This is a genomic window from Candidatus Fusobacterium pullicola, assembly GCA_018883725.1.
GTDB classification, from domain to species: domain Bacteria; phylum Fusobacteriota; class Fusobacteriia; order Fusobacteriales; family Fusobacteriaceae; genus Fusobacterium_A; species Fusobacterium_A pullicola.
This window is the reverse complement of the sequence record JAHLFN010000066.1, coordinates 1-41,848: the sequence shown is the minus strand read 5'-3', so window position 1 is coordinate 41,848 and position 41,848 is coordinate 1. Positions and strand designations below refer to the sequence as shown.

Sequence of the window (41,848 nt, the reverse complement as noted above, 5' to 3'; positions counted from 1 at the left end):
GGGGTAACTGCAAGAAAAAAAGTGGAGTTACTAAAAAATAATTTTTTAGGATATTTTATAGCTGCAATGTTAGCTGGAATTTATGTAGGTTTTGGAGTTGTATTAGTCTTTGGGATAGGCTCTTGTATTATAGATAATCCATTAATAAAGGTTATAATGGGATTATCCTTTGGAGTAACTTTAAGCTTGGTTGTAATGGCAGGAGGAGAGTTATTTACTGGAAATAATCTTGTTATGGCAATGGGAGTGTTTAATAAGAGTATTGGTTATAGAGAAGCTGGTTATGCTCTTTTTATCTCTTTGATAGGAAATTGGGCAGGATCAGTTTTAATATCTTTAGGGTTCTATTATTCTGGTTTGATGTCAGAGAAATTTATTAAATTTTTAGGAATAATTATATCAGAAAGAGTTTTATTAAATGCACATGAACTATTTATTAGAGGGATACTTTGTAATATCCTTGTATGTTTAGCAGTGTGGTGTTGTTATAGATGTAAATCAGATAGTGGAAAATTGCTGATGATATTCTGGTGTCTATTTGCTTTAGTGACAGCAGGATTTGAAAATAGTGTAGCTTGTATGACACTTTTAAGTGTAGCTTTTTTAGGACCTTTTGATAATATATTTGGTTTTATGTGGTATGTTTTACACATTGGAATATTAACTGCTGGTAATATGGTAGGTGGAATATTTTTTGTAGCTTTGCCATACTACTTAATTTCAAGAAAAGATAAAAATAGATAAAGGTTTTGAAATTTTATCTATGTTAAAGGTAGAATTTCTTTTTTATTGTTGATAATTAAATTTTGTAACTATTGAATAAAAATGTTATAATGTAGCAAATAAAAATTATAAGGTGGAGATTAGATGTATTTTTTAGAGGTAGTTTTAATAGGTATAAGTTTAGCAATGGATGCTTTTGCAATCTGTCTTTGTCAAGGGCTAGCTTCAAAGAATAAGGGAAGTTTAGCTTTGAAATTAGGATTAACTTTTGGGGCTTTTCAGGCTATAATGCCGTGGCTAGGTTACAGTGTAGGAAATATCTTTAGTAGTAAAGTTTCTACATATGGTAATATACTTGCTTTTATTATATTGGTATTGATAGGAATAAATATGATAAAGGAGGGGAAAGAAGAGGAAGAGAAGTATGATATTGAAATAGGTTTGAAAGCTCTATTAGGAATGGGGATAGCTACAAGTATAGATGCTTTAGCAGTAGGATTATCTTTTGCCATGAATGGACAACAACACATTTATCTTTATGTTATGATAATAGGTATTGTAACATTTATAATTTCAGTTGTAGGAACAAATCTAGGGAGCAAAGTAGGTGAGCTACTAGGAAGTAAAGCTCACTACTTTGGTGGAACAGTACTTATTATTTTAGGTGTGAAAGCTCTAATAGGATAATATTTTTTAGGAAGAGGTTTTTAGTAAGCTTCTTCTTTTTTTCCAATCTGGCATATATTTTTCTACAAAGTTCCAAAACTCTTTTTGATGATGGGGATAGGGGATATGAGCTAGCTCATGTAGTATAACATAATCAATAACTTCAAGAGGTTTTTTATAGAGTTGGAGGTTGAAAGTTATACTTCGAGTAAGGGTATTGCAAGAACCCCATCTAGTTTTCATATCTCTAAATTTAATAATTGAAGGAAGATAGCCAATTCTCTTTCCGAATTCTATAGTTCTGTTTTTTACAAGAGTACAAAAATTATCAGTGAGCCATTTACTGATAATTTTTTTTCTATTTTCAAAATTGTTAATTTTTATATTTAATATAAAATGCTCCTCAGTTAGCTCACAATATTCAACAGAGGATATTTTTATTTTGATGGTATATTTTTTACCAAGATATATAAATTCATCTCCCTCTTCAAAAGTAGAAATCTTCTCCTGTTTATTTTTTATTTGTTCAATTTTTTCTTTTATCCACTCCTTTTTCTCTTGGAGAAGATTTTCTATATATGAATTAGGAACTTTATAGGGAGCAGAGACTAAAACTTCCCCCTTTTCATTGATTTTTATAATTATATTTTTAATCTTTTTTCTAGTTATTTTTATCTCCATAATCGTATTATATCATAAATAAATAAAGGTGTTAAAAAATATTGGATTAAATTGTTATATTGAAAAAATGCTATAAATATGGTAAAATTTTTAGATTGAGATATCTTTATTTTAGAGAGATATGAGATAGAAAACGGAGGAAAAAATAGATGAAAAAAATATATATAGCTCCAATAGCTGGAGTTACAGATTATACATATAGAGGTATATTAAGAGAGTTTAATCCAGATATGTTATTTACAGAGATGGTAAGTATCAATGCTATGGAGTGTGCTTCTGAAAAAACTTTAAAGGTAATCTTAAGACTTAGAGAGGGAGACTCTGTACAACTTTTTGGTAAGGATATTCCAAAGATGGTAGAGAGTGCAAAATTTGTAGAGAAATTAGGAGTAAAACATATAGATATAAACTCTGGATGTCCAATGAAAAAGATAACAAGTAATGGTTATGGATCAGCATTGATGGCAAATCCTGAACATATAAGAGCTATGTTATCAGAGTTAAGAAGTGCTTTAAATGATGATACAGGCTTATCAATAAAGGTAAGAGCTGGGTATAAAGAGTTTAAAAATCCTGTAGAGATAGCGAAAATTGCTCAAGAGACAGGGTGTAAACATATAACTGTACATGGTAGAACAAGAGAGCAGATGTATACTGGAAAAGCTGATTGGAGCGTAATAAAGGCTGTAAAAGAGAGTGTAGATATTCCAGTAATAGGAAATGGAGATATATTTACAGCTGAGGATGCAAAGGAGAGAATAGATTTCTCTGGAGTAGATGGGGTAATGTTAGCAAGAGGAATATTTGGAAATCCATGGCTAATAAGAGATATTAGAGAGTATTTAGAGCATGGAAAGGTACTAAATCCTGTAACTCCATTAGATAGAATAAATATGGCAATAGAGCATACTAGAAGGACTCAAATAGAGCATCCAGAGAGACCATTTATATTTGAGTTAAGAAAGCATATATGTTGGTATTTAAAAGGGATTAGAAACTCTAATGCAATAAAGGATAAGATAAACCATACAGATAAGTATGAAGAGGTATTGGAGTTATTACACTTAATAAAAGCGGGAATTGAACAAGAGGGAGTTGAATAATAATGGCAGAAACGCCACTTATGAGTCAATATAAAGAGATAAAATCTCAATATACAGATAGTATTTTACTTTTTAGGCTTGGAGATTTTTATGAGATGTTTTTTGAAGATGCTGTAATAGCTTCAAAAGAGTTAGGTCTTACTCTTACAAGTAGAAATAGAGAGAAAGGGTATGAAGTTCCTTTAGCAGGAGTACCATATCACTCGGTAGCTTCATATATAGCAAAACTTGTAGCAAAGGGGCATAAGGTAGCTATCTGTGATCAAGTAGAGGATCCAAAATCATCTAAGGGTATTGTAAAAAGAGAGGTTACAAGGGTTATAACTCCGGGAACAATTATAGATACAGATTTCTTAGATGAAAAGAGCAACAATTACCTAATGGGAATAAAAATATCTGATAATATTGGAGCTTTAGCCTATATAGATATAACAACTGGTGAATTTAAGACAAGTGAAATAGTTGGAGAAGATATACTATTTAGATTATTAGGAGAGATAAATAAGATTGCTCCAAAAGAGATAGTATTAGATGAAAAGACTTATGATAACTATATAGATGAATTCAAAAAACACAACTCTCTAAGTGAGATAAAGTTTACTAAGAGTGTAGAGAGAAAAAAAGCAGAGGAGTATTTAAAAAATTACTTTAATGTAATCTCTTTGGAAAGTTTTGGAATGAAAAATAGAAAAGAAGCCATTACGGTATCTGCTTTGGTATTAGAGTATGTTGTAGACTTACAAAAAGGTAAGGAATTGCCAATCACAAATATAAGCTATGTAAGTAGTGAAAATGTGATGGAGTTAAATATTACTACTCAAAGAAATTTGGATATAGTAGATAACCAAAGGGAGAAGAGTGGAGCTGGAACACTTCTTTGGGTAATGGATAACTGTATGACATCTATGGGAAGCAGATTACTAAAAAAATTCTTAAAAAACCCTCTTTTAGATGTTGAAAAGATAAAAGCAAGACAAAGAGATGTAAGTTTCTTTATAGAAAATGTATTACTTAGAGAGGAGATAAGAGAGAAACTAAAGGATACATATGATATAGAGAGAATAATAGGAAAACTAATTTTAGAAACAGAGAATGGAAGAGATTTAATAGCTTTAAAGACTTCTATAAAGAGTTCACTAGAAATTTTCAAATTGCTAAAGGGAAATCCACTGTTTGAAATAGATGTAAAAGCATTGGTAGAGATATATAATATGATAGAGAAAGCCATAGTAGATGAGCCACCATTCTCAGTTAGGGAAGGTGGAGTCATAAAGAGTGGATATAACTCTGACTTAGATGAGTTACATGGTATCTCAAAAGATGGAAAAGATTATATTCTTGAGATAGAGAATAGAGAGAGAGAAAGAACAGGAATAAAAGGGCTAAAAATAAAATATAATAAGGTTTTTGGATATTTTATTGAGGTAACTAAGGCAAACTCAGCTCTTGTTCCAGAGGATTACATAAGAAAGCAAACTTTAGCTAATGCAGAAAGATATATAGTGGCAGATTTAAAAGAGTATGAAGAAAAGGTACTTAATGCCAAGGAGAGAATAGAATCTCTTGAATACCATCTATTTAAAGAGTTGACAGCAGAGATAAAAAAATATAGAGAGGAGTTACAAAATCTAGCTTATAAAGTAGCATATCTAGATGTAATTACTGACTTTGCTCATATAGCTGTTAAAAACTCATATATTCAACCAGAGATAAATGATGGTGATGAGATAGAGATAATAGCTGGAAGACATCCAGTAGTAGAGAAACTTATTCCAGCAGGAGAGTTTGTAAAAAATAATATAGTATTTGATGATAAAAGAGAGATAATAATACTTACAGGTCCAAATATGTCTGGTAAATCAACATATATGAAGCAGACAGCTCTAATAATAATAATGGCTCACATAGGGTCATATGTTCCAGCTAACTATGCTAAAATTGGACTTGTAGATAAGATATTTACAAGGGTAGGTGCTAGTGATGACCTACTTACTGGACAATCGACATTTATGCTAGAGATGAGTGAGGTAGCTAACATAGTAAACAGTGCTACAAAAAAATCATTTATTATCTTAGATGAGATTGGAAGAGGAACTTCTACTTTTGATGGTATCTCAATAGCAACAGCTATCACAGAGTATATACATGAGAAAATTGGAGCTAAGACAATATTTGCCACTCACTATCACGAGCTTACTCAATTAGAGGATAAGTTAGAAAAAGCTGAAAACTTTAGAATTGAGGTAAAGGAAGATGATAAGGAGATAATCTTCTTAAGGGAGATAGTTAAAGGGGGAGCAGATAAATCTTATGGAATAGAGGTGGCAAGACTTGCTGGACTACCAAAGGAGATATTAGATAGGTCAAAATCTATTCTTAAGAGATTGGAGGAGAGAAAGGAGATAGTTGAAAAGAATCTAGGTGGAGAACAACTACTTCTTTTTGGAAATATGGCTCCAAAAGAGGAGGAGACTCAATGTAAAAAAGAGGCTCTAAAAGGTAAGGAGTTAACTAAAGAGCAAAAAATAGTAATGAGAGTACTAGATGAGATAGAGCCAGATAAATTAACACCATTAGAAGCACTATTGAAACTTAATGAGTTGAAAAAAATATTGAATGGGAGTTAAAGTATGAATAAGAAAAAAATAATATATGGAATAGCTATAATAGTAGTAGTTATATTGGGGTATTTTAACTACTTTGGTGATGAGGGAGAAGTAGGAAAGACAGAACAAGTAGTAGAAACTACTAATGTAACATATAGAAACGAGGATTATTTGGTTGAAGCCCAAAAACAAAAGGACTATATAAAAGAGAATGAGACGGGATTTGAAAAGGCGAAAGCAAAGGTAAATGATATGTTTCTAAGTGGAGATAATATCTTTATTGATAAAGTAAGAAACTTAGCCTTAAAAAATAATATCCTTGGAATAAGTCCTAATGGTTGGAGCTTTAAAGCTGAGAATATAGACTATAATAAATTAAAAGATGAGATAACTTCAACAACTGGAGTTACAGCTATAAATGATGAAAGAGGTTTGACAATCTCTGGACAAAACTTCACAACTGACTCAAAGATGAGTTATATTGAGTTGGAGAAAGATGTTACTTTAGAGGATAAAAATATAATCTTAAAGGGAGATAAGGGAAATTATGATGACTTATCTAAGATAGTTATTCTTTCTGACAATATTAAATTGGAAGGAAAGGGAGAGAATCAAGGTGTCATGGATGGAAACTTCAAAACTTTAAGATATAATATGGAGAGTAAAATTTTAGAAGCTTGGGAGCCTTTTGATGCTATATATAAAGGGGTAAAGTTATCAGCTGAATCCCTATATTTTAAAGAAGATACGGAAACTCTAAAGATCTCTAAAAATGTAGTTATTGAAGTAAATGGCTTTAAAATAAATGTAACTAGATTGGATAAGGGAGCAAATAGTGATATCTTAAATATTGTAGGAAAAATAAAGGGAAGTAACGGAGTTTACTCTTTTGTAGGAGATGGGGGAACATATAACACTCAAAGCAAAGTACTAACTATTACAGGTAATATAGTTGGAACTTCTACAAAGGGAGAGAAGATAACAGGAGAGAAACTTGTATATGATAGCAATACTCAACTGTTGACACTTTCTGGTAAAAAAGATGTAAGATACTCATCAGCAGATGGAGAATTAGTTACAAAATCTTTTACTTATAATAATGCAACAAAGGAGCTTGTAACAGATGGAAGTTATAGTTTCATCGGACCAAAATATGAGAGTAAGGGTAAAAAACTTTACTTTAATGATACTACTAAGGATATAAAGATAACAGATGGGTATATCCTAGATAAGAGCAAAGGACAAAAACTTCAAGGAGAGCAACTTGCCTATAATACTAATACACAAGATAGTAGTGCAGTAGGTAAAGCTTATATGGAAGATAAGAGATATTCACTTTTAAGTGATAGTATTATCTATACAGGAGCAGATAAAAATGCTAAAATAAATGGTAAGTATACAGTGAAAGCTTTAGATGGTAGTATGATGTTTCAAGGTAAAGATGCTACATATAATCAAGGGAATGGAGAGTTTTTAAGTAGTGGTGATGTAACTCTTCAAAGTGATGGTTATACAGCTAAGGGAAGTAACTTAACTTATAATACAGAGAATGGACTTGGAAAATTAGGAAGTAGTATTGAGATAGTTAATCCTAAGGATAATGTAAGAATAACAGGAGATAACTTCTCTTTTAAAAATGGAGAGTATCTAGAGATAGATGGAAATCTTCATATGGAAAGTGATACTGTAATAGTTAATTCTCAAAGTGCTAAGTATAATTTAAAGGATAAAAATATCTATATTCCAGAAAAAATAGATTTTAAGTCAAAAGATGGTAAAACTTATGGTATAATGGATAGAGGAGTTTACTATACTGAGGATTCAAAATTTGTAGGAGACAATTTTAGCGGAAAGAGCAATACAAGTACTTTGACAAGTAAAAAGATGACGTATTTTTCAAAGGAAGAGAAATTACTTTTCCAAGATAAAGTTGTGATGAAAGATATTGATTCTACATTTAGAGGAGATAGTGTTGAGTATTACCCTAAAACTGAGATAGTTAAATCACTAGATAAGTATACAATTAACTATAAAGATTTTACATTTAAGGGAGATAGTGGAGTATTTAATAACAAAACAGGAATCTTAGATGGAAATAGATCCGACATAACAACAGTAAATGGAGATAGATTTACATCTGATAAGATACATGGAAACTTAAAAGAGATGATAATGGATTTTATAGGAGATGTAAAGGGTGAAGTCAAGGATAAGGGAGTTGTAACAACTTTTGAAGGAGACTTTGCAAGAGTATACTTTAAAAATAGTGGAAAGTATGAGATATTAAGAAGTGAGATAAGAGAAAATGCTGTCTTTGTACAAGGAGATAAAAAATTAGAGTCTGATTATATAGAGATAGATTCAAATAGAAGATTAGTTTTTTCTAAGGAGAGTACAAAATTGACTATTGTTGATGATGTAAATGGTGAAACAATAATAAAATCAGCAGTGGCAGAAGTAGATATAGAGAATGATATAGCTACTTTGATAGGAAATGTATATATCGAAAATAGAAACTCTGAATATGGATTGACAACAGTAAAAGCCGATAGAGGAATAATTAGACAGAAAGCTGGAACAGTAGAGTTAATTGGACATGTAGAGATAGAAAATGAAGAATCTATAGTTCAGGCCGATAGAGGAATTTATAATATGGAAACTAAGAAAATAAAAGCCTCTGGAAATGTTTATGTAGACTATAAAAAATAAGGAGATAAGTTATGATAAATTTATCAGCTCAAAATCTATGTAAAAGTTATAAAAAAAGAAAAGTTGTAACTGATGTAAGTCTAGAAGTAAAAAAAGGTGAAATAGTTGGACTATTAGGACCAAATGGTGCTGGAAAGACTACTACTTTCTATATGATAACTGGAATAGTAAGACCCGATAGTGGAAGTGTATTCTGTGATAATATAGAGGTTACAGATTATCCAATGTATAAGAGAGCTAATATGGGAATAGGATATCTTGCCCAAGAGCCATCAATATTTAGAAACTTGAGTGTAGAGGAGAATATAGCTGCTGTACTTGAGATGAAAGGTATTAGTAAAGGGGAACAAAGAGAGACAATAGATAAACTTTTAGAGGAGTTTAAATTAACTCATGTTCAAAAATCTTTAGGATTTTCTCTTTCAGGAGGAGAGAGAAGAAGGGTAGAGATAGCTAGAACAATAGCTAATAATCCGAGCTTTATCCTACTGGATGAGCCTTTTGCTGGAGTTGATCCAATAGCAGTAGAGGATATTCAACAGATAATAAGATATCTAAAAAATAGAGGATTAGGAATACTTATCACTGATCACAGTGTAAGAGAGACTTTAAGAATTACAGAGAAAGCCTATATAATGGCTCAAGGAAAAGTACTTATAAGTGGAACACCAGAAGAGATAGCTGAGAATGAAACTGCTAGAAAAATTTACCTAGGTGAAAAGTTTAAACTTGATTAATAAGTAGAAAAATTAAAATTAAAAATAGAAACAAAATAGAACTGGAGGAACTATGTTAACAGGAAATCAAATTAGAAAAGAGTTCATAGAATTCTTTAAGAAAAAAAATCACAAACATTTTGAGAGTGCATCTTTAATTCCAGATGATCCATCTCTATTATTAACAGTAGCAGGAATGGTGCCTTTCAAACCATATTTCTTAGGACAAAAAGAAGCTCCATATCCAAGAATAACAACTTATCAAAAGTCAATCAGAACAAATGACTTAGAAAACGTAGGAAGAACTGCTAGACACCATACTTTCTTTGAAATGTTAGGAAACTTCTCGTTTGGAGATTATTTCAAAGAGGAAGCTATAGTTTGGTCTTGGGAGTTCGTAACAGAAGTATTAGGACTTGATAAAGATAAACTATGGGTATCTGTATTCACAACTGATGATGAAGCAGAACAAATTTGGATAGAAAAATGTAACTTCCCAAAAGAGAGAATCGTAAGACTTGGAGAAGATGAAAACTGGTGGGCGGCAGGACCAACAGGTTCATGTGGACCATGTTCAGAGATACATGTGGATTTAGGACCAGCTTATGGTGGAGATGAAAACTCAAAACTTGGAGATGAGGGAACAGATAACCGTTTCATTGAGATTTGGAACCTAGTATTCACAGAGTGGAATAGAATGGAAGATGGTTCATTACAACCATTACCTAAGAAAAATATAGATACTGGAGCTGGATTAGAGAGAGTTACAGCTATGGTACAAGGAAAACCAAATAACTTTGAAACTGACCTATTATTCCCATTAGTAGAGGAAGCTGGAAGATTAACAGGTGCTAAATATGGAGAGGACAAGGAAAAAGACTTCTCATTAAAAGTTATAACTGACCACTCAAGAGCAGTTACATTCCTAATAAATGATGGAGTAGTACCATCAAATGAAGGAAGAGGATATGTATTAAGAAGAATCTTAAGAAGAGCTGTAAGACACGGAAGATTACTAGGACAATCAGAGTTATTCCTATACAAGATGGTAGATAAAGTTGTAGAGATAATGAACGAAGCTTATCCAGACTTAAATGATAACTTAGAGCACATCAAAAAAGTTGTTAAGATAGAGGAAGAAAAATTCTCTCGTACTCTAGACCAAGGAATACAACTTGTAAACCAAGAGATAGAAAAGGTAAAATCAGAGGGTGGAAAGAAACTTTCTGGAGAGATAACATTCAAACTATATGATACATATGGATTCCCTTATGAATTAACAGAAGAGATCTGTGAAGAGAAGGGAGTAGAGGTTTCAAGAGAAGAGTTTGAAGCTAAAATGGAAGAGCAAAAAGAGAAAGCTAGATCTGCAAGAGAAGTAGTAATGGAAAAAGGGCAAGATAGCTTTATAGAGGAGTTCTATGATAAGTATGGAACTACTAAGTTCGTAGGATATGAAACTTTAAAAGAGACAGCTAAATTATTAAGCATCAGAGATGGAAAAGATGGAAAAACTCTTATGATATTTGATGCAACACCATTCTATGGAGAGTCTGGAGGGCAAGCTGCAGATACTGGAGTAATATCTGGAAATGGATTTGAAGGAAAAGTAGTAGATGTCCAAAAACAAAAGGGAATATTTACACACACTGTTGAAATAATAAAAGGAGAAGCTAAAGAGGGAGCAGAGTATCTATTAGAAGTAGATGAGATGAATAGAGTAGCTACAGCTAAGAACCATACAGCAACTCACTTATTACATAAGGCTTTAAGAGAGGTCTTAGGAGCTCATGTACAACAAGCTGGTTCATTAGTAAATGGACAAAGATTAAGATTTGACTTCAACCACTATGAAGCTATGACAGCTGAAGAGATAGAAAAAGTAGAAAACTTAGTAAATGAAAAGATTGCAGAATCACTATGTGTAACTGTAAGAGATATGAGCATGGATGAAGCTAAGAAAGAGGGAGCTATGGCTCTATTCGGAGATAAGTATGGAGATATAGTTAGAGTTGTTAAAGTAGATGACTTCTCTATCGAGCTTTGTGGAGGAACTCACATAGATAATATAGCTAAGATAGGATTATTCAAAATAGAATCAGAAAGTGGAGTAGCAGCTGGAGTAAGAAGAATAGAAGCAGTTACAGGACTTGGAGCATATGAATTAGTTAAGAGAATGGAAAGAACTCTAAAAGAGATAGCTAAGACAGTAAAAGCTGATGAGGCTAACGTTGTAGAAAGAGTAGAAAAAATGACAGAAACTCTAAGAGAAAACTCTAAAGAGATAGAGTCATTAAAAGCTAAGATAACTAACTATGAAGCAGGTTCATTAAATGATGCAGCTGAAGAGATCAATGGTGTAAAAGTTGTAATAAAAACTTTCAAGGATAAGACAGCAGAAGAGTTAAGACAAATGGTAGACTCTCTAAAGGATAAATTAGGAAGCTGTGTAGTTGTACTTGCATCTGGAGAGGATAAAGCTATATTTGCTGTAGGAGTAACTAAGGATTTAATAGGAAAAGCTAAAGCTGGAAATCTAGTAAAAGAAGCAGCTCAAATAGCTGGAGGAAATGGTGGAGGAAGACCTGATTTTGCTCAAGCTGGAGGAAAAGATGCTTCTAAGATAGAGGAAGCTGTAGCAAAAGTTAGAGAAACTTTAAAAACTTTATTATAAGGGGTACAGATGTTTAAAAAGTATATTGCCTTAGATGTTGGTGATGTAAGAATAGGTGTGGCTAAATCTGATATAATGGGGATATTAGCCACTCCCCTTGAAGTTATTGACAGAAGAAAAGTAAAGGCTGTAAAGAGAATAGAAGAGATACTTACTCAAGAGAATACAAAATCTCTTGTAATAGGAATACCAAAGAGCCTAGATGGAACAGAGAAAAGACAGGCTGAAAAGGTAAGAGAGTTTATAGAGAAACTAAATAAAAATATTGAAGGATTAGAGATATTTGAAGTAGATGAGAGATTGACTACAGTATCAGCTGATAGACTTCTAAATGAGAGTAATAAAAAAGGAGCTCTTGAAAAGAGAAAAGTAGTTGATAAGGTAGCTGCAGCAATAATTCTTCAAAGTTTCTTAGATAGAAAAAAATAGTTAAAATAGGAGGGGAAAATGAGTTCAAAACTAATGATGAGATTACTCCTTGTCATAATGGTAGTTTGTGGAGCTGTATGGCTGAGTTTTGCTAAGCCAACTAAGCTTGGACTAGACTTGAAAGGTGGAGTATATGTAGTACTAGAAGCAGTACCTGAAGAGGGAGTTACTATAGATAGTCAGGCTATGGATAGATTGATAGAGGTACTAGATAGAAGAATCAACGGACTAGGAGTAGCAGAATCAGTAGTACAAAAAGCTGGAGATAATAAGGTAATAGTTGAATTACCAGGAGTAAACAATACAGAAGATGCTATAAAGATGATAGGAAAGACAGCTCTTTTAGAGTTTAGAATAGTAAATTCTGATGGTACATTGGGGGATACTCTTCTTACAGGAAGTGCTTTAAAGAAAGCTGATGTATCATATGATAATTTAGGAAGACCTCAAATCCAATTTGAGATGAATCAAGATGGAGCAGTAAAATTTGCAGAGATAACAAGAAATAATATAGGAAAACAACTTGCTATAACTCTTGATGGAGTTGTACAAACAGCTCCTATGATAAACTCTGAAATCCCTAGTGGAAATGGAGTTATTACAGGAAACTATACAGTTGAAGAGGCTAAGGCTACAGCTACGCTTTTAAATGCTGGAGCTCTTCCAGTGAAGGCAGAGATAGCTGAAACTAGAACGGTAGGAGCATCATTAGGAGATGAATCTATAGCTCAAAGTAAAAATGCTGGAATATTAGCTATGGGATTAATAGGGATATTTATGCTAGTTTTCTATAGATTACCGGGAATAGTTGCTGATATAGCTCTTGTTATATTTGGACTTATTACTTTTGGAGCTTTAAACTTTATTGATGCAACTCTTACACTTCCAGGAATAGCAGGACTTATTCTTTCAGCTGGAATGGCAGTTGATGCCAATGTAATTATCTTTGAAAGAATAAAAGAGGAGTTAAGATTTGGAAATAGTGTAATAAATAGTATAAACGCTGGATTTAATAAGGGATTTGTAGCAATATTTGATTCAAATATTACAACACTTATAATAACAGCAATACTATTCACATTTGGTACTGGACCAGTTAAGGGGTTTGCAGTAACTTTAACAATAGGAACACTTGCATCTATGTTTACAGCAGTAACTATTACAAAAATACTTCTTCTTACATTTGTAAAGGTTTTCAAGTTTGAAAGACCAGAATTATTTGGAGTAAGGGGGAGATAGTAATGCAAATAGGAGTTATAAGAAATTGTAAAAAATACTTAGGACTTTCACTTGTATTAGTGATAATTTCAATAGCTGTTCTTATATTCAAGGGTCTCAACTATGGAATTGATTTCTCAGGAGGAAATCTTATCCAAGTTAAATTTGAAAATAATATAACACTAAAGGAAATAAATAGTGTTTTAGATAATGTAGCTAAAGAGGTTCCACAATTAAGTCCAAATAGTAGAAAAGTACAGGTTTCAGAAGATAATACAGTTATTATAAGAAGCCAAGAGTTAAGTGAAGCTCAAAAAGAACTTGTACTAGAGGACTTAAAAGAGGTAGGAACATATAAATTAGATAAGGTAGATAAGGTTGGTGCTAGCATAGGTAAGGAGTTAAAAACATCAGCTATCTACTCTTTAGCAATAGGAACAGTATTAATAATTTTATATATTACACTAAGATTTGAATTTTTATTTTCAATAGGTGCAGTAACAGCTCTTTTACATGATATAATTATAGCTGTAGGAGTGATAGCTATCTTAGGTTATGAGGTAGATACACCATTTATAGCTGCAGTATTAACAATATTAGGTTACTCAATAAACAATACTATTGTTGTATTTGATAGAGTAAGAGAAAATTTAAGACGTAAAACGAAGGAAAAACTTTCTTTTGAGGAGATATTAGATAGAAGTATCAACCAAGTTATGATTAGAACTATTAATACATCGGTGACAACTTTATTTGCTATAGTAGCTATACTAATATTTGGTGGAGACTCACTTAGAACTTTTATTGTGACTCTATTAGTTGGTATTTTAGCAGGAACGTATAGTTCTATATTCGTTGCTACATCGATTATGTATTTATTAGATAGAAAAAAGACAAAAAATGGTGGTTCTGGAATAGAGAAGAAACTTCAAAGGGAAGAAAAAAAAGAATCTAAAGAAAAGATTGTAGTATAAAAATTAAGTTAGAATAAAAGAGTAACTATAATATAGTTACTCTGATATTCTTTAAAGAGATTATTACTCTTCAAAAGCTGAATTATAATTTATGGTGAAAGTGAGATTATTGCAAAAGAGAGGGAACAAAATGAGAGCATGGTTAGAAATAGAGATGGACAATTTACTTTTTAACATAAATAAAATAAGAGAAAAAGTTGAGAATAGAGAGATTATGGCAGTAGTCAAAGCTAATAGCTATGGATTTGGAGCAAAGGAGACAGTGAGATATCTCTCTGAACATGGAGTAAAAAAATTTGCTGTAGCATGTTTAGATGAAGCTTTAGAATTGAGAGAGTTAAAATTACCAGTGGAGATATTGATTTTAGGAGTAATATTTTTAGATGAGATTGATATAGCTGATAGGAATGATATTCAGATAACAGTGGGAAACTGGGATCAGATAGAGTATATAAAAAAGAATAATTTAAAAGTTGGAGTACATATCAAGATAGATACTGGTATGGGAAGATTAGGATTTTTGCCAGAAGAGGGAGAAAGAGTAGTAGAATATTGCTTAGCTAATAATATAAATATTGTGGGTATCTATTCACATCTTTCTGATGCAGATGGATTTAATAGGGAATCAGATAATTATACAGAAACTCAGATAAAGAAATTTCAAATTTTTGAAAAATATAAGGATAGAGTAAAGTATATTCATATTTTAAATAGTGGTGGAATTTTAAGATTTAACCATGAGCTAAGTGGAAACTTAGTAAGAGCTGGAATCTGTATGTATGGAATGATAGCAAACTATAGAGTACCAGAATTAAAAAGAGTATTTTGTGTAAAGACTAAGATTCTCTCAATAAGAACTGTAGAGGAGGACTCTTTTATTTCTTATGGAAGAAAGTATACTCTTCATAAGGGAGAAACTTATGCAACCATAGGAGTTGGTTATGCAGATGGAATAAAGAAAGAGTTTTCAAATAGAAGCTATGTTATTATTGAAAATGAGAAATGTCCAATAATTGGAGAGATATGTATGGATATGTGTATGGTAAAAATACCGGACTCTATAAAGGATAAAGTTCAGATTGAAACAGAGGTAATAGTTGTAAGAGATGATATTATAGAGGAGATAAATGTAGAACATAAATGTTCTTGGGATATTCTAACTGGTATAGGTAGAAGAGTATATAGAGTATATAAGGAAAATGGGAAACCATATTTGATAACAAGATAAGGAGAGAAAATGGCTAAAATAATTTTACAAAATGGAAAAGAGAAAAAAATTCAAAACTTTTATCCTAATGTATTTAAAGATGAGGTAAAAAGTACAATAGGAAAGATAGAGAATGGAGATATAGTTGATGTTTGTACTGAGGATATGACATTTGTAGGAAGAGGGTATGTAACTGACTCTACATCTGCTTATGTTAGAGTATTGACAACAAAGGATGAAAAAATAGATAAAGATTTTATATTAAATAAGATAAGATCAGCTTATAAAAAAAGAGAGCATCTTTTTAATGAAACAAACTGTGTAAGAGCTTTCTTTTCAGAGGGAGATGGAATACCTGGACTTATTATAGATAAGTTTGATAAATATGTAGCTGTACAATTTAGAAACTCAGGAGTAGAGAGATTTAGACAAGAGATAATAAATGCTATAAAAAAAGTTATGAAACCTAAGGGAATATATGAGAGAAGTGATGTTGAAAACAGAACTCATGAGGGAGTAGAGCAAAAGACAGGAATTATCTTTGGAGAGATCCCAGAAAGAGTAATTATGGAAGATAATGGACTTAAGTATGGAATAGATATTATAGATGGACAAAAAACAGGATTTTTCTTAGATCAAAGAGATTCAAGAAAGTTTATCAGAAAATATTTGAATAAGGATACTAGATTCTTAGATGTATTCTCAAGTAGTGGTGGATTCTCAATGGCTGCTTTAAAAGAGAATTGTAAAAAAGTTGTAGCTATAGATAAAGAGCCTCATGCTTTAGAGTTATGTAGAGAAAACTATGAGTTAAATGGATTTGAAGGGGATTTTGTAACTATGGAAGGAGATGCTTTCCTACTTCTTAAAACATTAGTTGGAAGAGGAGAGAAATACGATGTGATTACATTAGATCCTCCATCTTTAATAAAAAGAAAAGCTGATATTCATAGAGGAAGAGACTTTTTCTTTGATCTATGTGACGATAGTTTTAAACTTTTAGAAGATGGTGGAATATTGGGGGTAATAACATGTGCTTACCATATCTCTTTACAAGATCTATTAGAGGTAACAAGAATGGCAGCCTCTAAAAATGGTAAGTTATTACAAGTTATAGGAATAAACTACCAACCAGAGGATCATCCTTGGATCTTACATGTTCCAGAGACACTATATTTAAAAGCACTATGGGTAAGAATAATAAATAATTAAAGGGGTAAGTATGTATTTAGATATTGTTATATTGGTTGTATTGGTATTAGCAATTTTAGATGGATTAAAAAATGGGTTATTTGTGGAGTTTTTATCAGTATTTGGCTTAATAATAAATTTTGTTGCAGCTAAGTACTTTACTCCAATTTTGATGGAGTTTTTAAAATTTAAAGTAAATGAGACAAATTATTTTATAATTTATATTATTATATTTTGGGCTGTATATATAGTTATGGGAATTTTCCTACACTTCCTAAGAAATATTATGGATAGTCAAAATAAAGGATTTATTTTAAGAATATTAGGAGGATTGATTGGATCAATAAAAGGTGCTATATTGGCCGTAGTAGTTATATTTATATTTAACTTTGTAAGTGATCTAATACCTGATGTAAAAAAATATGGAGAGAAGAGTAAAGCAGCGGAGACAATGTTAAAAGTTTCTCCGTTAATTGAAAAATATATTCCAAAAGTTTTTAAAGATAAATTAAATGAGATAAAGAATGAGAAGCTTATTGACAAGTATATGAATAAAATTTTTTAGGAGAGGTATATGAAACTTATAGATAAATATATTTTAAATGAGATAAAGATACCAGTTCTCTTTGGAGTTTCATTATTTACATTTATATTTTTAATAGATATCATAGTAGCTATGATGGAAAATATTATAGTAAAAGGAATTTCGATCATAGATGTAATAAGAATTTTGTCTTTTTATCTTCCACCAATTTTATCCCAAACTATACCGATGGGGATATTTTTAGGAATAATGTTGACATTTTCTAAGTTTACTAGAACAAGTGAGGCAACAGCAATGAGTGCAGTTGGAATGTCTTTAAAAGATATAGTTAAGCCTGTCTTTATAGCAGCTTGCTGTATAACACTTTTTATCTTTTTTTTACAAGAGAGTATAATTCCAAGATCTATGACTAAATTACAGTTTTTAACTGCTAAGATAGCTTATGAAAATCCTGTATTCCAGTTAAAAGAGAAAACATTTATTGATGAAGTAGATGAGTATAATCTTTATATAGATAGAATGGATGGAAAAGATAAGATTGCAAAGGGGATTTTAATATTTCAAAAAGCTGAAGATAAGCCATTTCCTACAGTTGTAGTTGGGGAGGAAGCTTATTGGAAAGATTCGGCAATGGTATTAAAGAACTCAAAATTTTATAACTTCAATGATAAGGGAAAAGAGGTTTTAAGAGGAGAGTTTGATGAGAAGAGAATACCTTTAGCCGCTTACTTTAGTGAGATAGAGATAAAGGTAAAAGATTTAGAGGCTATGGGAATTGGTAAACTTTTAAAGGAGATGAAAGACAAATCACCAGCTGAACAGATACCATATAAAGTAGAGATAAATAAAAAGTTAGCAGTACCATTATCAACAATTATGCTATCTCTATTGGGAGTATTTCTATCTATAGGACATCATAGAAGTGGAAAGGGAGCTAATTTTGCTCTAAGTCTAATAGTAATATTTTCATATATCACTTGCCTAAATGTAGGAATGGTAATGGCAACAAAGGGAATAGTTCCTGCTTTTATAGGAGTATGGATACCAAATATAATACTTTTCCTACTGACTCTATTTATGTATAAGAAAAAAGCAGAGGTGATATAGTGAGAATTATAGATAGATATATCAGTAAAAATTTCATAAAATCCTTTATGTTGAGCTTAATGGCTTTTATGGGAATATTTATAGTTAGCCAGCTTTTTAGAGTTGTGAAATATCTGAGTGATGGAAGATTTACTCCAAGTGATGCTGTATATTATATAGTAACTCTTCTTCCTAGAACTTTTATTGATGTTGCTCCTCTAGCTATACTATTGGGAAGTATGATGACAATAAGTAGTATGGCTTCAAATCTTGAAATAATATCTCTTAAAACATCTGGAATAAAATTTAAGAGAATAGTTTTATTCCCAATAATAATTTCAGGTATAATATCTGGAGTAGTATTCTTTGTAAATGATACTTTGTATCCTATCTCTTTAAAGATAAATAGAGATTTAAGAAGTGGAGAGGTACAAAAAAGAGTTGCTCCTGTTGAAAAAAGAAATGCCTTCTTAAGAGGAGAGGATTCTAACTATATCTATTTGATGCAAAAAATAAATAGAGAGAGTGGATTAGCTGAAAATATAGAGATAATAGATATGAATGAAAATTTTAATAGAGTAGAGAGAATAATAACTGCCCCTCAAGGAAGATACAATTTTACAAAAAAAGTATGGGTATTAAAAGATGCTAATATCTATTATGGATATGATAATAAAAAATCTGAAAGTAAGGAGTATTTTTCAGAAAATAAATATAAAGATAATCCAGAAAATTTCATAACTTTAACAGTTGAACCTAGAACACTTACAATAAAAGAGTTAAAAAAGACTATTAGAGAGATGAAGAGCATAGGTGGAGATACAAGAGAGTTATTAGTTGAATTAGCAAATAGATACTCTTTCCCATTTGCAAGTTTTGTAATTTCATTTTTAGGACTTGCTTTAGGCGGAAGATATGTAAGGGGAACTTCGGCAGTAAGTTTAGGAGTTTGTGTCTTACTTGGATACGGATACTATGTTGTACAAGCTTCGTTTGAAGCTATGAGTTCAAATGGATTTTTAAATCCATTTGTAGGTGGATGGATTCCAAATATAATATTTTTAGTTGTTGGAATATATCTTATGAATAAAGCAGAATACTAGAATATCAAAAATGGAGTGAATATATGAGTATTGATGTAAAAAAATTAAGTAATGGAATCCCTGTACTTATGGATAATATAGAGAGTATTAACACTATAAGTTTAGGAGTTTTTGTAAAAACTGGATCAAGAGATGAGTATCCAGAAGAGAGTGGAGTTTCACACTATATAGAGCATATGATGTTCAAAGGGACAACTACAAGAAGTGCTAAAGATATCTCTGAAGAGGTAGATAATGAAGGTGGAATGATAAATGCTTATACAAGTAGAGATACTACTTGTTACTATATCCAGATGCTATCAAATAAGATAGAAAAGGGTATAGATATATTAGCAGATATGTTTTTAAACTCTACTTTTACAGAGGAAAATTTAGAAAAAGAGAGAAATGTAATAATAGAAGAAATAAGAATGTATGAGGATATTCCAGAGGAAACTATACATGATGAAAATATAAAGTATGCTGTAACTGGAACACAATCTAATACAGTATTAGGAACAATAGAGAGTTTAAAGGGAATAGATAGAGATAGATTTATAAAATATTTTAAAGATCAATATAGAGCTTCAAATATTGTTATATCAGTTGCTGGAAAAATGGATTGTGATAGAGTATTTGAACTATTAGAAAAGGGATTTGGAAAATTAGCAGATTATCCAGTAGATAGAAAAATAGATAATAGTTATACTATAAATGCTGGAGAGAACAAAATAGTTAGAGATACTAATCAAGTACATCTATGTTTTAATACTAAGGGAGTTAGCTTAGTAGATGAAAAGAAATATCCAGCGGCTATAATCTCTAGTGTTTTAGGTGGAAATATGAGTTCAAGACTTTTCCAAAAGATAAGAGAGGAGAGAGGACTAGCTTACTCTGTATATACATATTCAAGTGCCTTTTTAGAAGGTGGAGTTTTTACTGTTTATGCAGGAACAACTCATGAGAGTTATAGGGATGTAATTGAAATAATAAAAGCAGAGTTTGAAGATATCAGAGAGAATGGTATAACAGCCTATGAGCTTCAAAAATCAAAAAATCAATTTTTAAGTATGTTGACTTTTAGTTTAGAGGGAAGTAAAGGGAAAATGAATAGAATGGCAAACTCATATCTATTATATGGAGAGGTAATTGATATAGATACTATAATAAACTCTATAGAAAAGATAACTCTTGAGGATATAAAAGAGACAGCTAAGATTATATTTGATGAAAAATACTATTCATGGACAATTCTAGGAAATGTATAAGGAGATAGAGAATGGAAAAAATAAAAGTACAAGTTTTAATAGCTGATGGGGTACAATTACCAAAATATGAAACATCTGGATCAGCAGGAATGGATGTAAGAGCAAATATATCAGAACCAATAGTATTAGGATCGTTAGAGAGAGCTTTAATTCCAACAGGGATCAAGATGGCAATACCAGAAGGGTATGAGGTTCAAGTAAGACCTAGAAGTGGATTGGCTTTAAACCACGGAATAAGTATGGCAAATGCTATAGGAACTATTGATAGTGACTATAGAGGAGAGATAGGAGTGATACTTATTAATCTTAGTAAAGATGAGTATGTAGTTCAACCCCAAGAAAGAATAGGACAACTTGTTTTAAATAAAGTAGCACAAATGGAGTTTGAGGTTGTTGAAAGTTTAGATGAAACTGAAAGAGGTAGTGGAGGATTCGGACACACTGGGAAATAAGGAGTAGTAGATGAAAAGTAGTAGAGATATAAAACTTCTTTTTAAAAGATTAAAAAAAATGAATAATTTTCTTGTTCTTAATGCACTTTTGATAGTTTGTATAAGTATCTCTACCATATATAGTGCAACTATTTCAAGAACAACATCATTCTATATGAAAGAAAGTATTTGGGCTGTGATAGGATTAGTAGCTTATTTAATCGTTACAATGATAGATTACAGAAAATACTTGAAATATTATAAAGTATTATATATTATTAATATTTTTATATTACTTTCAATTTTTTTTATAGGAGTAAGCAGATTAGGGGCACAAAGATGGATAACTTTTGGACCTGTTAGTTTACAACCATCAGAGATGGGAAAAGTTTTGGTAGTATTAACACTTTCAGCTTTTTTATCCACTTATTTTAAAGATAAATTGGTAGGAGTAAAGAGTGTTTTTATAGCTGGAGCACATATTGCTCCAATTTTGTTATTAATTTTAAAACAACCAGATTTAGGAACTACACTTATTATAGTAATGACTTTTAGTGTAATGATATTTATGTGTGATTTGGATTGGAAAACAATTATATTGTTAGGTACAAGTGCTGTAGCTTTTGTTCCATTTGCTTATTTTTTTCTATTGAAAGATTATCAAAGGCAAAGGGTACTTACATTTTTAAATCCAGAAGCAGATGTTCTTGGAAGTGGATGGAATGTAACTCAATCAATGATAGCTATAGGATCTGGAGAGTTATATGGAAAGGGTTTTTTAAATAGTAGTCAAAGCAAATTAAGATTTTTACCTGAAGCACATACAGACTTTATTGTATCAGTTTTTTTAGAGGAAAGAGGTTTTCTAGGGGGAGTACTACTATTTGGATTATATTTTGCATTAATAATGCAGATAATCTATATTGCAGAAACAACTACAGATAGATTTGGAAAGCTGATATGTTATGGAATAGCCTCTATTTTTTTCTTTCACTTTGTAATAAATGTAGGAATGACTATGGGAATTATGCCTGTAACTGGAAAACCTTTATTATTGATGAGCTATGGTGGTACATCACTTTTAATAAGTTTCATAATGTTAGGGATAGTACAAAGTGTAAGAATATATAGAGATTAGGAGAAGAGATGGAGTATATAATAGATAAAGAGTTTGAAGATGTAAGAGTAGATAAATTTTTGAGAAAAAAGCTTTCAAATATGGCACTAACTGAGATCTTTAAATGTATAAGAGTTGGAAAAATAAAAGTAAATGGGAAAAAAACAAAAGAAAATTATAGACTTAAATTAAATGATGTGGTAAAATTATTTATGAAAGTTGAGTTAGAAAGTATACAATCTGAAGAGAGTAAAATTAAAAGTTCAGATCTAGAAGAGATAAAGCAATTTATTGTATATGAAGATGAAAATCTTTTAATTTTAAATAAAAAACCAAATATGGTTATGCATAAGGGAAGTGGCCATGAGTATGGAATCTCTGAGATTTTGAAAGAGTACTTAAAAAATCCTAATTTTAACTTTATAAATAGAATAGATAAAGCAACTTCTGGTCTAGTTATAGGAACTAAGAACTTAGTTATAAATAGAGAACTTTCTGAAGAGATGAGAGAGAGAAATATAGAAAAAAAATACTATATTTTAGTTGAAGGAAAGTTAAAGAAAAAAGAGTTTATAATAAAAAGCTTCTTAAAAAGATTGGAAGATAGAGTAGTTGAATTAGAAAAATATGAAGTGGGAGCAAAGAAGAGTATAAGTTATTTTAGAGTTGTAGAAACTGGAAAAGATTGTACTCTTTTAGAGGGAACTTTAGGAAGTGGAAGAACACACCAATTAAGAGTTCAACTTGCTTCTATGGGAAACCCCATATTAGGTGATACTAAATATGGAAAAGGTAAAGAAAAAATAATGTATCTATTTTCACACTATCTAAAGATAGATAAGTATGGAATAGAAATAAATTTACCTATTCCAAAGGAGTATATTAAAAGGTTATCTAAGTAAATATTTTTATATAGGAGGAAAAATAAAAAATGGAAAACACAGGAATGCTAGAAAGACTGTATAAGATTTCTGAAAGAGGAAGTACAGTAAAACAAGAGGTGATAGGAGGATTAACTACATTCTTAGCTATGTCTTATATCATCTTTGTTAACCCTTCAATTTTAGGAATGACTGGAATGGATAAGGGAGCTTTAATAACTGTAACTTGTTTAGCATCAGCACTGGCAACAATAATATCAGGAGTATGGGCAAATGCACCATTTGCATTAGCACCAGGAATGGGACTAAACGCTTTCTTTACTTTTACTCTAGTATTAGGAAGAGGATTATCTTGGGAAACATCATTAGGTATTGTTTTTATGTCTGGAGTTTTCTTCTTTTTCTTATCTTTAGGTGGAATTAGAGAAAAAATAGCTAATGCTATTCCAATACCATTAAAGATAGCTGTTGGAGGAGGAATAGGATTATTCATAACATTTATTGGACTTATAAATATGGGACTTGTAGTAGCTAATCCAGCTACTATAGTAGGACTTGGAGAAATGAAAATAACAACTATTATAGGTATCGTAGGACTAATAGTAGCAATAGTTTTAGAAATAAAACAAGTAAAAGGTGGAATGTTATTAGGAATAGTTGTAACTACAGTATTAGGATTTGTAACAGGGAATATAGCTGTTCCAGAAAAAATAGTATCTTTACCACCTAGTATTGCACCAATAGCTGGAAAGTTAGATATCGTAGGAGCTTTTAAACTATCTTTAATAGGACCAATATTTTCATTTATGTTTGTAGATTTATTTGATACATTAGGAACTTTAATATCTTGTTCAAGACAAGCTGGAATACTTGATAAAGATGGAAAGATTAAAGGATTTGGAAGAATGCTTTATACAGATGTATTTTCTACAATGGTAGGAGCAGTTTTAGGTACAAGTACAGTTACAACTTATGTTGAATCAGCAGCAGGAGTAGCAGTAGGAGCTAAAACTGGACTTGCTTCAGTAGTAACAGGAATAATGTTCCTATTTGCATTATTCTTCTCGCCATTAGTAGCTGTTGTACCTGGTTATGCTACAGCATCTGCTCTTATAATAGTTGGTGTATATATGTTTAAACAAGTTAGAGATTTAGATTTTGGAGATCTTAAAACTTTATTCCCATGTTTTATAATAATAGTAATGATGCCACTTACTTATAGTATAAGTACAGGACTAAGTTTAGGATTCTTATCATATATATTTATCCATGTAATAACAGGAGATTTCAAAAAACTAAATATAACATTAATATTTATTGGAGTACTTTGTTTAGTAAATTTATTAGTATAATTTGAAAATGTTTACAGGTTAATGTATACTTAGAGGCTATATAAAATAAGAGTTTATTCGCTATATTGATATTGTTTATGTGATGTATATATATCATTAATTTGACAAAGTTTGGATATTATAGTAAATTCTTAAATGTATAATAGAGGTTTCATTATTTAAAAAAAGTAAGTATTTTAGTAATTAGAGTATTGTGAGAAGTTTTTCCACAATACTCTAAAAAAATATTATAATTGAAAAATTTTTTTTAAAAAAGTGAAATATAAAAAAGTAGGAGGAAGTTTAGTTATGAAAAGAAAATTTTATTTAGCACTAGTAGCACTATTATCAGTTTTCTTATTCGTTGCTTGCGGTGGAGATAAAGAAACTGCCAAAAAAGATAAGGATACAATAGTAGTGGCAAATGGAGCAGATGCTAAATCTTTAGATCCACATGCTACTAATGATGCACCATCATCAAGAGTAACAGTACAAATTTATGACAGATTAGTAGAACAAGATGATAATATGAATATAGTTCCAAGTCTTGCAGAGTCATGGGAACAACCAGATGGAAAAACAACTATATTTCATTTAAGAAAGGGAGTAAAATTTCATAATGGTGAAGAATTAAAAGCATCAGATGTAAAATTTTCTTTAGATAGAATGAAAGCATCTCCTCAAGTTTCTCATATTATAGGTACTGTAGATAAGGTAGAAGTAATAGATGATTATACAGTAAAAGTAACAACTGTAGAACCATTTGGAGCTTTATTAAACCACTTAACACACCCTACAGCAGCTATTTTAAATGAGAAAGCTGTAAAAGAGAGTGGAGATTCATATGGACAACATCCAGTAGGAACAGGACCATATAAATTCGTATCTTGGCAATCAGGAGATAAAATAGTATTAGAAGCTAACCCAGATTATTTCTTAGGAGTAACTCCTATAAAATATGCAATATTTAGACCAGTTAGTGAAGCATCTAACAGAACAATAGGTATAGAAACTGGTGAACTTGATATTGCTTATGATATTGAGGGATTAGATAGAGAAAAATTAAAAACTGATAATTCAATAGTATTCTTAGAAGAGCCTTCTTTTGGAATTGATTATATAGGATTCAATACAAAAAAAGCTCCTTTCAATAATGTTAAGGTAAGACAAGCAATAGCTTTAGCAATTAATGCAGATGATTTTATTACTGCTGTTTATAAAGGATCAGGAGAGAAAGCAAACTCATTAATTGGACCAAAAGTATTTGGATACACAACAGATGCTAAAGCTTGGGAATACAATGTAGAGAAAGCTAAAAAACTTTTAGCAGAAGCTGGATATCCAAATGGATTTAAAACAAAAATTTGGGTAAATGAAAATGTTGAAAGAAGAGATATAGCTATAATTCTTCAAGCTCAATTAAAAGAGATTGGAATAGATGTTGCAGTTGAAACACTTGAGTGGGCAGCATATTTAGATGGAACAGCTAGAGGAGACCATGATATGTTCATGCTAGGTTGGGTAACTGTAACAGGAGATGCTGATTATGGATTATTCCCATTACTTCACACTTCAAGTTTTGGTGGAGCTGGAAACAGAGCATTCTATTCTAACCCACATGTTGATGAGCTATTATCAAAAGCAAGAGTATCTATAGATCAAGATGAAAGAAAAGAATTATATAGAGAAGTACAAATTATAGCTCAAGAAGAGGTTCCATATTATGTAACTGCATATAAAGCACAAAATGCAGCATTACAAAAAAATATAGAAAACTTTAAACTTAAACCAGCAGGACATCATAGACTTTATGGAGTAAAATTTAAAGAAAATTAATCTAGAGAAGTTATACAGGCTGTGTCTTAAAAGATACAGCCTTTTAATGTAAAATAAAAACTTAAAAGAAAGGAGAAGACACCTAAAACATAGAGTGTCAAAAAAGATATGCACAAATATGTATTAAAAAGAATTTTACTACTTATTCCTGTATTATTAGGAGTATCATTATTAGTTTTTGCTATCATGTCTTTAACACCAGGAGACCCAGCACAATTAATATTAGGAGAAAATGCACCAAGAGAAGCTGTTTTAAAATTGAGAGAAGAGATGGGATTAAATGATCCGTTTTTTATACAATATCTTAGATTCGTAAAAAATGCAATATTAGGTGATTTTGGAAGATCTTATACAACTGGTAGAGAGGTATTTGGAGAGATATTTGCAAGATTCCCAAATACATTTATCTTAGCAATATTAGGAATAATTATCTCTGTTTGTATAGGTATTCCAATTGGTATAATCTCTGCAACTAGACAATACTCTTTCCTAGATAGTTTTAGTATGATAATAGCATTACTAGGAGTATCAATGCCAGTATTCTGGTTAGGATTAATGTTAATTTTAATGTTCTCAGTAAAGCTAGGATGGCTACCATCTGGAGGATTTGATGGCTTTAAGAGTATCATACTACCTGCAGTAACACTAGGTGTAGGATCTGCAGCAATCATAACGAGAATGACTCGTTCTTCTATGCTTGAAGTAATAAGACAAGACTACATAAGAACAGCAAGAGCAAAAGGTGTTGCTGAAAAAGTAGTTATAAATAAACATGCTTTAAAAAATGCCCTTATACCAATAATTACTGTTGTAGGATTACAATTTGGTAACTTATTAGGAGGAGCAGTTTTAACTGAATCAGTTTACTCATGGCCAGGTGTAGGAAGATTGATGGTAGACGCTATCAGACAAAAGGATACACCAACAGTATTAGCGGCAGTTGTTTTCTTAGCTGCAGCTTTCAGTGTGGTAAACTTATTGGTAGATATATTATATGCTTATGTTGATCCTAGAATTAAATCTCAATATAAGTAGTAAGGGGGATAAATAATGTCGAATATAAATACTTCAAATAAAAAAAGAAGTCAATGGTTAGAAGTATGGAGAAGATTAAAAAGAAATAAGATGGCAGTTTTAGGATTAGTAATCTTAATAATTCTTGTTTTACTTGCTGTATTTGCTAATGTAATAGCAAATTATGACAATGTAGTTATTAAGCAAAACCTATCACAAAGATTACAAGCTCCAAGTGCTGCACATTGGTTGGGAACAGATGAATTTGGAAGAGATATATTTGCAAGACTTGTACATGGAACAAGAGTTTCTTTACAAGTTGGTATTATAGCTGTTGGAATTTCAATAGTAATAGGTGGAATTTTAGGAGCAATAGCTGGTTATTATGGTGGAAAATTAGATAATATCATAATGAGAGTGATGGATATATTCTTGGCTGTACCAAGTATATTATTAGCAATAGCTATAGTTTCAGCATTAGGACCAAGTATTTTAAACTTAATGTTAGCTATTAGTATTTCAAGCGTTCCAAGCTATGCAAGAATAGTTAGAGCATCAGTTCTTTCAATTAGAGACCAAGAGTTCATAGAAGCAGCTAAAGCGATTGGAGCAAGTAATACAAGAATTATATTTAGACACATAATTCCTAACTCATTAGCTCCTGTTATTGTTCAAGCAACATTAGGAGTTGCAAGTGCAATATTATCAACAGCAGGTTTAAGTTTTATAGGACTTGGAATTCAACCGCCAGCTCCAGAGTGGGGATCTATGCTATCTGGAGGTAGACAATACCTAAGATATGCTTGGTGGGTAACAACTTTCCCAGGAGTTGCTATAATGATAACAATTCTTTCTCTTAACCTATTGGGAGACGGATTAAGAGATGCCTTAGACCCAAGATTGAAACAGTAGTTAATGTAGGAGGAAGTATCAATGAGTAAATTATTAGAAATAAAAGATTTAACTATACAGTATGTAACTGAAGATGAAGTAGTTTCTGCTGTAAATGGACTTGAGATAGAGTTAGAAGAGGGAGAAACGATTGGACTTGTTGGAGAAACAGGAGCAGGAAAAACAACAACTGCTCTTGGAATAATGGGATTAGTTCCAAATCCTCCTGGAAAAATATTAAGTGGAAAGATTACTTTTGAAGGTAAGGATTTACTTTCTTTATCGGAAGAAGAGATGAGAAATATCAGAGGAAATAAAATATCAATGATATTCCAAGATCCAATGACATCACTAAATCCAGTAATGACAGTTGGAGAGCAAATTGCTGAAGTAATAGAGATACATGAGCAATTAGGAAAAGAAAAATCTTTTGAAAAAGCAAAAGAGATGTTAGAATTAGTTGGAATTCCAGGAGCAAGAGCAAATGATTTCCCACATCAATTCTCTGGTGGAATGAAGCAAAGGGTTGTTATAGCTATTGCTTTAGCTTGTAATCCAAAACTTCTAATAGCTGATGAACCAACAACAGCTCTAGACGTTACTATTCAAGCACAAGTACTAGATTTAATGAATGATCTAAAAGAGAAGTTTAAAACAGCAATGATACTTATAACACATGACCTTGGAGTAGTTGCTCAAGTATGTGATAAGGTAGCTATAATGTATGCTGGAGAGATAGTAGAAGCAGGAAGTTTAATAGATGTATTTGAAAATCCAAAACACCCATATACTCATGGATTATTTGGATCTATACCAAGTCTTGATGAAGAGTGTGATAGATTAAAACCAATACAAGGACTTATGCCAGATCCTACAAACCTTCCATCAGGATGTAAATTCCACCCTAGATGTCCACATGCAACTGAACTTTGTTCAAAAGAGCAACCAAGAGTTACAGAGATAGAAGCTGGACATAAAGTAAGATGTCTTATATGTGAAGGAAAAGTAAAGGCTATAGGGGAGGAAAAATAATAATGGAAAATAAAGTATTATTAGAAGTAAAAAATCTAAAAAAATATTTCAATACTCCTAAGGGACTTTTACATGCAGTTGATGATATAAACTTCACTATATGTGAAGGAAAAACACTTGGAGTGGTTGGAGAATCAGGATGTGGAAAATCTACAACTGGAAGAGTAATTTTAAGACTTCTTGAGGCTACAGATGGGGAGATCCTATTTGAGGGAGAGAATATAAGAAATTATTCAAAAGAGCAAATGAGAGAGATGAGAAAGAAAATGCAAATCATATTCCAAGACCCATTTGCATCTTTAAATCCAAGAATGACAGTAAGTGAGATTATAGCAGAGCCATTAGTAATACATAAGATGTGTAAATCTAAAGCTGAATTAGAAGCTAGAGTAAAAGAGCTTATGGATACAGTTGGACTTAGTGAGAGACTTATGAATACTTATCCTCATGAATTAGATGGAGGAAGAAGACAAAGAATAGGAATAGCAAGAGCATTAGCTTTAAAACCTAAATTTATAGTTTGTGATGAGCCAGTATCAGCTCTTGACGTATCAATTCAAGCACAAGTTCTAAACCTAATGAAAGATTTACAAGAGGAATTTGGACTTACATACATGTTTATAACTCATGACTTATCAGTTGTAAAACATTTCTCTGATGATATAGCTGTAATGTATCTAGGACAATTAGTTGAAAAAGCACCGTCTAAGATGCTTTTCAAAAATCCAATACATCCATATACAAAAGCTTTATTATCAGCAATTCCAGTACCAAGTGTAAGAAAGAAAATGGAAAGAATAAAACTTCAAGGAGAGATAACTTCACCTATCAATCCAGATAAAGGATGTAGATTTGCTAAGAGATGTGTGTATGCAAAGGATATTTGTAGACAACAAGAGCCAGCATTGAAAGAGGTAGGAGAAGGACACTTCTTTGCTTGTCATCTAGCTGAAGAGTTAGGATTTGTAGAAAAATAGGGAATAGTTAAATTAGCGGGGTTTTAAAATTAAAATAGAAAGAGGGATAGTAGTTGAAAAGCTTCCAGATACTATCCCTCTTAATTTTTTATAAATTATATAATTCTTGACGTTTATTTGGAATTATTTCAATAGTCGAGTAAGTATAAAAAAGGGAGAAGATCTAAAATCTTCTCCTATTTTGAATAAACTATTAAGTTTTTATTATTCCATTTCAGCAGATGAAGCTTCATTTCCTGCGTTAGGATCATTATAAGTATTCATATTGATTAATCCTAAGCTCTTATCTACCATTAATGCGTTAGTAACTGAACCGATAACGTTTAACATAGTTCTTGGCATATCTATGATAGGATCTATAGCAAGGATAGGGTTGATTAATGGGAATAGAGCAGCAAGTCCTGTTCCTGATAATCCAACTGAAGCAGCCATTGTAGCTGTACCAGGTATTCCAGCTATTCCTAGAGAACTGATAGCAACAACTATAATAGCCATAGCAAACATAGTCATATCAATTGAGTGTCCACTCATATGAGTAACGAATACGATTGTTAAAGCAGGGAATATTCCAGCACATCCTTGCATTCCTGCTGTAGTTCCGAAACTTCCAACAAAGCTAGCTGTAGACTCAGTAACACCTAATTTGTTAGTTAAAGTAGAGATAGTTACTGGTAAACATCCAACACTTGATCTAGAAGTGAAAGCTAGTAAAAGTAATGATGTACATTTTTTTACATAAGTAAATGGGTTCATTCCAAATACAGCAACAGCTATCATTTGAACAACAAACATAACAGCAACTGCAAGGTAAAGAACAACTATAAATTTACCAACTTCAGCTATAGCATGAACACCTTTTTGAGCTATTGTGTTAGCAAGTAATGGTACAACAGCAGCTGGCATCCATTTTATGATACTCATAGCCATAGAAACAATAATTTTTTGGAAAGCATTTATTAAATCAAAGAAAGGTTTAACTATAGCCATATATTTCTTTGACATTCTCTTAGCAGCAACTCCAACGATTGAAGAGAAGATTACTAAACCAACGATGTTTAAGTTAACCATTGCTTCAACTGGGTTAGAAGGGATAAGAGCTTTTAATGTGTCAACGATATTCTTAACTTCTCTGATTTGTCTTCCACCTTCAGTGATAACAGAAGTAGCCTCATCAAATTTTCCAACTTTGAATAAAATTCCGAAAACTAATCCAACTGCAACAGAAATAGCAACCATAGCTAAAGATATAGTAAGAGTTCTCTTTACTAATGATCCAAGGTTTGCATCTTCTTTCATGTTGATAATAACGTGGATGATAGAAACCATAACTAGAGGAATAACAAGCATTCTAATTAAAGAGATGAATCCTCCACCAAGTAAGCTATACCATAAAGTAGTTTCTCTAACGAATGTAAGTTTCATAGGATCATGAGGGAATCCAGCAACAACTTGAATAACTAATCCTAAGATTAATCCTATAAAAGTAGCAGTCATAACTTTAGCTGAGAAGTTAAATTTTTCCTTTGGTAATCTGTTGATAACCATGATTATAGCAACTAGTGCTATTAAGAAAATGATAGTTTTGATATCACTAATCATTAAAAATTGTTTAAAAAATACGCTATTCATTTTTAAAATATCTCTCCTTTTATTTTATATATTAAATTTATTTTGCAACATTTCCAGCAACGTTCATAACATCCCAAGTTCTAGCGAATGGTGGAGCATAACAGAAGTCCATCATTCCAATTTCATCAACAGTAAGTCCTGAATAGATAGCAGTAGCTAAAGCGTCAACTCTTAGAACAGCTCCTTTTTTACCAGCTATTTGAGCACCCAAAAGAACTCTTGTATCAGCATTGTATATTAATTTAACAAATATATCCTCTCTTCCAGGATAGTAGTTTGTTTGGTTTTTATCTTTTACAAATACAGTTTTGTAGTTGATTCCCATTTTTATAGCTTCATTCTCAGTAATTCCTGTTCTACCAGCTTCAACATCTAAAACTTTTATAGCTGCAGAACCTAGAGTTCCTTTGAATGCAGTATTTTTACCAGCTAGGTTTTCTCCTACAATTCTACCAATTTTGTTAGCAGTAGTAGCAAGAGGAATGTATACATTCTCCTTTCTTACTATATGGTAAACAGTAGCACAGTCTCCAGCTGAATAGATAGAATCTATACTTGTTTTTCCAAACTCATCTATAACAAGAGCTCCGTTTGGTAACATTTCGATTCCAGTATCTTTTAAGAAAGCAGTATTAGGTCTAACTCCAGTAGAGATAACTACTAAATCAGCTTTGTACTCCCCTTTATTAGTTTTGATACCAACAACTTTTCCATCTTTTTCAACTATCTCTTGAACAGCCTCTTCAAGATGTAACTCTACACCTTCGTGAGATCTGATCTCTTCTTCCATAACATCAGTAATCTCTTTGTCGAAGCTTTCAAGTAATACTCTTTCTCCTAATTGTATAAGTCTAACACTTCTTTTTCCTAAGTGCTTAGCAGCTTCTACAACTTCGATTCCAATATATCCAGCTCCAACAACTATGATATCTTGGATTTCATCTTTCATCATCTCTTCCTTTAAAACTATACCATCAGTATAATCTTTTAAAGTGTAAACTCCTTTTGTTGAAAGGTTTTTAATTGGAGGCATAATAGCGTGAGCTCCAGTTGCTACCATAAGTTTATCATAGTTATCTGTAAATGTTTCTCCAGTAACTAGATTTTTAATAGTAACCTCTTTCTTTTCAACATCAATTCCAACAACTTCGTGTTTAATTTTGATGTTCATTCCTGCTTCGATGAATTTCTCAACAGGTCTTGCAATCATGTTGTTAGGATCTTCATAGAAGTTTCCAACATAGTAAGGAAGTCCACAAGCTCCCCATGAAACAATTTCAGTTTTTTCATAGATAACAATTTCAGCATTCTTATCTATTCTACTAGCTTTTGCAGCAGCTGACATTCCAGCGGCAACTCCACCAATAATGATGATTTTCATAATACCCTCCTACAAAATAAAATTTAAAAAACATATCACACAGTATAGTATAGCACAAAATATAAAATAAAACCAGTAGTATCTATTAATTTTCTAAAAAATATTGTATAATTACTATATAAGATAACATTATGAAATAAAATGTTAAAAATTAATATTAAAACATCATTAGGAGGAAAAATGGTAAAATTTAATAAAAAAAAATACTCAACAACTTTGAAATTGATACTTTTAAAAGCGATAAATGACATTTTACCAAGTGAAGAAGTAATAATAGATAATTCATTAAACAATGGTATCTATGGATATGTAGAAGGTTTTTCTATGACAGAGGAAAAAGTAGAAGAGATTTCTAGTAAAATGCAAGAGATTATAGAGAAGAATTATCCCATTGAATTAATTAGTAGTAATAGTGAAGAGTTAAAAGCTAGAAGCAATAAGATAGAGAGAGAAGATGTTAGAAAACTATTAGATAATAGTGGTTGGACGAGCATAATGGAGTATGCTATAGATGGATACCATGATTTTGTATATGAGAGACCATATAAATTTACTGGAGATGTAGATCTTTTTGAATTAACTAAATATAATGATGGATTTATATTGAAGTATCCATTGACTGAGGAGATGGTACTTCCACCAAATATAAACACTCCAAAGATAGCTAAAATATTTGAGGAGTCTGGAGCATGGAATCAGATATTAGGAGTGGATACATTAGGAAGTTTAAATGAGAAGGTACTTCATAAAGAGATTGGTGAGTTGATTAGAGTAAACGAAGCTCTACATCACAAGGAGATAGCTAAAATAGCTGAACAGATTTCTGATAACAAAAAAATAAAATTAGTAACAATAGCAGGACCTTCATCTTCTGGGAAAACAACATTTAGTAAGAGATTATATATTCATTTAAGAGCAAATGGAATAAATCCAATTGTCATATCTTTAGATAACTACTATATAGGTAGAGCTAATGTTCCAGTTGACGAGAACGGAAAGAAAGACTTTGAAACAATAGAAGCTCTAGATTTAAAACTATTGAATCAAAATTTAAGAGATTTAATAGCAGGAAAAGAGGTAGAGATTCCAGAATATAACTTTGTAACTGGTGAGAGAGAAGAAAAAGGAACTATGATGAAAGTACCAGAGAAAAATGGAATAATCATCATAGAGGGAATACATGGTTTGAATGAAAGATTAACTTCTGAGATACCAAGAGAGAATAAGTTTAAAATATATATAAGTTGTTTAACTCAATTAAATATAGATAAACACAATAGAATATCTACAAGTGATGTAAGAGAGATTAGAAGATTGGTAAGAGATAGCCTTTCAAGAGAGGAGAAGGGAGAGGGAACTCTAGCTATGTGGTCTATCGTAAGAAAAGGAGAAGAGAGACACATATTCCCTTATCAAGAGGAGGCAGATGCACTATTCAATAGTAATCTTGTATATGAGTTAGGAGTTTTAAAAAGCTATGCTCTAAGAGAGTTGATTAAGATAAGTCCAAGTAGCCCATATTATGAAGAGGCTAAAAGAATAATGAGATTTTTATACTGCTTTGTAGATATAAAAGCTGATTTAGTACCTGATGACTCTATTCTTAAAGAGTTTATTGGTGGAAGTATCTTCTATAAATATTAATGTAGAAAAAATTAATAAAATTTTCTAATAAATTTAGGGTAATAGAAAATTATAGGAAGAGGAGTTGTACAATAGTAGGCTCCTCTTTTCATATTTTTTGAAAAAATAGTGAGTTAAAAACTGGAATAATATGATAAAATATAAAAAATATATAAAAAAAGGGTGGGGAGAATGTCAGAACAAGAATTAGAGAAAAAATTGATAGAGCAACTATCTTCACAAGGGTATGAGATTGTTAATATAAAAAATGAGGAAGAGTTGGGAGCTAATTTTAGAAAACAGATTGAAAAATTTAATGGACTAAAATTGAGTGACTCAGAGTTTAAGAAGATACAGATACACCTTGCTGGAGGAAGTATTTTTGAAAAAGCTAAGAAACTTAGAGATAGATATGAGTTGATGACTGATAGTGGAGAGATGAAATATATCTCTTTCATAGATAAAGAGAGTATGGGAAATAACATATTTCAAGTAACTAATCAAATTACAATGAGAGGGCAGTATGAGAATAGATATGATGTAACTATTTTAATAAATGGAATTCCTCTTACACAGATAGAGTTAAAAAAGCCGGGAGTTCAATTAAAGAAAGCTTTTTATCAGATAAGAGATTCTCTTCTTATGGAAAACTAGCTTCAAGTAGTAAGGCTGATTTTGCTTTCATTCAACATATGATTTATCAATTAGCAGATGATGGTATTATGGCTGTAATAGTTCCTCATGGAGTACTGTTTAGAGGAGCAAGTGAGGGAGTAATTAGAAAGTACCTATTGAAAGATAAAAACTATATAGATGCAATAATAGGATTACCACCAAATATTTTCTATGGTACATCAATACCTACTTGTATAATAGTAGTTAAGAAAAATAGAAAAGCTGATGATGATATCCTATTTATAGATGCTTCTAATGAGTTTGAAAAGGCTAAAAATCAAAACTACTTAAGAGATGAGGACGTAGATAAAATTGTAAATACCTATGTAAATAGAGAGGAGATAGAGAAGTACTCTAAAAAGGTAAGTATGAAGGAGATAGAGGAGAATGATTACAACCTAAATATCCCTAGATATGTAGATACCTTTGAAGAGGAAGAGGAAATCAACTTAGATGAGATAGTAGAAAAGATAGGTAAAATTGATGAGGAAATGAGAGAAATAGACAAGACTATTAAATCTTTTTGTGATGAGCTTGGAATAAAAGCTCCTGTAATATAATGGAGGTAGAAATTATGATAGAATTTAAAGATAGTAAAAATTTATATGATTACATTATTCATTTATCTACTTATGATATTAATAAAATGATAGAAAAAGCTGAAACTGAAGAAGAAAAAATATTTTATTTAAAGTTGGAAGAATTAAAAACTCAATTACTTCAAGAAAAATTAATAGCGAAAGGAGTATACTAATGCCCAATTATGTTATTTTTGCTGGAGTAAATGGAGCTGGGAAATCAACTCTATATAATACTATTATTCCTGATTTAGATTTAGGTATAAGAATTAATACAGATGAAATAGTTAGAAATATTGGAGATTGGAGAAGTAATCAAGATCAAGTAAAAGCATGAAGAATAGCTTTAAAATTAAAAAAAGAATGTATTGAAAAAATATATCTTTCAATCAAGAAACAACCTTAACAGGGAAAAATATATTAAAAGCAATTAAAGAAGTAAAAGAAAAAGGATATACTATATATTTGAAAATTTAAAGGAAATTCTTCCATTAGTAAATTATGCTATAGTAAATTTTCAAATTCATATATAAAAGTATGTGATAAAGTACCTAATTGGTTAGATAAAATATTAAAAGAGATTGGAGTATAACCAAATGAGAAAAGTACCAAAATTAAGATTTAAAGAGTTTAGTGATGAGTGGAAAGAGAAGAAACTGGGAGATATATTAGAAGTTAAAAATGGGGTAAATGCTTCAAAAGAGCAATATGGAAAAGGGATTAAATTTATAAATGTCTTGGATATTTTAAATAATGACTTTATAACTTATGATAATATTATTGGGAAAGTTGATATAGATAATAATACATTAGAAAAATATTCTGTGACTTATAGAGATATACTTTTTCAAAGAAGCTCTGAAACTAGGGAAGAAGTAGGAATGGCTGATGTATATTTAGATAAAAAAAATATAGCAACTTTTGGTGGATTTGTTATAAGAGGAAAAAAAATAAGAGAATATATCCCTATTTTTTTAAATAAACTTTTAAAAACTAATTTAGCAAGAAATAAAATAACTTCAAAATCAGGAGGAAGTACAAGATACAATGTTGGACAAGAAACATTAAAAGATATAAAATTATTATTTCCAGTACTTTGAGAATAATAAAAAATAACTATTTTCTATCTTCAATAGATGGTAAAATAGAAAGTATAGAGAAAGAGCTAAAGGGATTAAAGGAGTTTAAAAGAGGATTATTTCAATAGATGTTTGTATAAGAAGAAAATAAATTAATTAAAAAATAAAGATTGTTTTTTTTAATAATTATGATACAATATAAATCTATTTGTATAAATTTATAGGAGGAGTTAAAGTGAAACCATTAATAAAGTGGCCTGGGGGAAAAGGAAGAGAAATAAAAAATTTTGAAAAATTAATCCCTAAATTTGATAAATATATAGAACCTTTTTTTGGAGGAGGAGCAGTATTTTTTTACTTAGAGCCAAATAAGGCTTATATCAATGATGTATCTTCAAATCTAATACTTTTTTATAAAATGATAAAAGAAAATAATGAAGAGTTCATAGAGTACTTAAAAAAATATTCTTTAATTTGGAATTTATTATTAGATACTGTTAGTAAAGATATAGAATTATTAAATAATTATTATGATGAAGAAGATGAACAAAATTTAAAAAAATATATAAAGAAAATATCGGCAAACACTTATGATGAAAAAATAATTTTAAATACAGAAAGATTTGAAAAAATATTGAAAAAAAATGTGTTTGACAAATTTAAAAGAACTAAAAAAAATGAAGAAAAAGCTCCATTTACTAAAAAGGACTTAAGAGAGAATTTGATAACTGGATTTATGAGTGGTTTATATATGTATTTTAGAGATATTTATAATGAAGTTATGTTGGATAAAATAGTAGTTTCAAATGCTTATAAAATTGCTAATTTTTATTTCATAAGGGAGTACTGTTATGGTTCAATGTTTAGATATAATTCTAAAGGTGAATTTAATATTCCATATGGAGGGATTAGTTATAACGGAAAAAATTTTAATGAAAAAATTAATAATTTATTGAAGAAAGAAACTCAAAATTTATTTAGAACAACTAATATTGAATGTAAAGATTTTGAAGAATTTATAGATAATTTGGAGTTGACAGAAAATGATTTTATTTTTTTAGACCCACCATATGATACAGAGTTTTCTGATTATGAAGGAAGGGAATTTAATAAAAAAGACCAGGAAAGATTATATAAAACTTTAAAAAAAGTTCCTGCAAAATTTTTATTAGTTATAAAAAATACAGATTTTATATATAATTTATATGAAAAAGATTTTAATATTTTAAGTTTTGATAAAAATTATACTTATAATGTTAGAAGTAGAAATGAAAGAGGAGTTGAACATTTAATTATAACAAATTATATGTAAATATATTTCTATAGTATAATCTCTTTAGAAAGAGATTATACTATATTTGTTGAATTATTTAATACTCATTAAACGCTCCTCTAAAAAAGCATTGATTTTATTTATATTTTTAAGGTATATTTCTTTAATAACAGAATATCCATCTTCATGATTACCACAAATAAAATTCCAAAAATCTTCTTCAAGAAACAAGTAATGATTTGGTTCGGAAAAATTACTTTTAAAATGTGAAGAAAGTTTAATTTTAACGTCTTCCTCAGCATAAACAGTTCCTAAACAAAGAGAAACATTATTATTATTAGGATAATTTTTCTCTTGATATTTTTTTAAAGCATTATATTCACTTTCTAGTTTTTTATTATCTAAATTCCCACCTAATTTTATTTCTATGATATAATATCTATTATTGAGGTTAATAACAAGGTCAGCTCCTTTTTCAGGTAAAATAACGTCACTAACTATTGAATAGTAAAAAAAATCATTGGAAATATCTATTAAATGATGAAATTTATTTTTTTGATAAGGAATACTAGAACAATTACAATAATTTGGATAAATTTCTCTTTTTTGAAAAGGAAATTTATCTGGATGAAATTGAAAAAATATATTATTTTCATTATCAAAACTTCTAAAAACTTTATAAAATCCACTATACTGTAAATTTTTATATTTTCCAGTGTACATATATTGTGCAATTTTTTGAGCAATTATTTGGAAAGTATTTCCTAAAGTACTGTCAAAAGACCTTGCAAGAGAAGAGTAAATTTTAAATGTTTTATTAAGATTATTCATAATAAAATTATTTTTCTCAAAAGGTTTTGAAGACATTTTTTTTATAAAGTTATCTATTTCTTCATTAAAAATTTCCTCTATAATTGCTTTATGATGGTTTTCAAGCATTTTTGGTCATCTCCTTATTAATTCTATTTTTTGTAGCTTCAAAATAGCTTTTATCAATTTCACAACCAATAAAATTTCTATTTAATTTAAGACAAGCGATAGCAGTAGAGCCAACTCCCATAAATGGGTCATAGACTAAATCTCCTTCATTACTTCCAATCTTAATAAGATGTTGTAATAATTTTATAGGTTTTTGAGTTGGGTGTTTTGGATTTTGTAGTCTTTCAGGCCTCATACAAATAGGACTTTCAAAGAAATTGTGCATTTCATTTTGTTTTGTAAAATTCCAAGTATGTCCTTTGTTCCAAAGACAAATAATCAATTCACAACTATTCAAGAAACCATTTTTATAAATTTTAGGAGTAGGATTGGTTTTATGCCAAATAAAATACTGAAAGGTATCAAATTCTTTATCAAAGACATCATGCCATTTTCCTAAAAGATTATAACTTGTAAAAATAAATATATTTCCAGTTGGTTTTAAAATTCTTTTAAATTCAACTAAAAAATCAACGGGATTAATTTCAACTAAATCCCATGTTGCAATACTATTATTTAATGGACTTCTATTAGGAAGAAAAATATCTCCCGTAGAATATTTAGCAATATTATACGGAGGGTCAGTTAAGATTAAATCTATTGAATGATTTTGAATATTTTTTATTTGATTTAAACAATCTTCATTGAATAATTCAAAAGTATTCATCTTAAACACTCTTTAATCATTTCATTAATTCTATTGTTTAAATCTAATTCAGATAATGTTTCTTTGTAAATTTTAGTAAATTCTTCAAAATCAATTTCTTTTGGTAAAATATATTCCCAAAAGTTTTTTCCAATTAAAAACATTTCAGGATATGCTAAGTGCTTTTTAACAGCTCCAGTCCATGTATTTCCTTCTCCATCTTTATTATACAGTGTAGCAAAGAATACCTTAGTATTATAATAATTAAGACCAGTGTAAATAGTTAATAGTTTTTCTACATTAGAAGGAGCGTTAGAACTATCTAAATCCCCTCCAGCTTTAAGTTCCATGATATTCCAATTAACTCCATCAAAAAATGCTAAATCAACAGGTTTAGTATAAATCACACCAGGAGTTTTATATTTTTTAGCAGTATCTAAAAGAGATTTTATAGTAGTTTGATTAACAGTACTAGTTTGTTTTGCTTTTCCTTTACCTTTAGAAATATTATTAGCACGAAAAGCTGAAATTTCTCCTTTTAAATTACCATCTTCAATATTAATATCGGTAACAATAATTTGACCATTAATATATTTTTCATCAATTGTATGTTTTAAGTTATTAGGATTAACAATAGTAGGAACATTTTTTTCGCCATATCTAATTCTAGCAATTCTTTTAGCACATGCTTCTATAGCAAATCCACTTTTTGATTCAAAACTACTTACAAAAACCATATTTGCAGTTGTTTTGGCATCAAGTTGGTTGAGTAAAAAATTATAATTTTTTTTGATATAATTTTTTTTAAAATCTCCTTCAATGTTTTTTAATAATTTTGAAAATTCTTCAAAAATAATTAATCTAATTTGTTCTTGAATATTATCCATTATTCCTCCTTTTAAAAACTTTTATTTTATTTGACATTTTTAAATAACTCTTCCAAAGAAATATTAAATCCTTTAGCTATTTTATAAATATTTTCTAATGAAATATTTCTTTTGCCAGCTTCAACTTGGGAATAGTATGTTCTATCCATTTCAATTTTTAATGCAAATTTTTCTTGGCTTAATCCTAAATTTTGTCTAAGTTGTTTTATTTTATTTCCAAAACTATGAGTAATCATAATAAATCACCTATTAAAAATATTTAAACTTATAATATCAGTTTGTAGGATTTAAAACAACGGATTATAAGCAACATTTTTTATAATTAAGAATAAATATACGACATTAGAAAATACTTATAGCCAAAGTTTTGGTTTAATAGAAGAAGAAGTAAAAACTATATTAGATTATTATGAACTAGGATATGAGATGCCAGAGGTGAAAAAATGGTATGATGGATATAGTTTTGGAAAAGAGGAGATATATAATCCTTGGAGTATTTTAAATTTTGTAAAAGAGAGAGAGTTAAAATCTTATTGGATAAACACAAGCTCTAATTTTATGATAAGAGAACTTCTTAAACATACTGGAGAAGAGGGATTAGAAACCCTTGAAAAGATTTTTAATCAAGAAGATGTAGCAGTAAGAATAACTGATAACGTAAGATTTGGAAGTAATTTAAGTGCTAGTGAAGTATGGGAACTTATGGTATATT

Annotated in this window: 39 protein-coding genes and 1 pseudogene; 33 read left to right on the top strand and 7 right to left on the bottom strand. The window is 30.3% G+C overall.

The window, feature by feature from the left end; genetic code table 11:
- Both IAA47_06875 and IAA47_06870 read left to right on the top strand, forming a co-directional pair.
- The coding region (locus IAA47_06875) for a formate/nitrite transporter family protein (protein MBU3842685.1) at window positions 1-744 on the top strand (744 nt) is incomplete at its 5' end.
- 123 nt (window positions 745-867) lie between these two features.
- On the top strand, window positions 868-1,410 hold the full coding sequence (locus IAA47_06870; protein MBU3842684.1) for a manganese efflux pump MntP family protein: 543 nt from the start codon (window positions 868-870) through the stop codon (window positions 1,408-1,410).
- Between the two features lie 6 nt (window positions 1,411-1,416).
- Here IAA47_06870 and IAA47_06865 read toward each other — a convergent pair whose 3' ends face one another.
- Window positions 1,417-2,070, bottom strand: a complete 654-nt coding sequence (locus IAA47_06865) for a M48 family metallopeptidase (GenBank protein ID MBU3842683.1) — start codon at window positions 2,068-2,070, stop codon at window positions 1,417-1,419.
- A 149-nt stretch (window positions 2,071-2,219) separates the two neighbouring features.
- On the opposite strand from IAA47_06865, the gene dusB reads away from it, so the two are divergent.
- From dusB to IAA47_06750, 23 genes are all read left to right on the top strand, one after another.
- Window positions 2,220-3,173, top strand: coding sequence for a tRNA dihydrouridine synthase DusB (gene dusB / locus IAA47_06860; GenBank protein MBU3842682.1), 954 nt, complete (start codon window positions 2,220-2,222; stop codon window positions 3,171-3,173).
- A complete protein-coding gene (mutS, locus tag IAA47_06855; GenBank protein ID MBU3842681.1) occupies window positions 3,173-5,800 on the top strand; it encodes a DNA mismatch repair protein MutS in 2,628 nt (875 codons plus the stop codon). The genes dusB and mutS overlap by 1 nt, the downstream gene beginning before the upstream one ends.
- A 3-nt stretch (window positions 5,801-5,803) precedes the next feature.
- On the top strand, window positions 5,804-8,488 hold the full coding sequence (gene lptC / locus IAA47_06850; protein ID MBU3842680.1) for an LPS export ABC transporter periplasmic protein LptC: 2,685 nt from the start codon (window positions 5,804-5,806) through the stop codon (window positions 8,486-8,488).
- Window positions 8,489-8,499: 11 nt separating this feature from the next.
- Window positions 8,500-9,225, top strand: a complete 726-nt coding sequence (lptB, locus tag IAA47_06845; GenBank protein MBU3842679.1) for an LPS export ABC transporter ATP-binding protein — start codon at window positions 8,500-8,502, stop codon at window positions 9,223-9,225.
- Window positions 9,226-9,277: 52 nt separating this feature from the next.
- Window positions 9,278-11,878, top strand: coding sequence for an alanine--tRNA ligase (alaS, locus tag IAA47_06840; GenBank protein ID MBU3842678.1), 2,601 nt, complete (start codon window positions 9,278-9,280; stop codon window positions 11,876-11,878).
- A 9-nt stretch (window positions 11,879-11,887) separates the two neighbouring features.
- Window positions 11,888-12,307 carry a Holliday junction resolvase RuvX gene (gene ruvX, locus IAA47_06835; GenBank protein MBU3842677.1) on the top strand — a complete coding sequence of 140 codons (420 nt, stop codon included), beginning with the start codon at window positions 11,888-11,890 and terminating at the stop codon, window positions 12,305-12,307.
- Window positions 12,308-12,325: 18 nt separating this feature from the next.
- On the top strand, window positions 12,326-13,546 hold the full coding sequence (gene secD, locus IAA47_06830) for a protein translocase subunit SecD (protein MBU3842676.1): 1,221 nt from the start codon (window positions 12,326-12,328) through the stop codon (window positions 13,544-13,546).
- Window positions 13,543-14,499 (top strand): protein translocase subunit SecF, encoded by a 957-nt coding sequence (gene secF, locus IAA47_06825; protein ID MBU3842675.1) that lies wholly within the window; start codon window positions 13,543-13,545, stop codon window positions 14,497-14,499. The genes secD and secF overlap by 4 nt, the downstream gene beginning before the upstream one ends.
- Before the next feature lie 130 nt (window positions 14,500-14,629).
- Window positions 14,630-15,727: an alanine racemase gene (alr, locus tag IAA47_06820; GenBank protein ID MBU3842674.1), complete on the top strand. Its 1,098-nt coding sequence runs from the start codon at window positions 14,630-14,632 to the stop codon at window positions 15,725-15,727.
- A gap of 9 nt (window positions 15,728-15,736) precedes the next feature.
- Window positions 15,737-16,918: a class I SAM-dependent rRNA methyltransferase gene (locus IAA47_06815; GenBank protein ID MBU3842673.1), complete on the top strand. Its 1,182-nt coding sequence runs from the start codon at window positions 15,737-15,739 to the stop codon at window positions 16,916-16,918.
- 10 nt (window positions 16,919-16,928) lie between these two features.
- Window positions 16,929-17,462: a CvpA family protein gene (locus IAA47_06810; protein ID MBU3842672.1), complete on the top strand. Its 534-nt coding sequence runs from the start codon at window positions 16,929-16,931 to the stop codon at window positions 17,460-17,462.
- Window positions 17,463-17,471: 9 nt separating this feature from the next.
- Entirely contained in the window at window positions 17,472-18,548 is a 1,077-nt protein-coding gene (locus IAA47_06805) for an LptF/LptG family permease (protein ID MBU3842671.1), read from the top strand.
- Window positions 18,548-19,630: an LptF/LptG family permease gene (locus IAA47_06800; protein ID MBU3842670.1), complete on the top strand. Its 1,083-nt coding sequence runs from the start codon at window positions 18,548-18,550 to the stop codon at window positions 19,628-19,630. Before IAA47_06805 ends, IAA47_06800 begins: the two co-directional genes overlap by 1 nt.
- Before the next feature lie 23 nt (window positions 19,631-19,653).
- Window positions 19,654-20,877, top strand: coding sequence for an insulinase family protein (locus tag IAA47_06795; protein MBU3842669.1), 1,224 nt, complete (start codon window positions 19,654-19,656; stop codon window positions 20,875-20,877).
- A gap of 11 nt (window positions 20,878-20,888) precedes the next feature.
- The gene (gene dut, locus IAA47_06790) at window positions 20,889-21,329 is read left to right on the top strand and encodes a dUTP diphosphatase (protein ID MBU3842668.1); all 441 of its coding nucleotides are present in this window, start codon (window positions 20,889-20,891) and stop codon (window positions 21,327-21,329) included.
- Between the two features lie 10 nt (window positions 21,330-21,339).
- Entirely contained in the window at window positions 21,340-22,446 is a 1,107-nt protein-coding gene (gene rodA / locus IAA47_06785) for a rod shape-determining protein RodA (GenBank protein MBU3842667.1), read from the top strand.
- 8 nt (window positions 22,447-22,454) lie between these two features.
- Window positions 22,455-23,327: an RluA family pseudouridine synthase gene (locus tag IAA47_06780; protein MBU3842666.1), complete on the top strand. Its 873-nt coding sequence runs from the start codon at window positions 22,455-22,457 to the stop codon at window positions 23,325-23,327.
- 29 nt (window positions 23,328-23,356) lie between these two features.
- A complete protein-coding gene (locus IAA47_06775) occupies window positions 23,357-24,658 on the top strand; it encodes an NCS2 family permease (protein ID MBU3842665.1) in 1,302 nt (433 codons plus the stop codon).
- Between the two features lie 288 nt (window positions 24,659-24,946).
- A complete protein-coding gene (locus tag IAA47_06770; protein ID MBU3842664.1) occupies window positions 24,947-26,473 on the top strand; it encodes a glutathione ABC transporter substrate-binding protein in 1,527 nt (508 codons plus the stop codon).
- A gap of 108 nt (window positions 26,474-26,581) precedes the next feature.
- The gene (locus IAA47_06765; GenBank protein MBU3842663.1) at window positions 26,582-27,508 is read left to right on the top strand and encodes an ABC transporter permease; all 927 of its coding nucleotides are present in this window, start codon (window positions 26,582-26,584) and stop codon (window positions 27,506-27,508) included.
- A 15-nt stretch (window positions 27,509-27,523) separates the two neighbouring features.
- Window positions 27,524-28,399 carry an ABC transporter permease gene (locus IAA47_06760; GenBank protein MBU3842662.1) on the top strand — a complete coding sequence of 292 codons (876 nt, stop codon included), beginning with the start codon at window positions 27,524-27,526 and terminating at the stop codon, window positions 28,397-28,399.
- Window positions 28,400-28,420: 21 nt separating this feature from the next.
- Window positions 28,421-29,410: an ABC transporter ATP-binding protein gene (locus IAA47_06755; GenBank protein MBU3842661.1), complete on the top strand. Its 990-nt coding sequence runs from the start codon at window positions 28,421-28,423 to the stop codon at window positions 29,408-29,410.
- Between the two features lie 2 nt (window positions 29,411-29,412).
- Entirely contained in the window at window positions 29,413-30,387 is a 975-nt protein-coding gene (locus IAA47_06750) for an ATP-binding cassette domain-containing protein (GenBank protein MBU3842660.1), read from the top strand.
- Window positions 30,388-30,591: 204 nt separating this feature from the next.
- Here the strand turns inward: IAA47_06750 and IAA47_06745 are convergent, their stop codons facing one another.
- Together IAA47_06745 and IAA47_06740 are read right to left on the bottom strand one after the other, a co-directional pair.
- The gene (locus tag IAA47_06745) at window positions 30,592-32,016 is read right to left on the bottom strand and encodes a cation:dicarboxylase symporter family transporter (GenBank protein MBU3842659.1); all 1,425 of its coding nucleotides are present in this window, start codon (window positions 32,014-32,016) and stop codon (window positions 30,592-30,594) included.
- Between the two features lie 37 nt (window positions 32,017-32,053).
- A complete protein-coding gene (locus tag IAA47_06740) occupies window positions 32,054-33,397 on the bottom strand; it encodes a CoA-disulfide reductase (protein ID MBU3842658.1) in 1,344 nt (447 codons plus the stop codon).
- Between the two features lie 180 nt (window positions 33,398-33,577).
- On the opposite strand from IAA47_06740, the gene IAA47_06735 reads away from it, so the two are divergent.
- From IAA47_06735 to IAA47_06705, 7 genes are all read left to right on the top strand, one after another.
- Window positions 33,578-35,041 (top strand): nucleoside kinase, encoded by a 1,464-nt coding sequence (locus IAA47_06735; GenBank protein MBU3842657.1) that lies wholly within the window; start codon window positions 33,578-33,580, stop codon window positions 35,039-35,041.
- Between the two features lie 171 nt (window positions 35,042-35,212).
- On the top strand, window positions 35,213-35,674 hold the full coding sequence (locus IAA47_06730; GenBank protein MBU3842656.1) for a hypothetical protein: 462 nt from the start codon (window positions 35,213-35,215) through the stop codon (window positions 35,672-35,674).
- Window positions 35,623-36,255 carry an SAM-dependent methyltransferase gene (locus IAA47_06725; protein ID MBU3842655.1) on the top strand — a complete coding sequence of 211 codons (633 nt, stop codon included), beginning with the start codon at window positions 35,623-35,625 and terminating at the stop codon, window positions 36,253-36,255. The genes IAA47_06730 and IAA47_06725 overlap by 52 nt, the downstream gene beginning before the upstream one ends.
- Window positions 36,256-36,272: 17 nt before the next feature.
- Window positions 36,273-36,449 carry a GNAT family acetyltransferase gene (locus IAA47_06720; protein ID MBU3842654.1) on the top strand — a complete coding sequence of 59 codons (177 nt, stop codon included), beginning with the start codon at window positions 36,273-36,275 and terminating at the stop codon, window positions 36,447-36,449.
- Window positions 36,449-36,610, top strand: coding sequence for a hypothetical protein (locus tag IAA47_06715; GenBank protein ID MBU3842653.1), 162 nt, complete (start codon window positions 36,449-36,451; stop codon window positions 36,608-36,610). The genes IAA47_06720 and IAA47_06715 overlap by 1 nt, the downstream gene beginning before the upstream one ends.
- A 259-nt stretch (window positions 36,611-36,869) precedes the next feature.
- Window positions 36,870-37,373: a restriction endonuclease subunit S gene (locus tag IAA47_06710; GenBank protein ID MBU3842652.1), complete on the top strand. Its 504-nt coding sequence runs from the start codon at window positions 36,870-36,872 to the stop codon at window positions 37,371-37,373.
- A gap of 214 nt (window positions 37,374-37,587) precedes the next feature.
- Complete coding sequence (locus tag IAA47_06705; GenBank protein MBU3842651.1) at window positions 37,588-38,664, top strand: DNA adenine methylase; 1,077 nt, start codon at window positions 37,588-37,590, stop codon at window positions 38,662-38,664.
- A gap of 54 nt (window positions 38,665-38,718) precedes the next feature.
- Here IAA47_06705 and IAA47_06700 read toward each other — a convergent pair whose 3' ends face one another.
- The 4 genes from IAA47_06700 to IAA47_06685 all read right to left on the bottom strand — a co-directional run bounded on the left by IAA47_06700 (window position 38,719) and on the right by IAA47_06685 (window position 41,372).
- Window positions 38,719-39,456 (bottom strand): hypothetical protein, encoded by a 738-nt coding sequence (locus tag IAA47_06700; GenBank protein ID MBU3842650.1) that lies wholly within the window; start codon window positions 39,454-39,456, stop codon window positions 38,719-38,721.
- 100 nt (window positions 39,457-39,556) lie between these two features.
- A complete protein-coding gene (locus IAA47_06695; GenBank protein MBU3842649.1) occupies window positions 39,557-40,270 on the bottom strand; it encodes a site-specific DNA-methyltransferase in 714 nt (237 codons plus the stop codon).
- The gene (locus IAA47_06690) at window positions 40,267-41,136 is read right to left on the bottom strand and encodes a TdeIII family type II restriction endonuclease (GenBank protein ID MBU3842648.1); all 870 of its coding nucleotides are present in this window, start codon (window positions 41,134-41,136) and stop codon (window positions 40,267-40,269) included. Before IAA47_06690 ends, IAA47_06695 begins: the two co-directional genes overlap by 4 nt.
- A gap of 26 nt (window positions 41,137-41,162) precedes the next feature.
- Window positions 41,163-41,372 (bottom strand): helix-turn-helix domain-containing protein, encoded by a 210-nt coding sequence (locus IAA47_06685; protein MBU3842647.1) that lies wholly within the window; start codon window positions 41,370-41,372, stop codon window positions 41,163-41,165.
- A gap of 97 nt (window positions 41,373-41,469) precedes the next feature.
- Here IAA47_06685 and IAA47_06680 point away from each other — a divergent pair.
- Window positions 41,470-41,848, top strand: a pseudogene (locus IAA47_06680) (AAA family ATPase).

Coding starts and splice junctions, on each gene's coding strand:
- IAA47_06870 (MBU3842684.1), top strand. CDS start 868: ATGTATTTTTTAGAGGTAGTTTTAATAGGTATAAGTTTAGCAATGGAT.
- IAA47_06865 (MBU3842683.1), bottom strand. CDS start 2,070: ATGGAGATAAAAATAACTAGAAAAAAGATTAAAAATATAATTATAAAA.
- dusB (MBU3842682.1), top strand. CDS start 2,220: ATGAAAAAAATATATATAGCTCCAATAGCTGGAGTTACAGATTATACA.
- lptC (MBU3842680.1), top strand. CDS start 5,804: ATGAATAAGAAAAAAATAATATATGGAATAGCTATAATAGTAGTAGTT.
- lptB (MBU3842679.1), top strand. CDS start 8,500: ATGATAAATTTATCAGCTCAAAATCTATGTAAAAGTTATAAAAAAAGA.
- alaS (MBU3842678.1), top strand. CDS start 9,278: ATGTTAACAGGAAATCAAATTAGAAAAGAGTTCATAGAATTCTTTAAG.
- ruvX (MBU3842677.1), top strand. CDS start 11,888: ATGTTTAAAAAGTATATTGCCTTAGATGTTGGTGATGTAAGAATAGGT.
- secD (MBU3842676.1), top strand. CDS start 12,326: ATGAGTTCAAAACTAATGATGAGATTACTCCTTGTCATAATGGTAGTT.
- alr (MBU3842674.1), top strand. CDS start 14,630: ATGAGAGCATGGTTAGAAATAGAGATGGACAATTTACTTTTTAACATA.
- IAA47_06815 (MBU3842673.1), top strand. CDS start 15,737: ATGGCTAAAATAATTTTACAAAATGGAAAAGAGAAAAAAATTCAAAAC.
- IAA47_06810 (MBU3842672.1), top strand. CDS start 16,929: ATGTATTTAGATATTGTTATATTGGTTGTATTGGTATTAGCAATTTTA.
- IAA47_06805 (MBU3842671.1), top strand. CDS start 17,472: ATGAAACTTATAGATAAATATATTTTAAATGAGATAAAGATACCAGTT.
- IAA47_06795 (MBU3842669.1), top strand. CDS start 19,654: ATGAGTATTGATGTAAAAAAATTAAGTAATGGAATCCCTGTACTTATG.
- dut (MBU3842668.1), top strand. CDS start 20,889: ATGGAAAAAATAAAAGTACAAGTTTTAATAGCTGATGGGGTACAATTA.
- rodA (MBU3842667.1), top strand. CDS start 21,340: ATGAAAAGTAGTAGAGATATAAAACTTCTTTTTAAAAGATTAAAAAAA.
- IAA47_06780 (MBU3842666.1), top strand. CDS start 22,455: ATGGAGTATATAATAGATAAAGAGTTTGAAGATGTAAGAGTAGATAAA.
- IAA47_06775 (MBU3842665.1), top strand. CDS start 23,357: ATGGAAAACACAGGAATGCTAGAAAGACTGTATAAGATTTCTGAAAGA.
- IAA47_06770 (MBU3842664.1), top strand. CDS start 24,947: ATGAAAAGAAAATTTTATTTAGCACTAGTAGCACTATTATCAGTTTTC.
- IAA47_06765 (MBU3842663.1), top strand. CDS start 26,582: ATGCACAAATATGTATTAAAAAGAATTTTACTACTTATTCCTGTATTA.
- IAA47_06760 (MBU3842662.1), top strand. CDS start 27,524: ATGTCGAATATAAATACTTCAAATAAAAAAAGAAGTCAATGGTTAGAA.
- IAA47_06755 (MBU3842661.1), top strand. CDS start 28,421: ATGAGTAAATTATTAGAAATAAAAGATTTAACTATACAGTATGTAACT.
- IAA47_06750 (MBU3842660.1), top strand. CDS start 29,413: ATGGAAAATAAAGTATTATTAGAAGTAAAAAATCTAAAAAAATATTTC.
- IAA47_06745 (MBU3842659.1), bottom strand. CDS start 32,016: ATGAATAGCGTATTTTTTAAACAATTTTTAATGATTAGTGATATCAAA.
- IAA47_06740 (MBU3842658.1), bottom strand. CDS start 33,397: ATGAAAATCATCATTATTGGTGGAGTTGCCGCTGGAATGTCAGCTGCT.
- IAA47_06735 (MBU3842657.1), top strand. CDS start 33,578: ATGGTAAAATTTAATAAAAAAAAATACTCAACAACTTTGAAATTGATA.
- IAA47_06730 (MBU3842656.1), top strand. CDS start 35,213: ATGTCAGAACAAGAATTAGAGAAAAAATTGATAGAGCAACTATCTTCA.
- IAA47_06715 (MBU3842653.1), top strand. CDS start 36,449: ATGCCCAATTATGTTATTTTTGCTGGAGTAAATGGAGCTGGGAAATCA.
- IAA47_06710 (MBU3842652.1), top strand. CDS start 36,870: ATGAGAAAAGTACCAAAATTAAGATTTAAAGAGTTTAGTGATGAGTGG.
- IAA47_06700 (MBU3842650.1), bottom strand. CDS start 39,456: ATGAATAATCTTAATAAAACATTTAAAATTTACTCTTCTCTTGCAAGG.
- IAA47_06695 (MBU3842649.1), bottom strand. CDS start 40,270: ATGAATACTTTTGAATTATTCAATGAAGATTGTTTAAATCAAATAAAA.
- IAA47_06690 (MBU3842648.1), bottom strand. CDS start 41,136: ATGGATAATATTCAAGAACAAATTAGATTAATTATTTTTGAAGAATTT.
- IAA47_06685 (MBU3842647.1), bottom strand. CDS start 41,372: ATGATTACTCATAGTTTTGGAAATAAAATAAAACAACTTAGACAAAAT.